Here is a 57,671-nt window from a genome sequence, read left to right as displayed (position 1 = left end):
GAGGAGATTTCGAGGAAGATGGGGATGGCGGGGGCGCAGGCGCGGGCGAGGGTGCAGATGACGGCGCCGGCCAGGGCGGCGGTGGAGATGTAGCCGGAGATGTGGGAGACGTCGGTGAGGGTGCCTTCTACGTCGTCCAGGCCTTGGAGATCGGTGGTTTTGAGGGGGTTACCGGTGGTGTAGGCGTAGGGGTTGGCGGAGCCGGCCTGGTCTGTGGTGAGGAAGGTGCCGGTGGTGGGGTTGTACTCGCGTTGGCCGAGGAGGTAGTTGCCGGTGGGGAGTTTGAGGCCGCCGATGTAGCCGGGGGTTGGATGGCCGGAAGGCTTGCTGGGGCTGGGGGGAGTTGTGGGACCGGCTCGGGTTTGGCCGTAGGGCTCGTAGTCGTGCTGGGTCAGCTTGGTGGTTGCGGTGGCGAGGAGCGAGCCGTTCGGTGCGGTGGTGAGCGGCGTCCGAGTGGCCCCGGTTTGTTCGGCGAGGAGGCTGCTGCCGTAGAGGTAGCGGGTCGGCTTGGCGTCGGTTGTGGTGTTGAGGATCTCGGGTGAGAGCGGGTCCCAGAGGTAGCGGGTTGACTGGCGGCCCGTGGTCGAGGTGGCTCGGCGGCCGTCGCCGGAGTGGGTGTACGTCGTCGTGGTTCCGGCTGTCGTCGAGGAGATGGGTTTGCCGGCGGCGGACCAGGTGTACGTCGTGGTGCCGTCGGAGGTCAGGTTGCCGTCTTTGTCATAGGTGTAGGAACGGGCTGACAGCGGGGCCAGCGGATAGTTGGCCGGTGCGGTGATCGAGGCCTGGAGTTCGTTGGTGGCGCTGTACAGGGACCACGTGCTCCCGGAGGAGCGTTGTTCCCAGGTGCGGTTGCCGCTTCCGTCGTACGCGTAGCGGATGGGGTCGGCGCACTGGTCGCCGCCGTAGCAGGCTGCCGTCAGACGGTTCAGCGGGTCGTATTCGTACGATGCCTTGCCCGCGACGGAGTCGTTTGAGCGGGTGACATTGTCGGCCGCGTCGTAAACAGAAGTGATGGTGCGGACAGGACGGGAGTTCTGCGTCACGGACAGGGAGGTCGTTCGGCCGCGGAGGTCCACCCGCTCGGTCTTGACCAGTCCGCCCGGCTGCGTCGTGGTGATCGCGCCGTGGGCGAGGTCGTAGCGGTACGACGCCAGCGGCTTGCCGTCGGCGGTGGCTGAGGTCAGGCGGTCGACGGCGTCCCAGGTGTACGACTCGGTGTGGCCCGCCGCAGTGCGCGCGGAGAGGTTGCCGACAGCGTCCCAGCGATAGCCGACAGTTCCGCCAGGCCCGGCCGACGACGTCAGGTGGTCGAAGTTGTCGTACCCGAAGCGGGTGACGCCGGTCCCGTCGGTCATCGATGTACGACGGCCCGCAGCATCCCAGGTGAAGCTGACCGCAGGAGTCTTGTCGGAGTACGCGATCCGGAGCGGTGCGCCACGCGCATCCAGTGTGAAGGACGCGGTCTTGCCGGATGGCAGCGTCGTACGGATCAGGCGTCCGGCCTTGTCGTAGGTGAACCGCCAGGTCCGGTCGCCGTACGTCGCCTCCGTAGTGCGGCCGGCGCCGTCGTAGGTGAAGCTCTGCGCGCGGCCGCCGGCGTCGACCAGCTTGGTGACCCGACCTGAGGCGTCGTACGTCGTAGTCGCCTCGGGCAACGATGGTCGCGTGACTCCGACTATCGCCCCGGCGCCGTCGTACCGCAGCTTCGTCGTGCCGCCGCGGGCGTCGATCAACGTCGACACCCGACCCTGCGCGTCGTAGGTCTGACTCGTCGAGACGCCGAGCGCGCCGTGCTGTTCGAGCGGTTGATCGTCGTCGTTGTAGGAGACCGTGCTGACCGCACCACGGGGAGAGGTCACCTTGACCGGGCGGCCCCAGCCGTCGTATTCGACCCGCGTCACCTGGCGGACAGGATCCACGACACGCACCAGGTCGCCGTCGACGGAGTACGAGTACTGCGTGGTGCGGCCGAGCGGATCACGGGACGCGGTCACCAACCCGCGCGCGTCGTAGATGGCCGACGTCGTGCGGCCGCCGTACGACGTACCGGTCGGGTTGCCGCGGGTGTCATACCTGTACGTCGTCCGCCGCCCGAGCGGGTCCATCGTCGCGACGACGTCGTTGCGCGAGTTGTACGTCCGCCGAGCCACGGCCCCGGCCGCGTCCGTCGACGCCACCACACGACCGAGCGCGTCGTACTCGTGCCGCGCACCGTGCCCGAGGTTGTCGAAGACGCGGATCAAGTTGCCGTCCGCGTCGTAGTGGAACGTCGCAGTGGCGCCGGTCGGATCGGTCTGCCGGATCAGCCAGTTCCGCTCGTACTCGTTGAGCCACTTGCCACCGGTCGGGTCGGTCATTGTCGACGTACCGCGGAGGCCGTCGGTCTCCCAGGCCCAGGTGGATCGGCCGCCGTTCCCATCCGTCTGCGCGACGACGCGGCCGTCTGCGTCGTACTCAGTGGTGAACGCCGTCGCGTCCCCCACCCGCTCCGACTTGAGGCGGCCGTCCACGTATTCGTACTGCGTCCGGATGCCGCCAGGTGAGGTGACACCCACAAGCCGGCCGTCCGCGTACTCGTACCGAACGGTCCGCGGTGCGACGCCCGGACCAGACAGGCGAACCGCGGTGATCTGCCCCTGGTCGTTGTAGCCGTACGTCAGCGACCGCCGTCCGTTCTCAACCGTGTGGACGCGTCCCGAAGCGCGCGAGATCGTCACGCCCTGACCGTTGCGGTCGCGGATCGACTGCAGCTCGCCGGCCGCGGAGAACTGCATCCGCACCTGGTCGACGCTCGTCAGCAGGTACGTCGAGCCCGACCGCGCCAGCGCGAACCGGGCAGGCCCGGGCTCCACCGCGAACGCGGGCCCCTTCCGCGTGAAGCCGATCTCGCGGCCGTCGGATGTCTCGTACCGTGCGCCGGTCGCCGACAGCACCAGGCGGTCCGAGTACGACGAGCGCCATCCGATGCCGAGGGAGCCGGCGGACGTGTCGTTCGAGTTGTACGCCCGGCTCACCGTCAAGGGCACACCGACTGCCGTCACGGAAGCGTCCGTCGAGACAGCGGTCAAGGCGCCGGTCAGCGAGTTGACCGGATCCGACTGCATCGCGAACGGCCCGAAGAACGCCCGCGCCTGTTTGTCCGGGAGAACGAAGCCCGGCGCGCCGGCGTAGATCATCACGTTGGCCGCCGCTGAGCCCTTGCCGTTGGTCAAGGACACCGACAGCAGGTTCGGCGAGCCGATGAACTTGCAGTCGAGTGGAACGTTGACGGACCAGCTCAGCGACTGGCTGCGGGCCGGCTGGGGTTTGGGGGCGTTCGTGCAGGGCCAGTGGTCGACCTGCCAGACGCGCGAGTCGGTGAGGCGGAGGTTGCACAGGTCGATGGGGGTGTTGACGGTGTGCGCCTGGAAGTCGAGGGTGAGGCCGGTGCCGGCGTGGGCCATGCCGCCGTCGAGGGCGAGTTGGTCGCCAGAGCTGAGTAGTTGGCCGCCTGCTGAGACGGCGAGGTCGGGGTGCAGGCAGTAGTAGGCGTCGGGCCGGGCGGCTTGGGCGGGTGCGGTGAGGGGCACGAGCAGGAGGACGGACAGGGCCAGCGCGAGGAATCGGCGCACGGTTTGCCTCCGCTCAGTTGTCGGTTTGTGACAGAGAGTTTACGGCGGAGGCCACTCCGGCGGCGGGGATGCTTACAGGTTGTGGATAACGGGAAGTGACCCTGGCGTGCAGGTCCCCTGGGAGTCGCTACGATCTGCGGGAACAGAGTGAGGAACGTTCGAATGATGGTCCGCCCGCTGGCGGGTCTGCCACCAAGAGTGTGAGGGTGTGGCTCATGAACATCGGTACCCGGAAGATCGTCGTCGACGAGGCGATCGCGCAGTTACGGCTGTACGCCGAGACGAACGGCGCCGTGCTGCAGTACTACGACGGGCTGCCGGGGATGACCACCGTCGGCGGCTCGGACCCGAACCGGATCACGCTCGAGGACCTGGCCCGGACGATGGTGATCGGGTCGGACCTGCGGGCGATGGACATCCCGTGGCTGCTCGAGGTCGAGACCGAGAAGGAGCTGGCGGCGATCCCGGTGGACGCGCGGCTCGAGGACGCGGCCCCGGGCAGTGAGCTGTTCGAGGCGGCGATGGCGCTGGACGACAAGTTCACCGGGCACCGCGGGTTCGGGCACGCGAAGAAGTCCAAGCTGCTGCACCTGAAGCGGCCGTACCTGTATCCGGTGACCGACAGCTTCATCCGGATGACCTACGGTACGTCGGCAGCCGGCTCCGCGTTTCTGTCCGCGGTCCGCGACGACCTGGTGAACCCGGCCAACATCCGCGACTTCAAGCTGCTCCAGGTGCGCCTGATCGCGGAACCGTCCACCAGCGCCGCACGCCTGCTGGGCGAGGTGCCGACGCTCCGCCTCCTCGACATCCTCGCCTCCCTGCTGGGTGAGGCCAAGTAGCTACAGCACTCCGAGCCGCGCCAGCGGCTCCACCAGCTCACGCTCCTCGTAGGACAGGTGCGAGAGCAACGTGTCGTCGAGCAGATCCATGGCGGCGCGCAGCCCGTCGATGCTGCCTGAGCCGTCCACGAGCGCGACCAACGCCTTGTCGACACCTTCCAGTACGTCGTGGATGATCTTGTGCTCCTCCTGCAACCGGTCCACGACCGGCGCCAGCGCAGGGTCGGCGCGGCGGAGGTGCGGGAAGAGCGATGCGTCCTCCAACGAGTGATGCGTCGTGACAAGCCGGCAGTACGACTCGCAGTACGTCCCCAAGGTCCAGTTGTTCTGCCGCATGGTCATCGTGTTGATGTGGGACCGCGCAGCACCGACCCCGAGCGTCCCGGCCGCGACCTGCTCCACCAGGTCACGTACCTGCTCCAGCTCAGCACGCAGATGGTCGTGTACGTCGATCAGGTGCTGCCCCGACTGCAACTGGTACGGCGTGTACGTCCGGGACGGGTCATGCGCCGGCCCGGTCGGCCGCTCCGACTCGTCCAGCAGCTGTACTGCGCTACGCCGCACAGCAGGAGGTGGTGTCGGTACGACGGCAAACCCACCCGCAGGCGCCGCCGCCACAGTCGCACCGGACCGAGCCGCCGCAACCGCCTCGCGTACGCCGACGGAAACCTCAGCGAAGCGCCTGATGTCGTCAGGGTTGTCAGACGCAAGGATGTACGTGCTGATGCCCTCCCCCAGCGTCAGCTCGGTCAGCTGGTCGATCCAGAGCTCTTCAGGCCCCTGCAGGAACCCACCACGCCCGCTGAACTGGCCGGCGATGTTGTAGAGCCGCCTGACCGCCGCAGGGTCACGGCCGGCATCGACAGCCGCTTCGTCGATCACCTTGTTCATGGCTGCCAGCTCGTCCGGCCCGGCGTACCCACTGCTCGGCAACCACCCGTCGGCGAGTCGTCCGGTCAGCGCCAGCATCCGCGGCTTGTACGCACCCAGCCAGATCGACACGTCGTGCGCGGGCGCCGGGCCGCGCTTGGCACCGGCCACGGTGTAGTGCTTGCCCTCAAGCCGGATCCCACCGCCTCCCGGCGTCCAGACCTGGCGCATGATCGCGATGGCCTCCTCCAGAGCGGAGATGCTCTGCCCTGTGGTCAGCCGCGGTCCCGCGTTCGCCGCAACGGCCTCCAGGAATCCACCGGCGCCCAGCCCGAGCTCCACGCGGCCACCTGTGATGAGGTCCAACGTCGCGACGCTGCGCGCCAGGACCACGGGATGCCGCAACGGGAGGTTGGCCACGTTGGTGGTCACCTTGATGCGCTCGGTCTGCGCGGCGACGACGGACAGCAGCGTCCACGCGTCCATCAGCCGCGGCTGGTACGGGTGGTCCTGGAAGCTGACCAGGTCCAGCCCGACCTGTTCGGTCAGCTGGGCCAGCGCGATCACCCGGTCCGGGGCGTCGACCGCTGGGGTCAGGAACGTGCCGAAGACCAGTTCATGCCCATAATCCATGCGGTAAAACTACTTCGCTAGATTAATAATCTCAACTACAGAACATCTACTGCCGGACGAGCAGCGTGAATGCCTCGACCGGAGTCAGCCCGGAACCACGCGCGTACGCCGCCTGGTAGCCCGGAGCCGAGGCCGCCGCGGTCACCGCGCGGTCGAGGTCCTCCGTCTCGGTCGCGGCCATTAGGTAGTTCTCGGACGCCCGGGTGGCCGCCGTACATCCCAGCAGGACCGCTGCGAGCGTCTTGTCCGGGTGACACCCGGCGATCCCCTCCAACGCCCAGCACATGCCACGGAGCGAGTCGAACTCCTCCGAGACCCGAAAAGCCTCCATGTGCAGCTCAAGAGCGTCCGCCAGGCGCCCTTGCAGCTCTCTGACGAACCCGAGCTCGTCCAGCACGAGTGACAGGTACAGCACGGCCTCATGCTGCCGGCGGGCGACGTCGATGAGTGCCTGCAATCGCTCCGACGCCTCGTCGAGCTCCCCGGTACGACGAGCCGCGAAGGCCAGCACGATCTCCGCCAAGGCCTGAGTCGCGCGTTGCCCCTGCTCCGTGGCAAGCCGTACCGCGCGCTCGCCGTACGAGCGTGCCACGTCGTAACGCCCCTGCCGGATCGACGTCCAGCCGAGCATGCCCAGCTCGCTCGCCAGCTCGGGCCACAGCCCGATCTCCTCAGCGGCCGCCAGTCCTTCTAGGTGTAGCCGCTCAGCCTCGTCGAAGTCACCGACGAGCTCTGCGTGGGCCCCGAACCAGCTGGTCGCCTGCAGCACACCCCAACGGTCCCCCAGCTCCCGAAAGATCGCGATGCTGCGACAGGCGTCGTCGTACAGCGCCGGGAGGTCGGCACGCACATGCGCATGCTTCGCCCGTGCCGCCAGTACTGCGCCAACGCCCCACTGGTCGCCGTCTGCCTCAAAACGCTTCAGTGCGCTGTCCAGCAACGCCTGACACGCAGCCAGGTCACCTGCATCGCTGGCGGCATACGCGATCCACCACTGCCCCATCGCATCGGCAGCGTCGATCCAACGGTCCCGCTCCGCCACGGCCTCGGGACGTCCGAGCAGGTACAAGTAGCCGGCCCGCCAGATCCCAGCACGCGCAGACCCAGGTACCGCTTCCAGCGAACGCAGGGCCTCCAAATGACGCCCACGCAGGAACCAGTACCAAGCCAACGCGTCCACAAGCCGCTCAGCCAAGTCCAGCTGCCCCGTGGTCACCGCACGATCCAGCGCAGTCCTGAAGTTGGCGGAGTCGTCGTCCAGCAACTGCAACCAACGGCTCTGCTCAGCACCGAACAACCGCGCCGCCTCAGCAAGCGACACGTAATACGTCAAGTGCCGCTGCCGCATATCCTCCAGCTCGCCGGAGCCCTGCAGCTTGTCGATGCAGTACGCCGTCACCGACTCCAGCAATCGGAAGCGCGTCCCGTCGACGGGTACGACCAGAGACCGGTCGACGAGCCGTACCAGCACATCCAGTACGTCGTCCTCACCGCAAACGGCCGCCGCCGCTTCCGCGGTACAGCCATCTGCATGTACTGCGAGGCGCTGCAGCACGGACTGCTCTGCCGGGTCGAGGAGTTCCCAGCTCCAGTCGATCATCGCGTGCAAGGTCTGCTGCCGTGGCGCTGCACCCCGATGCCCGGTCGCCAGCAACCGGAAGCGGTCGTCCAGCCGCGCTACCAGACCATGTACGCCGAGAGCCCGTACTCGCGTCGCCGCAAGCTCCAGCGCCAACGGAATTCCGTCCAGCCGCCGGCACAGCACAGCCACATCAGCCACGGTCTCCTCGGTCAAAGCGAACCCCCGTGACGCGGCAGCGGCCCGAGCGACGAACAACTGCACCGCACTGCACTCCCCGACCGCGTCCGGTCCGGAATCAATGCTCGGGATCGCCAGCGGCGGAACGCTCCACACCACCTCACCAGCCAGGCCCAACGGCTCACGGCTCGTTGCCAGCACCTGCAGCCCCGGAGCAGCTGCCAGCAGACGGTCAACCAGTACTGCGACCTCCTCGACCACCTGCTCGCAGTTGTCGAGCACAAGCAATCGGGAGCCCATCACCGCAGCCAAACGATCGACGATGGCCTCTCCGGTGTCCCGCAGATCCAGCGCAGCCTGCACGGCATCGGTGAGCGCGTTGCTGACCGACAGAGCGTCCGGTGTCACAGCAGCCAATTCCACCAGCACCACACCGTCGGCGAACCGGTCAGCGACCGCACCAGCGGCCCCGAGGGCCAAACGGGTCTTACCAACCCCACCGGGCCCGGTCAGCGTCAGCAGCCGGGCCGTGTCCAGAGCAACAGCAACATCGGCTAGAGCGTCGTCCCGCCCGATCAGCTCGGTCACCTGTGCCGGCAGGTTGTTTCGCGCGTGCGGCAACTCTTGCGTGAGGATCGACTGCTGGAGCGCCACCAACGACGGGCTGGGGTCCAGGCCGAGCTCTTCCAGCAGCAGCGACCGTACCTGGTCAAAACTCTCCAGGGCCTCGCTCTGGCGTCCCGCACGGTACAAGGCCCTCATGTGCGCGGCCCGCAAGCCCTCACGCAGCGGGTGCTCACGGACGAGGTCCGACAGCTCAGCCACCGACAAGTCCGCCCGCTCACACGCACTAAGTCGCTCGTCGGTCAGCCTGGCCACAGCCGTCTCGGCGAAGGCCTCGTCGCCGAAGTCCGCGTACGCCGGCCCACGCCAGAGCTCCAGCGCCTCCTCGAAAGCACCCGCAGCAGCCAGCTCACGAAAGCGGAGAGCATCACAAGCCGCGCTGTCCAGCGCCAAGGAATACCCAGCCGGCCCTGACCGCACCAGCGAGCGACTCCCAGGCTCTGCGTCCTCGAACGCACGCCGGAGCTGCGACACCTTCGCCGACAGGGTCGCCGACGGGTTGCCTGGCAGCTCACTGCCCCACAGGTGGTCGATCAGCCGGTCAGCAGGAACCGGACGGCCCTCGTGCACCAGCAGGTCGGCCAGCAGCGCACGCACCTTCAGCCCCTGGATGACCACGGGCGTTCCCGCGTCAGTCCACGCCGTCACCGGTCCCAGCACCCCGAAGCGCACGACGAAACCCTAACCGGAAAGAAACCGTAAACGCGTTCCTGCAGAGTCTGACCAGACGGAAGGAGGACGGCAGATGCGACTGGCAGTGATCATCGGCAGTACCCGACGTGGCCGCTTCGGCCCGACAGTGGCGCACTGGCTCACTCAGCAGGCTGCCAAGCAGTTCGAGATCGACCTTGTCGACCTGGTGACGGCACACCTGCCGGACACGCTGCCCGACACCGACGACGCGACACCGCAAGAGGTCCGCCAACTCGGCGCCAGGCTCGCCGCAGCCGACGCGTTCGCCGTCGTCACCCCAGAAATCAACAGAAGCTTCCCAGCCCCGCTGAAGACAGCTCTGGACTGGTACTACGAGGAGTGGCACGCCAAGCCGGTAGCCATCGTCAGCTATGGCCGCGAAGACGGCGGCTGCTACGCGACCGCGCAGCTGCGGCAGGTCTTCACCGAACTCCACGCGGTCACCATCCGCAACACCGTCGCACTGCCCTGCTATTGGGAGCAGTTCACCGCGGACGGCGGCTGGCCGAAGCCGTCGGCCGGATACGAGGCAACAGCCAAGCTCATGCTCGACCAGCTCGTCTGGTGGGCGGAAGTACTACGGGACGCCCGCAACCGGCACCCATACCAACCCTGAAAGGAAAGACCCATGAGGAAGCTGATCGAATCCACCTTCGTCACGCTGAACGGCGTCATCGACAACCCGCAGGACTGGAGCGCGCCGTACTGGGACGACGAGTACCTGGCCTACAACCAGAGCCTGATGGAGGGCGTCGAGGCGCAGGTGCTCGGACGCGTCACGTACGAGGGTTTCGCGGACGCCTGGCTGTCCCGGGCCGGCGATCCGTTCGCCGACGTCTTCAACGCGATGCCGAAGTACGTCGCGACCCGGACGCTGACCGAGTGGAAGTGGAACGCCCAGCCGCTCGAAGGCGACGCCGCCGACGCCGTACGGCGGTTGAAGGAGTCGGACGGCGGCGACCTGATCAAGTACGGCACCGGGTCGTTCTCGAAGACGTTGCTGGAGAACAGGCTCGTCGACGAGTACCACTTCTGGGTGATGCCAGTGGTTGCCGACGGCACCAACATGCTGTTCGGCAGCGGGATCGGCCCGACACACCTGGAGCTGCTCGGGACCACGACGTTCAAGTCCGGCATCGTGGTCCACAAGCTCGGCCCCAAGAAGTAGCCCGTCAGGGGGTGCGGCCGGACCGCACCCCTTACGGAACGATGTTCTGGTTCAAATGGAACACGTTGTCCGGGTCGTACCGGCGCTTCACCTCCGCCAGCCGGTCGTAGTTCTGCCGGTAGTTCTCCCGGATCCGGCCCTGGTCGTCGCCGGCCATGAAGTTGACGTACCCGCCGGCCTCGGAGTGCGGTGCGATGTCGTCGTAGTACGACCGCACCCAGTCGATCGACGCCTCGTTCTGCGCCGGGTCCGGCCACATGCCGGCGATCACGGTGGCGAAGTTCGCGTCCCGGTACGCGAACGCGGTCGCGTCCGCGGTGACCCGGTGGCAGGCGCCGTTGATCGGATAGATGTGCACGGTCGAGTTCACCGCCGGCAGGCCGGGTGCGTGCCGCAGGTGCGCCTGGATCGCCTCGTCGGTGAGCTCGGTGACGAAGTTCGCCTTCCAGTAGTGCTGCAACCCGGGCGGCACCAGCGCGTCGAACGCACTGTTCAGCGCCGGGTACGGCATCGGCCCGACGTGTTCGGCCACGATCGGGGCAAACGAGCGGAACTTCGAGATCTGCGTCTCGCCCTCGTCCAGGTCACCCGCCCAGCAGCCGACGATCGCCGCGAACGGCTCGCCCTGCCGGTTCTCCGGGATGAACGGCAGCGGCGGCGCGATCTGGAACGCCGGGAACCCGCCGAGCTGCTCGGGCGCGTCCCGGATCAGGTCCCGGAACCCGGCCAGTACGGCGGCCGCGTCGGACAACTCGAAGAACATCGGGCCGCCGTAGATTGTCGACAACGGCGCGAGCCGGAACTCCAGCGCGGTCACCACGCCGAAGTTGCCGCCGCCACCGCGCAACGCCCAGAACAGGTCCTCGTTCTCCTTCTCGCTGGCGATCAGGAACTTCCCGTCCGCGGTCACCACGTCCGCCGACACGAGGTTGTCGCAGGACAGCCCGAGCCCACGCGCGAGGTACCCGATGCCGCCGCCGAGCGTCAGCCCGCCGACGCCCGTCGTCGAGATGATCCCGCCGGTCGTCGCCAGCCCGAACGCGTGCGTCGCCGCGTTGAAGTCGCCCCAGGTCGCGCCGCCGCCGGCCCGCGCGGTCCGGTTCACCGGGTCCACCCGGACGTTGCGCATCCCGCTCAGGTCGACGACCAGTCCGTCGTCGACCGTGCCGAACCCTGGCACACTGTGCCCGCCGCCGCGGACCGCGATCTCCAGGTCGTTCGTCCGGGCGTAGTCGACGGCCGCCATCACGTCGCCGGCGTTCTCGCACCGGACGATGACCTGCGGTCGCTTGTCGATCATCCAGTTGTTGACACGGCGCGCCGCGTCGTACTCCTCGTCACCCACGATGAAGACCTGTCCCCGCGTGCGTTCCCGCAGGTTCTCGATCATGCGTTCGCTCCCCTGTGCGCGTTCTGTCGCAGATCGGCGTACGCATCGGCACGTACACCGCGCAGACCGGCATTGCCGTCGAGCACAGCACGAACCCCAGAAAGCGTCTGAACCCCCGACGGGCGGCCGGCCCTCCCCCAGACCCGCCCGTTCCCTCCGAATCTCCCAAGCCGGGAGGGTTTCGTCAATCCCCTGCCGGCAAGGTGCTGAGCAACCGGCCCTGCGCCTGCTCGAGGTGGTAGGCGAGATGTTCGGCGGCGGCCGCCGGGTCGCCGGCCTCGATCGCGGTCAGGATCGCGGCGTGTTCCTTCGCGACCGTGGTCGGCGCGGCCTTGCGGTGCGCCTGGTACTGCCCCATGGTCAACTGCACCTCGCCGATGATCAGCTCGTGCATCCGGGCCAGCCGGCGGCTGCCGACCGCGGCCACCAGCGCGGTGTGGAACGAGATGTCCGCCTCGACCTGGTTCTCGAACATCCGGTCCCGGGCGGCGTACTCGATCGCGACCTGGGCGCGGGCCGCCTCCGGCGGCACCTCGCCGGTCGCGGCCAGCGCGGACACCGCCGCCTTCTCGATCGTGATCCGGCTGAAGAACAGGTCCCGGATCTCGGCCTGGTCGAGGACCGGGACGACCGCGGTCTTGTGCGCGGTACGGCGCAACAACCCGAGCGCGGTGAGCCGCTCGAGCGCGGCCTTGGCGGTCGGGCGGGCCACGTTGTACTCGGTGGCGAGCCGGACCTCGGTGAGCTTCTCGCCCTGCGGGATCTCGCCGTTCACGATCCGCTTCCGGATGGACTCGTAGAGCGCATCGGTCAGCGAGGACGGCCCGAGCTCCAGGCGCGCTTCGGTACTCAAGGGACCTCCTCCAACGGGCGAAAACTGTCAGGCAAGTGTACTGGCCTAATAACCTGCGGCCTTGTCGACCACGTTCCGCAGCGGTTCCCCGCGCGCGAACCGGCCGAGGTTGTCCGCGACGATCTGCTCCGACCGGCGCAGCGTCCCGTCGCTGGTGGCGCCGTTGTGCGGCGTCACGACGACGTTCGGCAACGACCAGAACGGGCTGTCCGGCGGCAGCGGTTCGACGCCGTGCGCGTCCAGCCCGGCGCCCGCGATCTGCCCGCTCCGCAACGCCTGGAGCAGCGCGTCGTCGTCGGCGATCCCGCCGCGCGAGATGCAGACGAAGTACGCCGACGGCTTCATCCGCGCGAACGCGTCCCGGCCGAAGACCCCGGCCGTCGACGGCGTTCGCGGGGTGGTGACCACGACGAAGTCCGACTCCGCGAGCAACTGGTCGAGCTCGCAGAGGACGTCGACGTTCGGCGACGGCTGGTCCGGGCGGCGCCGGACGCCGAGCACCCGCATGTGGAACGCCTTCGCCTTCAGCGCGAGGTCCAGACCGGAGTTGCCGAGCCCGTAGATCCCGACCGTACGGCCGGCAAGCTCACCGTGCCGGTAATGGTCCCAACGATGCTCGGCCTGCGCCCGCAGCCACCGCGGTACGTCGCGGTTCAGCATCATCATCAGCAACATCGAGTGCTCGGCGAGCGAGATGCCGCCGTTGCCCGCGCTCGACGTCAGCACCACCGGCGACGCGAGCATCTCCGGCGTCAGGTCCGCGTCGACGCCGGCCGCCGGACTGTGCACCCAGCGCAACCGCGGCGCCTTCGCCAGCAACTCGCCGGGCAGATGACCGATCACGGCCTCGACCTGACCCAGGTCCACACCGTCCAGCGACGACACGAACCGCACGGGCAGCGCGCCCGCCGCGGCGACGTACGCCGGATTCTCCTTGCCGACGACAACGATCATTTCAGCCCCGTGGTGGCGATGCCGCGGATCAGGTACTTCTGGGCCACCGCGAAGAAGATCAGGATCGGGATCAGCGACAGCAACGACATCGCGAACAACATGCCCACTCCGCTCTGGGTCTCGGAATCGACCATCGAGTTCAGCGCCACCGGTACGGTGAACGCCTGCGTCCTGGTCAGGTAGATCAACGGTACGAAAAAGTCGTTCCACGTCCAGATGAACGTGAAGATCGTGGTGGTCACCAGGGCCGGGCGCATCAGCGGCAGCACGACGTACCAGAACGTCAGGAACGGCCCGGCCCCGTCGATCCACGCCGCCCGGTCCAGCTCGCGCGGCAGCGTCCGGATGAACTGCACCATCAGGAACACGAAGAACGCGTCGGTGGCCAGGAACTTCGGGATCAGCAGCGGCCAGTACGTGTTCACCATCCCGAGCTGCGAGAAGAAGATGTACTGCGGGATCACCAGCACATGGAACGGCAGCATCACCGAGGCGAGCGTGATCGCGAAGTACACCTTCCGCATCCGGAACTGCAGCCTGGCCAGCGCGTACGCCGTCAGCGAGCAGGAGAACAGGTTGCCCGCGATCGACGCGAGCGTGACCACCAGCGAGTTCAGGAAGAACGCGGAGAACGGCCGGTTCAGTGCGTGCCAGCCCTCCTTGAAGTTCTCGAACGTGATCGAGTGCGGGATGATGCCGGGCTCGGTGAGGATCTCCGAGGGCGGTTTGAACGCGCTCACCAGCATCCAGATCAGCGGGTAGATCATGAACGCGACGAACACCAGCAGGCCGGCGTGCTTCAGGATCTTGGGCATCAGCTGTCTCCGTAGAAGACCCAGTACTTCGAGACCAGGAAATGCAGGGCGGTGACGATCGCGATCGCGACCATCAGCACCCAGGCCAGCGCGGACGCGTAGCCCATGTCGAACGCGACGAATCCCTGCTGGTACACGTACAGCGTGTAGAACAGCGTCGAGTTCGCCGGACCGCCGGTGCCGCCGCTGATGATGTGCGCCTGGGTGAACGTCTGGAACGCGCCGATCGTCTGCAGGATCAGGTTGAAGAAGATGATCGGCGTGAGCAGCGGCACCGTCAGGTGGGTGAACTGCCGCCAGACGCCGGCACCGTCGACGCGGGCGGCCTCGTACAGGTCGTCCGGGATCTGCCGCAGCCCGGCGAGGAAGATCACCATCGGTGAGCCGAACGTCCAGACGTTCAGGATGATGAGCGTCGCGAGCGCGGTCCGCGGATTCTGCAGCCAGCTGTCGCCGTGGATCCCGACCAGCCGCAACACCTTGTTGATCAGCCCGTCGTCACCGAAGATCTCCCGCCAGAGGATCGCGATCGCCACCGACGAGCCGAGCAGCGACGGCAGGTAGAACGCGCTGCGGTAGAAGGCCAGGCCGCTCAGCCCGCGGTCCAGGATCAGCGCGAGCAGCAACGCGAACGCGAGCTGCAACGGCACCGACACCAGCACGTAGATCAGCGTCACCTTGACCGACGCCCAGAACTGGTCGTCGTGGACCATCCGCCGGAAGTTCTCCAGCCCGGTCCACTCCGGCGGATTCAGGATGTCGTACTTCGTGAACGCCAGGTACAGCGAGGCGAGCAGGGGTACCGCGGTGATCAGCACGAGCCCCAACTGCCAGGGGATCAGGAAGACGTGCGCGGCCCTCCCCTGGCGGTTGAGGTGGAACGCCGGCCGTGCCTTCATGCGGCCCGCTTGATTCCGTCGCCGATCGCGTCGTACAGCTTCTGCGCGCCGTCCGGTACGGCGGTCTTCCCGAGCGCGATCTCCTCGCAGATCCGGGACATCGTGGTCCGCCAGGTACTCGATCCGGGCGGCGCCTCGTACCGCGGTTTCCGCTCGGCCTTGCGCTCCTCGGCGACGACCGCCAGCATCTCCTTCTCGTCCGGGCTGGCGAACGCGGCGGACTGCTCGGCGACCTTCGGGTTGATCGGGGCCCCCATCGTCAGCCGGACGGTCTTCAGCATCTCGGCGCTGTTCACCGAGTAGTCCAGAACCTTGCCGGCCGCGTCCACGTTGCCGTCGTCGATCCGCTGGTAGATGGCCATCCGCGGGTAGTACAGGTACTTGTGGCCGGCCGGCGCGTCCGCGGCGACCGGCGCCGGGCGGAGCCGGAACTTGTCCTTCGGGAACATCTTCGCGTCGTCGATGATGTGGTTGGAGTTGCCGAACATCACCAGCGTCTTCTTCCCCACCTGCGCCCAGTCCGGGCCCATACCCTCCTGCTCGCTGAGCGACAGCGCCCCGCCGGCCTTGCGCAGCTTCTCCCACCAGTCGAGCCAGCTACCCAGTCCGTCTACGGTGAACCCGATCTTGCCGTCCTCGGTCCACAACTGCTCTCCGCGCTGCCGCAACCACGCCTCGAAGGTCAGGTCATGATCGGGCACGTACGGAACGCCCTTGCGTCTCCCGGGATTGTTCTTGCTGTAGGCAACCAGCAGCTCGGCCAGGCTCTCCCAGCTCCAGCCCGGTCCGGGCTCCGGGATCGTCACGCCGTCGGCCTTCGCGAAGGTCTCGTTGTACCGGATCACCGGCGTGGTGATCGCGAACGGGAGCGTGTTCAGCTGGCCGCCGAGCCTGAAGCTCTCGATCTCGTCCTTGCTGTAGTCGTCCCACTTCAGCGTGGAGATGCCCTCGAGGTTGCGGTACAGCTTGCTCTTGGCGTACGTCATCACCTGCGGGGACGCGATCCAGAAGACGTCCGGGACGTCCCGGGCCGCGATCTGCGTCGTCATCCGCTCCTGGAACGCGGTGTAGTCGGCGAACTCCGGCTCGATCGTGATCGACGGGTTCGCCGCCGTGAACTGCTTGAGTGCCTTCGTGTAGTTCTGCTGGCGGATGTTGTTGCCCCACCAGGCGTAGCGCAACGTCACCTTGCCTCCGGACGCCCCGCCGCCGCTGCCGCCGCAGCCCACCAGCCCGGTCGCGACACCTGCCGTCAAGGCGGCCCTGAGAAACTCTCGTCGATCCATCTCGCTCTCCTCACGCGCAAACGAGCACTTCGAACAGCCCGATCTCCGGTACGTGCACCCACCCATCGTCGACGGGCAGACGCTCCCCCGCGTTGAGTGCATGGACTTCCTGTACGCCGTCGGGCACCCGCAATCGCCCAGGGCCGATCGGCAGCGGCGGGGCGAACCGCTGGTCGGTGTCACCCGACCTGTTCAGCAGATGTACGACGTACCCGGCCGCCGAACGCCCCACGACGACCTCCACCTGCTCGGGCAGATCGGTCGGCGTCGCGTTGCCGACCTGGTCCACGAAGAGATCCCGGTGGACGGTCAACCCGGCCTCGCGATACGCCCGCCCGACCGTCCACGGGAAGAACACCTTGTTGCCCTGCCGCACCGTTCCGGGGTGCGGCAGCAACTCGTGCCCGTGGCACTTCTCCGGCGGGCCGTACGGCGCCCGCGAGTACGCCCGCAGCTCACCCTCGGCCTCGACCACGTGGAACGCGCCGATCACCGGTACGCCGCCCTCCAGGTGCAGTCCCCGAGTCGTCGCCTCGGTCTCGTAGCTGGCGATCGGGAGCAACTGGGTCGCGCCCGTGGCCACCACCTTCCCGTCGTACTCGCCGAGGTCGACCGGGCCGAGGTCCGGCAGCACGACGACCTGGTATCGCCGTAGATCAACGTCTGGCAGACGATCGACCGGCAGCACGTCGAAGGGGACGTGTCGCTGGAGAAGGGCCAGGTACAGCCCCTCGAACTCCGCCCGCGACTCACCCCGGACGAGCAGCGTCTCCGCGGCCGGTACGAGGTCCCGATAGACGTCGGCGTGGTCACGATGGAACCGGGTCAGTGTCGCGGCGATCTCCAGACAGGCGTACGGCGTGGTGGTGGGCGTCCCCATGATGTACGTCGACGGGTTGGCGCCCCGGGCGATTGCCTGCAGCAAGTACTGCGCGAAGTGCTGCGGATCCTCGCTGGCCAACCGGTACGGCATGTCGACGAAGCCGACCGAGTTCGTCAGCACCGGGACCTGCGGTCGATACGTCTTCGCGGCGCTCACGCTCTCGCTGGTCCGGTGATGCCACAGCCGACGGCCGACCGCGTTGTTGGCCTCGTGGAACACGATGTCCGCCCGATCGCCGAGTACCAGTGGCGCCCGTCCTGCGAGGTGCGTGCGGATCCGCCCGGTCAGGTCGTCCAGCACGCCGTTGGTGAACGCCCGCCAGTCCGCGTCCGGCTCGGCCGGCAGAGGCCCGTCGTACCGCTGCCGGCAGCCGACGCAATGGCAGACGCCGTGGTAGACCCGGCTGTAGTCGACTTCGTTGAACGACATCCAGTTGCAGAAGAACCCGTCGAGCGGGTAGCGGTCGAGCACCTCGTCGAGTACGTCGAACAGCCGCGCCTGGTAGTACTCGCCGCTCGGGCAGACGCTCGTCAGGCCGTTGTAGACCTGCCGCTCGCCGGTCGGCCCGGCGAAGCACCAGTCCGGATGTGCCTCGGCGCGGCGGTGGTCGATCTTGGAGAAGTCCATCCGGCCCAGCACCCGGATCCCGCGTCGCGCGGCGGCCTCGACCGCGTCGCCGACCAGGTCGCCGGACGGCCGCTCGGACAGGTACGGGTTGCGGGTCTGGAAGTCCAGGTCGGTCGGGTAGTTCGAGAGGATCCCGCCGACGCTGAGCAGCCAGGCGTTCGCGCCGAACTCCTCCAGGTAGTCGAGCACGGCCTCGACGTCCAGTCCGGCGTCGATCTCGCGCAGGTTGGTCTGGAACATCCGGAACGGGTCCTGCCACCACTGCCTCATGGATGATCCCGGCGCAGCGTCCGGTACAGCGCGGAGTGGTCCAGCTCGCCGTCCCCGTCGGCGAGCGCGGCATTCATCAGCTGCTGGGTGGCCGCGGTGTTCGGCAGCGCCAGGTCCAGCTCGGCTGCCGCCTGCACAGCGAGGTTCAGGTCCTTGCGGTGCAGCCGCAGCCGGAACCCGGGCTCGAACGCCTCCCGCACCATCCGGTCGCCGTGTACGTCGAGGATCCGCGAACTCGCGAACCCGCCCATCAGCGCCTGCCGTACGACGCCCGGATCCGCGCCGGCCCGCTCCGCGAACAGCAGTCCTTCGGCGACCGCTTCGATGGTGAGCCCAACGATGATCTGGTTCGCGACCTTCGCCGTCTGCCCGGCGCCCGCGCCGCCGATCAGCGTGACGTTCGTGCCGAGCACGTCGAACAGCGGCCGGGCGCGCTCGAAAACCTCCGGCCGACCGCCGACCATGATCGTGAGCGTGCCGTCCTTGGCGCCGAGCTCCCCGCCGGACACCGGGGCGTCGAGGTAGTCGCAGCCGAGCTTCTCGATCAGCTGCGCGAACCCGATCGTCGCGGTCGGCGAGATCGAGCTCATGTCGATCACCAGCGACCCCGGCCGCAGGCCCTCCGCGACCCCGTCCGGAGCGAACAGCACGGACTCGACGTCCGGAGTGTCCGGAACCATCAGGATCACCACGTCGGACCGCTGCGCGACCTCCTTCGCCGAACCGCACACCCGCGCGTCGACGTCGGTCCGGCCGCGATACACCGACAACTCGTGCCCGCCGACAATCAGATTGTCGACCATCGGACGACCCATCACGCCGAGGCCGATGAACCCGATCCTCATGCCCGGCTCCAATCCACGTGCACGACCTCGAGCAGCCCGGCCGTCGGGACCGGCACCTCGACCCGGCCGTCGACCACCTTCGCCTCGACGTCGACGTCCGCCACCAGCAGCCGCGCCCGCACCCGGTCCGTGGGTACGGCGACGGACACGGTCTGCGGCGGCAACGGCAACGCCTCGCGGATCGGTCCCCGCATCGTCATCGGGTTCGTCAGGTTGACCAGCGCGACGGCCACACCGTGCTCACCACGGCGTACGGCGACATCGACCAGCCCGGCGCCCTCGACGGTCACCTCCGGGGCCTTCCCGAGTGCCCAGGCGACCGCGTTCGCGATCAACCGGCCGTGGTCGGTCTGCAGCGCCTCCCAGAAGATCGCGCCGAGGTTGAACGGGAAGTACACCGTCCGCCCGCCGTTCGCGTTCTCGGTGCAGACCACGGCCGGTTTGTCCGGCGCCTCCCGCTGGTACACCTCCTCCATCGGCAGGTCCGGGAAGTCCGGGATGAACCGCCACGGCGCGGCCGCGTCCGACGCGACCCCGATGATGTGGGTGCCGCCAATGATCCGGGTCGTCCCGTCGAACCCGGCGTTCAGCGGGTGCTCGTCGGTGCGGGCGATGTAGTTGTTCTGCACCCGCCGGCTCGGCTCGATCAGCTTGACCTTCAGCACATCGCCCAGACCGAAATCGTCCCGCGGCCGGCCGTTCCCGTCGTACAAGGAGGTCTGGTACGCCGCCACCAGGGACCCGCCGCCCTCGACGTACCCGGTGAGCACGGCGCACTGCTCGTCGCTCAACTGCTCGGCGTTCGCCAGGACGACGACCTTGAACTCACGGAGTCGCTCGAGCGTCATCAGCTGGTCGGAGACGAACTCGAACGGCACCCGCGCCTCGACGAGCGCGTGGTAGAAGCCGTCCTCGTGGTCGTTGTCCCCGGCCCGCAACTGCCCGCTCCGGGTCGGATCGAGCAACGCGACCTCGGCGGTGATCCGCAGGTCCTTCAGCACCGGCTCGACCGTCGCGTGCAGGTTGAACGCCTCGACGACCGGCTGCACCCACCGGCGGTCCGGCACGCTCGCGTTGAACTTCGTGAACCACGGCTGCGCGCCGTGCGCGAAACCGTCGACGATCCAGGTCTTGGTCTCCTCGGCCGGCGCGACCGAATCCTTCCAGCGGTACGGGTGCTCCGGGCCGACCGACGTGATCAGCTGCACCGGGCGGTCCGGGAAGACCGCGCGGTTGCGCTTCCCGTTCCGCCCGGCCGACCACGGCGCCTCGATCCCGTGCCGGCCCTGCTTGTCGATGATGAACAGCGGGGCGACCGGTTCGGCCAGGTCCTGTGCGAGGTCGCGGGCGGCGAGGGCGCCCATGTTCGGGATGAAGCACGCGTGCGGCCGCAGGTCGCGGACGGCCCGGTCCCAGATCTCGACGAGTTCGCCCAGATGCCGGCGACGCCAGCCGACGTACTCCGGCCAGCCGTCGCCGTACTCCTCGAGCGGCAACTCCAGCCCGGTCTCGTCCCGGAACGACTTCCGCGCGCCGTCGCTGTAGGAGATGCCGTAGTACCCCTCCCAGCGGTTCGCGAAGACCGCGTCCACGTCGTACTCGCGGACGATCTCGCGGATCACCTCGGTGACGAACTCCCGGTGGTACGGCGTGAACGCGCAGGTCAGCCAGATGCCCGGGTAGGCCCAGTGCTCGATCGGGTTGCCGTCGCGGTCGCGGGCCAGCCACTCGGGATGCGCGGCGGCCGCGTCGGCGTGCACCGCGTGCGGGTCGACGCGGGCCATCACACTCATCCCGAGGCCGCGGGCGCCGTCGACGAGGGTGCCGAACGGGTCGGTGCCGTCGAGGTACTTGCTGCGGTAGTGGTACTCGAGTTGCGTCGGGTAGTAGGCGACGTAGCCGCCCGCGCTGATACAGGTCGCGTTGGATTTGCTGTCGCGCATCAGGGCCAGCCAGAAGTCCGCGTCGAAATGCGCGGGATCGTCCTCGGCGAGGGTGATCTGGGCCCAGCGGGTCGCGGTCGACGGCCAGTTGTGCATCGCGCCTCCGGAGTCGTTGTGTCCGAAGATTGTTAGACAAGAATGCACGACTGGCAAGAGCTGGTGTTAGTCTTCCGGTCATGGAGTATCGCGGCCACGAGCTGAGCGCGAACGTGTCGATGTTGTTCACCGAGCTGCCGTATCCCTCCCGGTTCGCCGCCGCGGCCGAGGCCGGCTTCCAGGTCGTGGAGTCGTGGTGGCCGTTCGCCGTACCCAATCCGTCGGCCGCGGAGGTCGACGACTTCGTGCGGACGGTCTCGGCCGCGGGTGTGTCCTTGGGGGCGTTGAACTTCTACGGCGGAGACATCCCCGGCGGGGAGCGCGGGGTCGCGTCACATCCGGACCGGCAGGCGCAACTCGCCGCGAACGTCCAGGTGATGGTGGGGATCGCCGAGCGGACCGGGTGCCGGTTGTTCAACCTGCTCTACGGGCAACTGGACGACCGCTGGACGCCCGAGGCTCAGGCGGCCGTCGCGGTCGACGCGATCGGCTCGGCCGCCGCCGCGGTGCAGGCGGTCGGCGGGACGGTGCTGATCGAGCCGCTGACGGAAGGGCTGAACGGCCGCTATCCGCTGCACACCGCCGACGACGTCGTGCGATTGTTGACAGGCCCATTGAAGGATGTCGACAACCTGTCGCTGCTGTTCGACACGTTCCACCTCGGCAGCAACGGCGTCGACCTGCTCGCCACGGCGGCGTCCGTACCGACCGCTCATGTGCAACTCGCCGACAGCCCGGGCCGCGGCGAGCCGGGATCGGGATCGCTGCCGATCGACGCGACCCTGGACGCGCTGAAAGCCGCCGGCTACCGGGGCGTCGCGGCCTGCGAGTACAAGCCGACGAGGGACACCATCAGCAGTTTGGGCTGGATCGGCTGACGCGTGTCAATCCCGGGCAACCGGCTCCGACCAGGTGGCACAAGCAGCCATCACCGGAGGACACCATGCGGAAGATCATGTACTACGTGCACCAGTCGCTCGACGGCTTCATCGCGGGACCGAACGGCGAGTTCGACTGGGCCGAGCTCGGCCCGGAGCTCGGCGCGTACTCGATGGCGCTGACCGAGCGCGCCGACCTGTTCCTGTACGGGCGGAACGTCTGGGAACTGATGTCGGCGTACTGGCCGAATGCCGAGGCGATGAACCCGGACCAGCACGCGACCGAGTTCGCACCGGTCTGGCTCCGGACGCCCAAGGTCGTATTGTCGACAACCCTGCAATCCGCGGACTGGAACACCCGGATCATCCGCGCGGCCGACGAACTCGAGGCGATCAAGGCCGAACCCGGTAAGGACATCCTGCTGACCGGGAGCGCGAGTGTCGCGGCCGCACTGACCGAGCTCGGACTGCTCGACGAGTACCACGTCATCGTGCACCCGGTGATCCTCGGCGGCGGCAAGCCCGTCTACCAGCCCACCGGACGCCACACCCTCCGCCTGGCCGAGACCCGCTCTTTCGACGATCGGACCGTACTGCTCCGTCACGACCTGGCGTGAAGGGCGGCAGCCGCCAGCGCGTCCGCGACGGCGGCTACCGCAGGAGTTCGGCTGCGGCGCGTCAGGAGGAAGACCGCCCGGCCGACGTCGCCCTCGGCCGGCAGACGGACGGCGACTCCAGGCACGCCAGGCCCGACAGCCAGGTCCGTGAGGAGGGCTCCGGCGCCCGTCGCACGTACCAGCTCCAGCAGGATGCGGAAGTCGTCCGAGCTGTAACGGATGTCGGGCTCGAAACCGCCCAGGTCGCGGCAGACGCGGACGTGCATCTCGCGGTGCCCGGTACCTGGCTGGCAGGCCGCCCACGGCAGTTCGCTCAGCTGTTCGAGCGGGACTCGGCGCCTCGCGGCCAATGGATGGTCCTCCGGCAGAACGACGCTGATCTGTTCGCGGAGCAGGTGCTCGCGGTGCAGGTCGGTGTGCACGGCGCGCGGCTGGCCGTCGTACTCGTCGCCCACCATCACGTCGAGCTGCTGCATCCGCAACGCCGGCGCGGCCTCCTCCACCTCGAGCTCGGTGGCCTGGACGCGGATGTCGGGATGAGTCGCCGCGAGGTTCCGGATCGCCGGCGCGACGACCCGGATGAACGCGGACTGGAACGACCCGATCCGCACGACCCCGGCGACCCGGCCTGCCGCCACCGCCGCCAGCTCCGCCTCGGCCGCCTCGACTCCTTCGAGCAGCGCTGCCGCGTGCCGTACGAGTACCTCGCCCGCGGCGGTCAGCCGGACGTTGCGCCCGACCCGCTCGAGCAACGGCGTACCGGCTTCGCGCTCCAGAACCGCCAACTGCTGCGAGATCGCGCTGGGCGAATACCCGAGCGCGCGGGCCGCGCCGTGGACCGTGCCGCGGCCGTGGACCTCACGCAGCAGCCGGAGGCGGTGCAGATCCATCATTCGTTCAGCTTAGCTTCACGATACTATCCGTGAAGCCGCGATGGACGTGAACGGTTCACTGGTCCGACCATCGATGGCGTGGGACGCCTCTTCTGCCTTCTCTCCGCCGCCGCCTTCGGTGTGATGGCCGTGTTCGGCAAGCTCGCGTACGACGCGGGCGTGTCCGTGGACGCACTGCTGCTGGTCCGGTTCGGCCTGGCTGCCGTACTGCTGCTCGGCATCGCCTTCGCCCGCGGCGCGCTCCGCAACCTGCCGCGCCGGGTCGTCGTCACGGGCCTCGCGATGGGCGCCTTCGGGTACGCCGCGCAGTCGACCTTTTACTTCTCCGCGCTGGCCCGGATCGACGCGTCGCTGGTCGCGCTGATCCTGTACCTGTACCCGGTCCTCGTCATGGGTACGGCGATCGCGCTCCGCCGTGAACCCGCGCTCCGCCGCCGGGTTGCCGCGCTGGCGATCGCCCTGCTCGGGATCGGCCTGGTGCTAAGCGGCGCGCTGTCCGGCCACTTCGACTGGTCCGGCGCACTGCTCGCACTGGGCGCGCCGATCGTCTACACCGGGTACATCCTGATCGGCGAAACGGTCGACGTACCGCCGCTCGCGCTCGCCGCGCTGGTGTGCACCGGAGCCTTCGGAACCTTTGTATTACTGGGGTTTCTGCGCGGCGGCACCGACTTCGGGTTCGCGCCGATCGGCTGGCTGTGGCTGACCGCGGTGGCCGTGATCAGCACGGTCGCGGCGATCCTGCTGTTCTTCGCCGGGATGGCGCGGGTCGGCGCCTCGGTGGCGTCGATCCTGTCGATCTTCGAGCCTGTCGTGACGGTGGTCGCGGCGGCTGCGGTCTTCGGCGAGAAGCTCAGCGCCGCGCAGTGGTTCGGCGGCGCTTTGGTGTTGTCGGCGGTGTTGGTCGTGCAGTGGCCGCGGCGTTCACGACTTGCCGGCGCCGACCCTCTGGAGGGCGCCGCGCTCAGCCGCGCCGCTTAGCGTCCTGGCGAACACCGCGCCCCCTCGTCGCCGGTAGTCACGCCGGCCCGGGCTCCGTCACCGGGCCGGCTGCCACTCCTCGTTCGACATCCGGACGATCGCCCACCCCACCGCGGCGAACCCGGCTGCCTGCAGCCCCCACCCGATCAGATCCAGCGGATGACTGCTGATGATGACCGCCGTCAGATGCAACGGCTGCGAGATCCCAACAGCCACCGCAGCCCACCGACCGCCCACCCCGGATCGCCACATCGCGATCCCGAGCAGCACGGTCCCGAGCACATGCCCGACCACGAACACCAACCCGGCCAGGGTCATCGACCCGTGCGAGACCTCCGCGATCTTGGTGATCGACCCCCGATCGATCCCCGCAGTCCCCGCGGCCCACGTGAAGACGTCACTGCTCGCCGTCCACGGCAACGACAGGTACCCCGGAACCATCAGGAACAAGGCGACCCCCGTCAACCACGGTGTACCGCGCCGCGTCAGCCGCCCCACGAAATACACACCCGGCACGAGTGTCAGGAACGCGACGTACGCGAGCCAGATCACCAGCGAGCTGCGATCCAGGTTGTCGACAATCTTGTTGACGATTGTCGACGTATCGTCCGCCGTGTTGTACGGCAGCAGGAACCGCAGCAACGCCACCGCAGCCGGCCCGATCGGCAGGATCACCGCCGCCACCCACCGCCAGACCGGCCGGACGTCCGCGCGTGCCGTCGTACGACTGATCGTCTCGGTCATCGCGCACCCGCCAGCTCGCGCTTCGGCAGCAGCACCGCGATCACGCCGACGACCGTCGCCGCGACGCCGATCCCCGCGGCGGCGACCGCGACCGCCGGCACGCCGTCAGCGAAGAACGCCGGTACGGCGAGCAGCGCTGACGCGAGGCGCAACGTGATCAGCGGCGCGAGTGCCCAACGCTGTCCGCGCCAGGCGACACCGACCAGCGCCAGACTGATCAGACCGACGACCGCGGCTCCGATCGCGATACCCATCGGCGGGTGTTCGCCGTCCGTCGTGAGCGGCGACGCGAGGTCCACGAGTGCGAGCAACCCGAGCAACACCAGACCGAATCTGTACATCTCCCTACCCCCTTGTGTCGTGGTTCGGCACCACAGTGCGGCCGCACGACCGCGCGCAGCCCGGGGACGGGGTCCCGGAGCCGCAGGCAGTTCCCCGCCGAATCCGGGACCGCGATCCCGAGACGCCGGGAACGTTCCGGGAGCACACTGCCGGTATGACAACCTCAGGGAACCGCCGCGGCCTCGCCGGCGCGCTCGCCGCGCTGGTGGTCGTCGAGGTGGTTTTCGCCGTCGCGTACGGCGTCTCCGCCGGTTGGGGCTGGCAGGAGCTTGTCGACAACTTCGTCGTGACGAACGGGCTGATGGGCCTGACGTTCGGCCTCTGCGGCGCGGTCATCGCCTGGTACCGCCCGGCGAACCCGATCGGCTGGTTGTTCCTCGCCGACGGCATCGGGCACGCCACGACGCCGGTCGCGGACGCTCTCGCTCACGTGGTGAACGGCCACGTCACGCAGCAGCTCCTCGTCTCGATCTCGCTGGCCGCCTGGCCGTGGTCCATCGGGCTGTTCCTGCCGCTCGCGCTGCTGCTGTTCCCGGACGGCCGGCTGTTGTCACCGCGCTGGCGCTGGGCCGCGATCGGCATCGTCCTGACCTCGCCGCTCTTCGTCCTCGAGATGGCCGGCAGCGGTGAGCCGGTCTCCCCCGAGCTGCCCCGCGGATTGTTGACAATCCCACGATTCGACGCGCTGCAGCCGCTGTGGACCGCGACCGAGCTGCGCAACCTGGCCGCGATCGGTCTCGCCCTGGTCTGCCTCGCGATCCGCTACCGCCGCGCCGACGAGACCGGCCGCCGCCAGCTGCTGTGGTTGCTCCTGGCATCGGTCATCGCGCTGTTGTTCGTCATCCCGTGGGCATTCGTCGCCGGTACGCCGACCCTTGTCCTGCTGGCGATCCCGTTGATCCCGATCGCCGTCGCGGTGGCGATCGTCCGGTACCAACTCCTCGACATCCGCCTGGTGGTCTCCCGCGCCCTGGCCTGGGCACTCCTGTCATTGGTTGCCATCGGCATCTACGCCGCGCTGGTCGCGGTACTCGACTCGCTGATCGCGTCCCAGGTGGGCCGGTCGGCCGCGGTCACGGTCTTCGTCGCCCTGATCATCGCACCGGTACTGCCGCGCCTGCAGCAGCTCGTCGACCGCGCCCTGTACGGCGACCGCCACAACCCGGCGCGGGTCGCGTCCCGGGTCGGCTCCCAACTGTCCGCCGGGCTGCCGGGCGTGCTCGCCGCGGTCCGCTCGGCACTCCGCCTGCCGTACGCCGCGATCCGCGTGAACGGAACGATCATCGCCTCGGACGGCCTCCCACCATCGCCCGCCAGCGGCCCGACCGCACCGGCATCGCCAGGTCTTGCGGCATACGGTCTACGGGCGGAGGCGGCGGTCGCCGGGGTGTCCGTCGTACCGCTCTCCTATGGAGAGGAAGTACTGGGACTGCTCGAGGTCGGGACGCGCTCCGGCGAGGCCGGGTTGTCGTCGGCGGACCTCGGCGTGCTCGCGCTGGTCGCCGTACCGCTGGCAGTGGCCGTCCACGCGACACGCTTGTCGGCGGAGCTCCAGACGTCCCGGGAAAAGCTGGTGTCGGCGCGCGAGGAAGAGCGACGGCGACTACGTCGCGACCTGCACGACGGACTGGGGCCGACGCTCACTGGCGTCGCGTTCGCAGCGGACGCCGCGGCGAACCTCATCACCACCGACACCCCGCGAGCCGTCGAACTGCTCACCCGCTTGCGTGCCGACACCCGGGCCGCGATCACCGACGTACGCCGCCTGGTCGACGACCTGCGCCCGCCCGCCCTGGACGAGCTCGGGCTGGTCGCCGCACTCCAGCAACGCGCCGACCAGATGTCGATCCGCGCCGACGGCACCCCGATCCGCGTCACCGTCTCGGCCGACGGTCTGCCTGCGCTGCCCGCCGCGCTGGAGGTCGCGGCGTACCGCATCGCGACCGAGGCACTGACCAATGTCGTCCGTCACGCTTCGGCGACCACCGCCGTACTGTCCCTCCGATGCGGGACCGAACTGGAGATCGAGATCACCGACGACGGCGCACCCAACGGCGCCTGGCACCCCGGCGTAGGCCTCCAGGCGATGCACGACCGCACCGCCGAACTCGGCGGCTCCCTGACCGCCCTCCAAACTCCCACCGGCGGCAAAGTCCAAGCCCGCTTCCCACTCCCCACCCAGCCCACCACCACCGGTGGGGCGGAGCCCGACCGCGAGAGCGACGCGACCTCCGTGGAGGTGCGGTGATCCGAGTGCCTGGAGGTCCGGTGATCCGAGTAGTCCTGGCCGACGACCACCCGGTGGTACGCGCCGGTCTGGCGGCCCTGCTGACCTCGCTCCCCGGCATCGAGGTGGTCGGCGTCGCCGCCACCGGCCGGGAGGCCATCCGGGAGGTCGTCACCACCCGCCCCGACGTCGCCGTACTCGACCTGCAGATGCCGGACCTCGACGGTTTCGCGGCCACCCGCGAACTGGCCCGCTCAGCGCCCGAGGTCGCCGTACTGGTGCTGACCATGTTCGAGGACGACGACTCGGTCTTCGCCGCGATGCGCGCCGGCGCCCGCGGCTATCTGGTGAAGGGCGCCGAACAGGAAGAGATCGACCGCGCGATCCGCGCCGTCGCCGCCGGCGAGGCGATCTTCGGCCCGGGCGTCGCCCGGCGCGTCCTGACGTTCTTCGCCGCGCCGCCGCCCGCCGACCCGTTCCCCGAACTCACCACCCGCGAACGCGAGATCCTCGACCTCCTCGCCGCCGGCCTCTCCAACCCCGCGATCGCCGGCCGCCTCGACCTGGCCCCGAAAACCGTGGCGAACAACGTCTCCGCGATCTTCACCAAACTAGGCACCGCCGACCGCGCCGCCGCCATCATCCAGGCCCGCGACGCCGGCCTCGGCGTACCGAAGGACGGGTAGCACTCACAGTTTCCGTCAGTACGCCGATCGCCTTCAGATACCGCTCGCCGACAGTCTCCAGATGCGCGACCAACCCGGGCGGTCCGTCAACGCGGAAGTCCAGCCCCAGCATCCCGACGTACACCGCGATCAGCTCGTACGAGTCCGCACCGGTCACAAGCACACTCGTCTCCTCGTCCACCGACTCGACGATCCCGACCGCCGCGTGGATCCGCGACAACACCTCCTGCGCCGGCGCGTACACGGTGATCCGCGCATGTACCTTCCACCCGGCCGACGCCACGTCCCGCAGTACGAAGTCCGCGTACTCGTCGTCCCGCATCGGCCGCGGCCGGTACTTCCGACCCGTTGCCATCCGCAACGACATCCAGTCGACCCGGTACGTGTGCCACTCCCCCGCCTCGTCCCGCGCCACCAGATGCCAGTACCCGTGCCAGCTCACCAGCCGGTACGGCTCCACCAGGATCGGCAGGTCCTGCGTCGTACTCGACCCGGCCTTGTAGAGCGAATCCCTTTCCGGTACGGCGTACTCGAACCGGAGGTAGTGCTCGTCCCGGATGCACGCGGCGATTGTCGACAATACGACGGTGTCGATCTCTGGCGGATCGATGTTCGACCGGGTGTTGTCCGGGCCCTTCGACATCGCGTCGTTGATCGCGTTCACCTGGCGCTGCAACCGATGCGGCAGGACCTGCTGGAGCTTGGTCAGCGCCCGCAGGCTGCTCTCCGCCATACCGACGACGCCGGCCCCGGTACGCAGACCCACCGCGACCGCGACCGCCTCCTCGTCGTCGAGCAGCAACGGCGGGAGCTTCGCGCCGATCCCGAGCCGGTAGTGCCCCGCCGGGCCGCGCGCCGCATCGACCGGGTACCCGAGCTCGCGCAGCCGGTCGATGTCGTTGCGCACCGTCCGGGTCGTCACCTCGAGCCGCTCCGCCAGCTCGGCACCGGTCCACGCCGGCCGCGTCTGCAACAACGCCAACAGGCTCAACAGCCGCTGCGAAGTCTCCAGCACATCGGGCTCCTAATTAGGAATCTAATGTTCCTATACGGATCCTACGGTAGAGCCATGAACACGAACGAGAGCATCCGGCCCTTCACCGTCACGATCGACCAGGCCGACCTGGACGACCTGCAGCAGCGGCTCGCGCGGACCCGTCTCCCCGAGGCGGCGCCCGGCGACAACTGGGACTACGGCACCCCGAACCACTACCTCCGCGAGATGGTCGACCACTGGCAGAACGGGTTCGACTGGCGCGCGCAGGAGGCCCGGATGAACGAGTTCCCGCACTACCTGACCGAGATCGACGGCCAGACCGTGCACTTCATCCACGTACCGTCGGAGGTCGAGGGCGCGACCCCGCTGCTGCTCACCCACACGTACCCGGGCTCGTTCGTCGACTTCCTCGACATGATCGGCCCGCTCACCGACCCCGCGGCGTACGGCGGCTCCCCCGACGACGCGTTCTCGGTCGTCGTACCGTCGATCCCCGGCTTCGGCTTCAGTACGCCGCTCGTCGACCGCGGCTGGACGATGGCGCGAGTGGCCCGCACGTTCGACACGCTGATGCGCCGCCTCGGCTACGACGCGTACGGCGCCCACGGCTCCGACGCCGGCGCGATGGTCGCCCGCGAACTCGGCGTACTCAACCCGCCCGGCTTCCTCGGCCTGCACGTCCTGCAGCTGTTCTCGTTCCCGTCGGGCGACCCGTCCGAGTTCTCGCAGTTCACTCCTGAGGACTACGCGGCACTGGAGCACCTCAAGTGGTTCCAGTCCGTCGGCGGCTACAACGCCATCAACTCCACCCGCCCCCAAACCGTCGCCGTCGGCCTCGCCGACTCCCCCGTCGGCCAACTCGCCTGGAACGAACTCTTCAACAACTTCGGCAACGGCACCAGCCTCGTCACCCCCGACCAGATCCTCACCGAAGTCACCCTCTACTGGCTCACCAACACCGCCTCCACCGCCGGCCGCTACCACTACGAAGAAGCCAACGCCGACACCGAACCATCCCTCAACCACGCCCCCACCGGCGTAGCCGTCTTCGCCGACGACTTCAAAACCATCCGCCCCCTAGCCACCCGCGACAACCCCAACATCACCCACTGGTCCAACTTCGACAAGGGCGGCCACTTCGCCTCCCTCGAGTGCCCCAACGACGTCACCGAAGACCTCCGCACCTTCTTCCGCAGCCTGTAAGTCCAGAGCCGGCCCCGGACGACGGGGCCGGCCCAGTCAGCTTCCCTCGTCATCGTCAATCACCACCGCTCAACGATGGCGAGCGCCGGGCACTGTACTGGATGATGTAACGCCCCGTAACGGTGTGCCGATGTAGCAATCGGGGGTTCTACATGTGGTGTGAACAGCAGCGACGAGGCTGCGAAACCGATCGCCGGCTTGCTGGGCGGACGCGGAGAGTGTCACCGTTCGCTCTGCCGCTCGAAGCGTACGAACGGGTCACCAGCGCCTTGAGTTGGTCCGGCCCGAGCGACCTATGGCCGCAGAGAGGCTGGGCGGTGCCAACCGGGCTTGAATTTTGCGTCCGCACCCCGAGCACCATGCGCTGCAAGGAGAATCCCAACCTGAAGTTCCGCACCGCTCGTCTTGGTACAGCGGTGCAGACGTGCGAAGGGAACGTCGCATGCCGCTAGTTGATTGGGCGTCGTATGACCGGTGGAACCACGCCGTGGCCGACACCCTGTACCCTCGCGTCGACGACGCCACGCCGGTATATCTAGATCTTGAGGAGGACCTTCTCGCGTCCGTCGCAGTGCGTGCGGGCTGGTCTGGCGATCCTCGAGAAGGTCTGTGCTTCGCCGTCCGTGATGCGGTGATTGACAGCTGTAAGTTCACCCTCGCCGCGTTGAACAAGCGCCTGCGGGAGTGGCAGCGTACTGACAGAACTGACCCTCCACCCATTTTAGCGTTTCTAGCTCTAACGGTGCAGGCGGCCGAAGACATGGGCCAGGATGACAGCCTTAGCACGACGGCCTATTACCCGCGGCTCGCCAACCTGCTGGGTGTGCCGGGCGACGATGTGCGCACTGTCTATACGCACTACGCCGAGTACTTCTGGCGCTGGCTGAACCAGTGGCTCGACGATCTCGACGGCACCCGTGGATTGCCGACCGCCTATGCACTACAGCATCGTTTCGTCGGGCTGCCCATATCCCAGGCCCTCGTCCGCCATGCCGATCGCCGTCACTTCCCGGAGTTCTTCGCGCAGTACGGTCTCGCCGGCGGGATGGTCATTGCGCCCGAAGCGCTCGTGCCCTACCTGCAGGCGTGGTTCGAAACGGAACACTGCCCGGTTTCGAAGAATCTGCGTCGGCTGTGGCGCAAGGCGGCGGCTCAGGAGCGGATCGCCGCGGTCGCGGCCGTGGAGCTGGCCGAGTGGGACGGGATGCTCCCGGAGGCTCAGGCCGGTCAGCCTAGGATGCAGAGACTGGGCCTGATGGCGCAGATGCGTAACGGCTTCATGGACACCGCTCTCGACATCTCCGTGACGCTGCGCCGCCCTGCCGACGCGGGCCGGGAGTCCATGGAGATCGAATCCACCACGGGCGCGTGGATCCCATTGAGCTTCCGCCCCGCTGTCGCGAGCATGTGGCGCACGGGTGCCTCAGATGGGCTGGACATCCGGTCGGTTCTCGAAGGTGTGCTCAGCGTCCGAGCGACCGACGCACCGGGCACGATCCTCAAACACCCACCCCGCACAATCGTCCCGCTGGTATGGGACGACATGGTAAACGGATACATCGAGCAGGAGCGCCTGCAGCTCAATGTGCAGTGCATGCTGCTGGTGAAGCGCGAGGCCAACGGCAAATGCATCGCAGACGAGGTCGTGGCGACGATCGGCACCTGCGCCCGGCCCGGTTTCACCGTCCACAACAAACTTGACGGCTTGCCAGACGGCTGGGTTGCCATTGAGTCGATCCAGCTCTTCGGCGCACTGAGCGGCACCCGCTTCAACGAACTGGTGCCGCTTGCACGCGACCAACTGACAATCGCCGGTGGCATGCGCATTCCGTCCCGCGTCCGCAAGTGGTCCTCGACTGCTCCACCAGAGCTGCGTGCCGCTGTCCAAAGCGAGGAGATCGTACGGATCCGGCTCATCGACAGCCACGAGGACACGATCCTGCGCGAGTGGAAGGGAACAGGCGGTGCCCTGATCGTCCCGCTGCGCGAGGAAGGACTTGGCGACGGGGACTACAGGGTCAGCTTGCTGCTCGGCGATTCATCGTCGCCAGCTCAGGAACTCAGCCTGCGCCTCCGATCCGCGGACACGCCCGACCCGGGCTGGCAGAGCGTCCCACGACTGACCTATGACCTAACTGAACCGCTGGGCGCCATCTCCGCGGGTGAGCATGAGGACGAAGAGGACGTCATTCTCGTGGATGGCGCGGCTGTGGAAGGTGTCCGCGCGATTCAGGTCGCAGCGGTAGCCCGGGACCGTGCGGTATGGCGGCCCACCAGGGATGCGGCGCCAGTCTCTGCGCCGATCCAGGTCGGCGCCCCGGATCCCAAGTCGTGCGTCGTCACCGGCGCACACTACCTGGAGTTTCCGGCCTACCTCGGCGGTAAGCAGCCACGTTTCATCGAAGGCACCTGCAAGTACTGTGGCTTGGTCAAGCGGTCACCAGGGTGGGTCAAGCCCAATTGGAGATCCGGAGGGTCGGCGACGCATACCGTCGCCACCCCAACCCAGGTGTCGGTTGACGAGCTACCTCCGATCGGTGACCAGGAGCAGGGGCTCTGGGACAGCGCGCTGGACGCACTCATGCACCTCGGTGGCGGCATGGGATCGAGCATTACAGCGATCGCCGGCCAAATCGACGGCACGGCATTGTTTACAAGCGCGTTCCCGCAGGTCCTCGAAGCTCTGGGACATCTAGCGGTCGAACGAAACCCAAGAGGCGAGTGCAAGCGCTGGGAGATGTCCGCGACGTGCCTGGCGGTCCTGCCGAGCGGAGCGGTCGAGCTAGTTGGACATTGGCCGCCGGAACAGGTGGTGGCCATAGCGGGTCGCGCGGCCGCCTTGGGAGGCGTCCTCCAGATCGAACCGCGTACCGAGGGGCCGTCGCGGAAAACTGTCACGGGCCTGAACGATGCCGCGCTCGACGCGCTGCCCACCGAAAACGTCACGCTCGTGCCTGATGCTGGGGCACGTATCCTCAGGGCCCTTCCGCCGCTCTCCGAAGTGGCGCAAGCGCTGCCTCGTGAGCCCAGGCCGGGATTCACACAGGCGGAGAGGTTTGATACGACGCGGATCTCGTGGGTTCAGACGTCCGACTTGACGTTGCCTGGCGCGTATCGGCTGCGTCGCGGGTTCGAGACCATGTACAGCTACGCATCAGCCGCAGATGCGGCGGATCGGCGGGTTGCTCCAGCCTCCGTACATCTGGCGAAGCATCTGGCCAGCAACTCGGCGGGGACGGCGCTTGCGATGTATGAGCCGTCCCGGCGTGAAATGCTCGTGCCCCTCGGTTGCGACCTGCCAGGGCTCTACGCCCGAGCGCTAGTCCTTTGCAGCGGCCAGCAGCCTCGGCGGGCGAAGGTGTCCGTGGCCGGGACAAAGATCTCCTGCTTGCTGTATCCCGAGATCGGCCAGGAGACTGCGGATCTCCTGCTGACTTTGCTATTGACCTGAGAGGACCGACGTGGCGCCCACGAACCCGACGAAGCTCGCTCGCGACCTGCGGGACGTCTTCCTCAAGTACTTCGATACCGCCTTCTGGCTCGACGACAACGCTGTGATGGAAGAACGCAGGACGCTGCTCGAGGCGCGCGGTGCGCTGGTCGGTGATCTCATGATCGAGCCGGTGATGCCGTACGCCAACACGCATCTGCTCACGGAGGTGGCCCACCGGGCTGGAATCAACGCCGACGTTGCCGAGCTCGTGGGTGAGGCCCTCTTCCCCGGTGCAGCTAAGTCGGAGCTGCGATTGCGGGAGCACCAGGCTGACTCGATCGAGCACAGCTTCCGGCCTGAGCTGAGCGAGGGACGCAACGTCATCGTCACGTCGGGCACCGGCTCCGGCAAGACGGAGGCCTTCTTGCTCCCAGTTCTCCTGAGGGTCATGCAGGAGGCACGCGAGTGGTCTGCCCAGCCTGGGGCGGACTGGTGGTGGTCCTCCGCGTCATCCCAATGGCAGCCGATGCGCCACGGCGAGACGCGCGACTCCGCCATTCGCACCCTGATCCTCTATCCCACCAACGCACTGGTCGAGGACCAGATGACCCGACTCCGCCGTGCTGTGCGGGCCTTGCGGGAGTCGGCGCCGCGCACGCCCATCTGGTTCGGCCGTTACACGGGCAGCACAACGGGCTCCGGCCGACGCCCCCGGGGGAAGCGGGCGGCGAGCGAAGTAGCGGCGGAACTGAGGTCGCTGGAACAAGACGTTGCCGGTTTGCGGAAGGCGAACGCCAATGCGCGCGGCCAGCGTGAACAGGGCTCCCCCTGGCACCAAGAGCTCGACCTCGACCAGTTCCAGGACCCGCGCTCCGGTGAGATGCTGACGCGCTGGGACATGATTGCGGATCCACCGGACATCATGGTCACGAACTACTCGATGCTGAACTCGATCATGATGCGGCAGTTCGAGGATCCAATATTCGAGAAGACGGCGGCGTGGCTGGCGAAGCGTGCGAGCGTCTTCACACTCGTGGTCGACGAGCTTCACCTCTATCGCGGTACTCAGGGCAGCGAGGTCGCAATGATCATCCGCTCGCTCTTGCGCCGCCTGGGCATCGCACCTGACTCGCCGAAGCTCAGGATCATCGGCACGTCTGCATCGCTGAACGAGTCATCCCGCAGCATGGACTACCTGGAGCAGTTTTTCGGCATCGACCGGAGAAGCTTCACGATCTGCCCGGGACGCCCACTGCAACTGGAGGCCCCGCCCCCGGTGACGCGAGACGATGTGGAGGCTGCCCGCAGGTCTGCCGCCGATCTGTCGCGTGCGGTAGCGCTCGCCTGCCAGGACCCTGAGGAGGAGCGGCTGCGGGCGACATCGGTCACCAGCCTCGCCGACCGGCTGTTCCCGCACGAGTCTGACCAGCTGGAGCTCCTTGACAGCGTCTTCTCCCAGCTGGCGCTCGCGGAGCCGGACGAGGACCCGCTGATTCCTTTGCGCGCGCATGCCTTCGTACGGATGCCCCGCGGTGTTTGGGCCTGCAGTAACCCGAGGTGCCGTTCCGGCGGTGATTCGCCAAGCGGTATCGGCCGGCTGTTCACCGCCCCTGCGCATAACTGCTCCACTTGCGGCAGCAGGGTGCTCGAGCTCCTCTACTGCTACGAGTGCGGTGACATCAGCCTCGGTGGCTTCGTCCTCCAGCAGGAAGGATCGCAGGTCGCCCTTGCCCCCGGGCCGGTCGAGGAGAGCCAGAGCGGCAAGCAGGTCTTCCTGCGCTCGTCGACGGAGTTCGTGTGGTACCGCCCAGGTCTCGTTGACCTGGGCAAGGAATGGTCCCACGGCGGTGTCAAGCTGGCATTTTCGGCGGCGTCCTGGAATCCGGCGCTCGGCATGCTGTCGATGCCGCCGCACAGCGCGCCTACGGGAGTGGCGCTGAGCTTCTCGGGACAGAAGACTGGCGACCGAGTGCCGGCGCTGCCGACGCGGTGCCCGAGCTGTGGCTACGCTGCCGTCCAGCCAAAGGCGGGCTCGTTCACTAGCGGGCAGGTCAACTCGCCGGTGCGTGCGCACACCACAGGTCCGGCTGCGGCAACGCAGCTCTACCTGTCGCAGCTTGTGCGCTCGCTGGCCGAAGGGCGAGCTGGGCGGGCATCGATCGCCGATGCGAAGACGATCGTCTTCACCGACGGCCGAGATGACGCCGCGCGCACCGCCGCCGGAGTCGCGCGAAACCACTATCGGGACCTGGTTCGGCAGGTGTTGCGCCAAGAGGTCCAGGCTGAGCCGGATCCCACGCCTCGGCTCAGGGATCTGGACACAGCAGAGGCGACCGCCAGAGGGCTTGGCCTGGCCAAGGTGGCGCTGATGAGCCAAGACCTTGGGATGTCGCTTACCCCCGAACAACAGCAGGCACTAAGCGAAGCGCTCACCATGCTCGGCAGCGAGAATTCGGTCGCCCTGCCTCAGCTCTACGGCCGCATCCGCGACGCTTTGGTCCGGCTCGGTGCGAACCCTGGAGGCCCCAACCCCTGGAATCGGTACCTCGAGGATCAGCTCGATGGCAGGACTCCCTGGTATCGAGCCTTTGCCTCACCCGTCAGCGGCGCATGGCCCGAGCCGCCGCTGACCCAGGGTCAGCAAAAGCTCATGGAGGATCTGCGTGAGGCCGTGATGGAGGCGGTGTTCGACCGTGCCCGTCGTGACTTGGAGTCCGTCCAGATCGCACGGATGGCCATCGATGGGCTGCCGCCGGTGGCAGGCCCCCTGGACCAGGCCGAGCAGACCCAGCTCGTGGGTTCGGTGGTACGCATCCTCGGGACGCTCAGCCGGTACGAAGGTAGCCGCAGGGGAGGTGTCCAGACGACGGCCGTTATGCCTGCACCTATTGCGAGGTACGTCACCAAAGTCGCAGAACAACGTGGGCTTTCGGCCGACGCCATAACCACGCAGTTGCAGGCCCTTCTCGCCACCGACGCCGGCAGCAGAGCGGTCAGTGGCTGGCTGCTGCGCTCTTCCGCCATTGACTCGACGCTCGTGCTGCTCCCGCGAGGCGACGAGTACTGGCGGTGCGGCAACTGCAACTACGTCCACCTCCAAGCCAGTCTCGGCGTCTGTAGCAATCGGCAGTGCTTCTCGACCGGGCTCCACCCGGAGCCCGTCCGCGAGGAGGACTCCGGTGACTACTACGCATGGCTGGCGCATCGCGAACCTCGCCGTCTGTCGATTGCCGAGCTCACCGGGCAAACCAAGCCGCTGTCCGCCCAGCGTGATCGCCAGCGCTGGTTCAAGGGCGCTTTCTCCCTGAACGAGAGCGCGCTTGCCGACGAGCTTGATGCCCTGTCAGTCACGACGACGATGGAGGTTGGCGTCGACATCGGTTCCTTGCGGGCGACAATGATGGCGAACATGCCGCCTCAGCGGTTCAACTATCAGCAGCGCGTCGGACGGGCCGGCCGTTCCGGCAGCAGCTTCAGCTACGCAGTAACAGTGTGCCGGTCTCGTTCGCATGACGAGTACTACTTTCAGCGCGCCGACCGCATGACAGGCGACATCCCACCGCAACCGTTCCTGGATCTTGAGCGGCCGCGGATCATCCAACGGGTAGTCGCCGCCGAGTGTCTCCGCCGTGCATTCGCCGCACTCGCAGACCCTCCCATCTGGACTTCGGACAGCAACCACGGCACGTTCGGCCAGACGACCGAGTGGCAGAAGCGTCGAAACGAGGTCGCCGCCCAGCTGCGTGACGAGAAGCGGGTGTGGGATGTCGTGGGCCGACTGACCGCCTTCACACAGCTCTCGGAGGAAGCGCGGTCGGCCATTGTCCGTTACGTCACCAACGATTTAGTCACCAGCATCGATTCGGTGGTGCGAGCGGAGGCGGGCTCCACCGACTTCGAGCTCAGCGCGGCTCTCGCCCGACACGGCATCCTGCCGATGTTCGGGTTTCCCACCCGCGTCCGGAACCTGTGGAATTCGAGGATCACTAGCCGGGAGTGGTTGCAGACGAGGGTCGTGTCCGACCGGTCGCTCGATCAAGCTATATCCATCTTCTCGCCGGGGGCGGAGGTGGTGAAGGACGGGCTCGTGCACACCGTGGAAGGTTTCGCCGCGTACCGCGTGGAGGGCACTATCGCCAAGGCCGTCGACCCACTCGGCACAGGTCATCGCTTCGGGCGGTGCCCGAAGTGCGGCCGCGGCGAACTTGAGCCAGTTGGCACCACATGCCCAGCATGCTTCGAGACCCTCGAAATGCTCACCTTGCACGAGCCACGCGGATTCCGCACTGACTACAAAGCGAGGCCCTACACGGGCGACGGAGATACCGCGCTCCGCGGTTCCAGTCCGATCCTCACGGTGAAGTCCCAGCCCACGCGGGAGAAGCAGTTGCCCAAGGTGGACCTCCACCTCTACGAACAAAGCCGGCTTGTCACCGTGAACGATAACTTCGGCCGCGGCTTCCGGTTCACGCCCGCACAGGATGGGACGGTGATTGCCGAGCCTGGCAGCCCGGGAATGCCTGAGCTGACCGTCATCGGCGAGATCCGGGTGACCGACGCCCTCCTGATCACGCCACGGAGACTCGACATCCCAACTGCGGCCGTCGGACTGTACGACCAGCCTTCCGGCAAAGCCGCGTACACGTCATTCGTCGAGATCGTCCGGCGCGGCGCCCAAGTCCGCCTCGACATCGACGCGATCGAGCTTGCGTCAGGCATCAACCCGATTCGCGTTCCGTTGCTGGCAGCCGACGAGCCGAACGCCAAGGCGCAGGTAGCCGCAGCCGTATACCTCGCCGATACAGCCGAGAACGGTGCGGGATATGCCACGGAACTCGGTGATCCGTCGACGTTCGAGGAGATGCTTCACCGGATCTACGCCGATGTGAGAGAGCGGTGGGAAAGTCCACAGCACCGGCTGGTCTGCGATCTTTCCTGCCCGGATTGCCTCCGAGCGTATGACAACTCGCGGCGCCACTCACACTTGGACTGGCGGCTGGCACTCGACATGCTGGAGCTCGTCACCGGCAGGCCGCTGACTGTCACGAGGTCGCTATCGTCCAATCCAACCGAGTTCGAGACGGCGGCGAGTGCCCTGCACGGCGCCGCCACTGGAGCCCTGTCCGAAGTCCCGCTTGTTAGCCGCGGAGACAGGTGCGTCCTCCTCGCACACCCGCTGTGGCGTCTCGACACTGACTGGCTCACCGACCAGCAGGCACTCGCGCACGTAGCGGCACAGGAGTCCTTCCGCACCGTGGAGTGGGCGGACGTCCGTTCCTTCCGCATCAATCCGCTGTCGGTATGGCGCTACCTGAACTGACGTGGCGTCCGCCACAGCCGCCAGTGGTGGACCACGTCACTCCCAGCCTTCTGGCGACCTGGAAACAATGTCAGCTGCGTGCGGGCTTTCAGCTGGATCCAGTGACCAGCGGCCTACACAAGATGGGTCTTCGTGCTGCCGTGGGAATCGTTGCACACGCAGTTCTCGAGCGACGGTTCGTCTCACAGAACGAGTTCGAAGATGCGTGGGCCGAGGAGAGCTCACGAACGTACAAGCATTTAGAGCGGGAATGGGCACCCGCCTCGCCGCCAACTCCGCGGAACTGGCCCAGGTGGGCGCTCACAAAGCACCAGGTGGCCAGACGTGTCGTCCACGACAGAGCGGGTAACGCGATCGTTACCGCGCCGGCACGCAGAGCCGCACCCGGACAACTGGTGCGATCCCCTGCCACTGAGCAAGCCGACCGGACCCCCGGGCTTCCCTGGCGTGAGCGTTGGCTTGAGGACCACGTTATCGGCCTCGGGGGTAGGCCGGACCTTGTCGAACGCTCCGGTGGTGCACTCACCGTGGTGGATTTCAAGACAGGGCAGGGCGACATGACTGACGATCGGAGGGACCAACTGCTGATCTACGCGGCCTTAGTCCACTCGTCGCTCGGCGAGCTGCCCGCGCGTGCCGAAATCCGATGCGCCGACGGGGGTGCGCACGGTTTTGGCATCCGGAGCGAGGAGATCGACGATGTTCTGCGGCGGACGGCATCCGCGCGTGCGCTGCTGAATGAAGCGGCCGCCGGTCGCCGAGCGCTCGAGGCCACGCCGGGACCGGAGACGTGCCCCAGTTGTCCGTTCCGCCTCGCCTGTGGTCCTTTCCTCCAGTCCTACCAGCCCGACTGGGTTTGCGGTCATGTTGTAGCGGGGCGAGTGCGGGGCACCGGGCTGCTGGGCGTCCAGCGCTATCTCGATCTCGATGTCGTAGCACCGCATTGGCGGCCTCGGCAGCTTCGTCTCATCGGCCTCGCAGAGTCGGCACCGGAGCACGGCCGACTCTGGAGCGTGAGCGATTTCGAAGGCATATCAGCGACCGGCTTCGCTCGATGGAACACGCTGACGTGGAGCTGGCCTGAATGAGCAGAACCGGAGCATGCCGAGGTTAGACGGTCCGCCGCTGGGATCGACCCCCGCAAGTAACGCGATCGTCACGTATCCATTCCGCGACCTGGCCGAGGCGTTCAGCTACGACCTCGGCAAGACACGAGCCACCGCTGCACATCAGGCTGCTCCTAGCAGCCGAGCTAGCGCGTCACTATCCAGGCTGAATTCGAAGTTTGCACCACTGATCGTGCCCTCAGCATTACAACATTCCGCATCGGCACTAGCCGATCACCCCGACGCGGCTTAGCCGCACGGCAACACACCGCGAAAGGCTCTAACCAGACTGCAGGATCTCCTCCAGCTTAACCCTTGGCATCAACGGATGCTTCTTATCTCGCGCGGTATTGAAGATGATTTTCGGAATAACGGAGAAATCCAGGCTCAATGAACAGAGTTTGTAAGTGTCAATACCTGACAGCTTTTTCGTATCAATATCCAGCCCCAATTCGCGAAGTTCACGCACACGCCGCTCCGTATGTACAGAGTCGCGAGTCGGGACCCGAAGCAACTCAGCAGGAACCTCGGTATTGAATCGCTGGAGCAAGATATGAAACAACTTTTCGTGAACCTTCGAGCCATAGGGAACCGCCAGATACGCAGCCGGCACCGAATCGCCGTAGCGAGACACCATGGCCTCACTAAGCTCTTCACGCAATCTATGGAATTCTGGACTCATCCCAGGGAACTCCATGTCGAAGCGAGCCCCCATGACCTCCGCCACCACACGCTTGCTATAGACATACAAGTCCAGAAGCTCTTGCGCCGGAAGATCTCCGGCCTCCAATGAGTCCGCAAGCCCTCTGATAGCGAGCAGAGCATCTGGACGGAGATGTTCCCACTCACGCTCGGGATCCTTCCCTGCCACGAATATCTATCCTCCATCGAGAACTCAAAATTCGGCACTGAAACCCCGCGCTACATCAGCGCGGATCATTACGGCGCAGGCGGTTCGTTCGAATCAAATCCTGTCATGCGGCCATGTTGATGCGCAAGACTTAGAAATATCTTTCGATCTGCATTTGAGCAGAGTTCGAGGACCGACAAGAACCAAGGGGCAATAAACATTGTAAGATACGGAAACTCTCCCATCCTGAGCACACTTCCGGCCGGAATCCAGTCTTGCGACAGGCCGACCGCGCCCGGTCTAAGGAAGGCCTGGAGATCGAATCGCGGCTCATCGTCGCTGCATTCCCGGAGACCCAGATCTTTGGTTACCCCGATTAGCCACCACTGGAAGTACCGATCAGTGCCGCGCCGCACGGCTGCGATGGCCGCTTTACCTGCCTGTGGCACGGACAAATACGCGGAGGCAAGCAGGGCATCCGGCGGATCCAGGTCAGCTAGCACCCCGGTCGGCAGGAAGATGCCCTCGTCTGCCGACACTACTGCCCGATTGGCTTCCTCAATAGAGCTCGCAGCAATATCGGTACCAAGATAATGTTTGATATCGGCATAGAACTGCGAGGTCTCAACTATCAATATATCTCCACCAGTGCGCAGCCGAAATTCATCAAGGAGATACGGCCATGGCCGCTTTTTCTGGCCAAGACCGGCAGGCTGGTACCAATCTTCCTTCGTGTCCCCGGACACAAATATAACCCTCGACCCCCGCGGCAGCGCCTGACCGTGTTCGACGATCTCTTCCCATATCAGGAAATCTCCAGCCGCGAGAAGTTCGCTCCCTTTGCCGAGATCTGAAAATCCGGGTGGAATCTCGTTCGGATAACGGAAATTGATGGCACGCTCAACACGCCGGCGCAGGGTTGCCTCATCGACCGGGTCGCCGATTCTGTCAGAAATGAGGTCGGCTATCGTTCTCAGTAACTCGTCGGCGTCTCCCGCGAGCGTGTTCGGGTCGATGTCGTGCTCATCTCTAACCTTCTTTGCCTGCTCTATCAGCACAGTCTTCCACGGGGCGCTCGCATCCTCGAACTGCTGACGAGTGACCAGGCTCTCGGTTTCATTGAAGCCATTCGGATCGGAATATCTGACAATCAACGACTGCACCCGATTCACAGCCGCATCTATTTGCTTCCAAGCGGCATCGAAGGACCGGCTGATCTCGCCAGGCGCTTTTGAAAGTTCTTCGTTTCGCCGCTTGATCACCCCTGCTCGGCCCCGCACGAACTCCAAACCGACCTGGTGCGGCAGCCACAGTCTCGCCGAGATGGACCCGAGCGCAGCAAGGAGGTCGCCGCGCGTAGCCGGAGTATATTGATAGAGGCTTAGAAGGACGTTGGCATCAGGAACGATTATCGCGTCGGCATAATAGGACCGCCTGACCTCCTCGTTCGAAGTCGCGCCACGATCGATCCATGCAGCAAACTGGCGCAAGAGCGGCGCCGCTCCATCAGTCTCATTCGCATCGTGCATTCTCACACCCATACCGGTAGTCGTGGGAGCAGAATATCGAATGGCGGCGGATTATGCAGTCGCGGTCATCGCTCTGTGACCACCGTCAACGCAAGTCCCGGTCACACCTTGGCCGTTCGTCCGCCGACGATCGCGCACAGCCCAGGCCCAGGGAGCTCGATGTCGAGCTTCCCGGCGCAATGGTGAGCTGGGCGTGCAGCAAGCTATCGTCGACTCCTGTGAACGACGTGTTGTTCCCTAGCGTGCCCTCGACACCATCTGAGACCGACACTGGACGTGACCTCGTGTGTGAGGCTTTCCGGGACTCGGACCCGGACGGCAGACGAGCCGCGGCAGTGATTCGCGCAACCTACGACCAGCTGTATGACGGCCAGCACACAGGACGTTTCCGATGGGATCAGCTCTTCAAAACAGAGAAGACACACTTCGGCACTCTGCTCGAGATCAACCTCCGCCGCGAGTTCGATGACGTGATCGACGACCCCGCCGATGGCCATGCTCTCGACTACTCGGTCCGCGGATTCGACGTCGACTGCAAGTTCTCTCAGAGCTTCGGTGGCTGGATGATCCCGCCTGAGTGCTTCGGGCACCTTCTTCTGGTCGCATGGGCAGACGACGCGCGCGGAACGTGGAGTCTGGGTGTCGTTCGGGCGACGGAGGCCAATAGACGTGAGAGCGTCAATCGCGATGGCAAGACCCAACTGAGTCAGAATGGTAGGCGACAGATCGCGTGGCTGCAGTTCGAGGCTGACTTGCCACCCAACGTCCTTCTTGGCTTGGACAAAGACACCCTCGCAAGGATCCTGGCACCAAAGTCTGGGCAGGGCCGAGTTACCGAGATGCTGCGCCAGGTGACGGAGCGACGAATCGGGCGGAACACTATCGCCACGCTGGCGCAGCAGGATGACTACATGGCTAGGCTTCGTGACAACGGCAACGGAGCCCGGACCATTCTTCGCCGGGAGGGCTATCTGATTCCCGGAGGTGACTACGAGGCTCACCGCAGGGTCGCGCGGCAGTTAGGTGTCGCAGTGCCAGAACCCGGCGAGGTACTCAGCGTACGTGTCACACCCGCACAGGAAAACGAGGCTTGGGCAGTGGAACTCGATGGGCGTTGGTGGCGACGGATCAAGAATGGCGAGAATCCGTCGGAGCCGGCCCCACGACTGCCCGATGTGAGGAAACCAAAGAAGGGCATTGGCACGCCGATATTGACTGGAAGCGACGATGACAGCTAAGAGTAGCGAGTCATCAGTGAAGCGGGCCGACCCACGCGATCCCCCTCTCTACGGCGATACCCCGACGGCTCCCGGCCGCTCCCGAAACATGCGGGCGATCAGGCGAACGGACACCAAGCCGGAGGTGGCGCTCAGGTCCGAGTTGCATCGCAGCGGCTACCGCTTCCGTAAGGATCTCAGCATCTATACGTCAAGCCGTCGTGTGCGACCTGACATCGTGTTCACCGCTCGCAAGGTCGTTGTATTCGTCGATGGATGCTTCTGGCATTGCTGCCCTGCGCACGGCCGCAAGCCGACGGTGAATTCCGGTTACTGGTCACCGAAGCTACAACGGAACGTTGAGAGAGACCGGCTCGCGGACGCGGCGTTGCGGAGGGACGGGTGGGAGGTCATTCGCATCTGGGAGCACGAACCACTCGAAGATGCGGTCGAGATGGTCAGAGGGGTTCTCGACGCTGCTCTTAGCTGACCTTTGAGCGCATTTGAGCTAGGTACTCATGACGGATGTGATCATCCTGACCTATAAACGCTCGGAAGTCGCCAAGCTTGAACGTCCTCTCGCCCGACACTGAAGTTTCTGGCTGCATGTTGAAGTCGCGCATGAGGTGCTTGAGCCGAAGTTCAATCTCCTCAGGTGCCAGCGAACCATCGATCTGCTCGTGAATCTCTGCAATCGTGAGTGGGGTCGTCGAACGACGTAACACGCGATAAACCTCATCATGCGCGACGGCTGCGGCCCGCGCTCGCGGCTCGCCTTCGTGGTTCAGCGCAGCGATGATTTGACGACCAATCGCCCTTGCGACCGGGGGCGGGAACGCGTTACCGACCTGGCGGTACCTGGACGTTTTACGCCCTGCGAACTGCCACGTTGTCTCGTCCCATCCCTGCAGTCGCGCGACCATCTCGACGGTGAGCTTCGGGTTGTGCCCCTTTGGCGTGCCAGCTGGTGGTGCTGCGTCGGCGACACCGAGGCCGTCGACACCCAGCTCGGCCCAGGCGCGCTTCGCGCGGGTCGGACCAAGATCGGCTCCGCCGTGCTTCTTAGATCCGCCGACGATCGTCGGGGCGATCTTGTTTGCACGGCTCGCCCAGTGCTTCGCGTGCTTCCACCCGTTGGCTGCCATCAAGTCGATGAGTTCTTCACCCACAGTTCGCTGGACCGGCGCAGCCTCTGGCCAGGTGAAATATGGGGCGTCGCTTTCACTCAGAGCAACCAGCACGAACCGGGGGCGCAACTGCACGACTCCGTAGTCGGACGCTTGCAGCAACCGCCAGTCAGCGACGTACCCCAGCTCCTTCAAGCGATCCAGTACATGTTGCCGATAGGCCGAGAACCGCGGCGCCGACAGACCCCGAACGTTTTCCAGCATGACAGCACGCGGACGAATGATGCCAGCCAGCTCGACCGCCCAAGCGAAGAGGTCACGCTCGTCGTTGGCACCAAGCTGCTTGCCAGCAATGGAGAACGGAGGACACGGAACGCCGCCAGCGAGAAGGTCCACACCGCGGAACTCGGCAGGGTTCCAGGTCGACGCGTCGGCGACGTCGCCGACGCGCACATCCCAGTCCGGCCGGTTCAGCCTGAGTGTCGCAGCCGCCATTGGGTCGAGCTCTACAGCCAGTGCATGCTCGAACCCGGCAAGTTCGAGCCCGAGAGCTTGGCCTCCGGCTCCGGCACAGATCTCCACTACTCGCAATGAACTCACGAGATAACCTCCCCCGTAGTTCGAACATTTGTTCGAGTGTAGAGATGGGCTGCGTGCCTGGTCAAATCCGATGACCCACCCGGACACGGACGCCGAGAAGCACCAGTACAGTCCAGATGCGGAGTCGCGAACTGGGCCGACTCGGCGTATCTCATACCGGCTTGTTCCGCTCTGCCAGGGGATCGAACAGACCAGAGCTTAGCGTTGACGCGCGCGCTGACGTGGGACGCCCGCCGGCAGGGCCAGCCACTACCTGTCCCGCCGACAATCGGTAAGCGTGCTATGCCTCAGAGGATCGGCTACCGGGCGGGATCAGCACTGAACTCATAGTCGTCGCCTGGTGGTTGGTGCCGAGAGGGAAGGTTGGCGATCGCGATGCCATGAACGGAGTTCATCCGGGAAGGCGTGGGCCAGGTCGACAACCTCTTGCCCAAGTGGCGATCTCGACGGGGATGATGCGGTCCTCGACGCTCGCGGGGCGTTCTCAGCGCTTGAGGAGGCCTAACGACTGAGGCGGCTCGGCGCAGCTTGACTCAGAAGCTCGGGTGATGGCTTTGTCCTGATTCTTCTATTTGAAGTGCTGCCGTCGGGGCGGGAGGGTGGGGGTATGGAATTTACTCAGCTTGGGCGGACGGGGCTTTCGGTTAGTCGGATCGTTCTGGGGACTATGAACTTCGGGCCTCTCACCGAGGTGGGGGATGCGCACGCGATCATGGAGCGGGCGCATGAGGTGGGGATCAACTTCTTCGACACGGCAAACGGGTACGGGCGGCAGATCTACCCGGGGCGGACCGAGGAGATCATCGGGGAGTGGTTCGCGAAGGATGCGAAGAACCGCGAGAAGACGGTGCTCGCGACCAAGGTGTACGGCGACATGGGGCAGGACTGGCCGAACACGAGCCGGCTGTCCGCGCTGAACATCCGGCGGGCGCTCGACGCGTCGTTGAAGCGGTTGCAGACGGACTACGTGGACCTGTACCAGTTCCACCACGTCGACCGGAACACTCCGTGGGAGGAGATCTGGCAGGCGATGGAGGTCGCCGTACAGCAAGGGAAGGTGCTGTACGCCGGGTCCAGCAACTTCGCGGGATGGCACATCGCGCAGGCGCAGGAGGCGGCTGCGAAGCGGAACTTCAACGGGCTGGTCAGCGAGCAGTCGCTGTACAACCTGATCCAGCGTGACGTGGAGCGTGAACTGCTGCCGGCGGCGCAGGCGTACGGGCTGGGCGTGATCCCGTGGTCGCCGCTGCACGGTGGTCTGCTGGGTGGCGTGATCCGCAAGGAGAACGAAGGGGTACGGCGGCTCGAGGGGCGCTCGAAGGAGACCCTGGAGAAGCTGCGACCGCAGATCGAGCAGTACGAGGCGTTCGCGGACGAGCTCGGGCACGAGCCGGGTGAGCTGGCGCTGGCGTGGCTGCTGCACCAGCCGGCTGTGACCGGTCCGATCGTCGGTCCGCGGACGATGGAGCAGCTGGAGTCCGCCGTACGCGCGGTCGACATCAAGCTCGACGAGAAGTCCTTGACCCGGCTCGACGAGATCTTCCCGGGCTACAAGACCGCCCCGGAGGACTACGCCTGGTAGTGCGGCCGGCCGTCGTACACAGTGAATTTGTGTACGACGGCCGCTGGTCAGCTCAGGTCATTCGTCTGCGTCGCAGAACCGGTCTACGTCGAGCGTCGGGCACACAGCGAGCGCCTCGTCGACGGAGATCGGCCGAGAGAAGACGTCCGGACCGACTCCGGTCCGGACCGCCACGCTGAGAAGCCTGTAGGCGGCCGTGCCCACGAACGGAACACGTCCCAGTCCCCGGCCGCAGCACGGGTGGCCCAGCGCGCTGAGCGTCGACTCCGTACCTGCGCCGACCACCCACCTCCAGGTCGGGACCGCCTCCACAACAAGCGCGAAACCACGCGCCGAGTGCGAGACCGAGACGCGATTCACCACGCCGCACCGGCGATCGAGCCAGGCCGCGGCGCGACCGCTCGCGATGGTAGCCATCGTTGCACCTCCCCAGTCCCCCGCCGCGCGCCCAGCCGATTGCTGGACGAGGTCACGCGCCGGGGCGGACTAGCTCGGTGAGCTGTGTTGTCACGGCTCCAAGTATCGCCCGACTGGGGCGTGCGGTCGATGCGGTCGCTTCAGCTGTGAACAGCCGTGGTGGGGAGCATGCCGATCAGGGCGTCGGCGGCCAGGGAGGCGGCGGGGCCGGTGGGGACGGCTACTGAGACCTGCCAGTCGGAGGCGGTGCCGGGGGCCAGTCGTACGGTGACGTGGTCGCCGTGTTTGGCGGCGATGCGTTCGGGGACCAGGGCGACGCCTAGGTCGTGGGCGACGAGGGCTAGCAGGGTGTGTACGTCGTTCACCTCGATCGTCACCGGGTGGGCGACGCCAGCGGTCGCGAACGCGCGGTCGGAGATCGAACGCGCGCCCCAGGTCGGGTCGAAGTCGACGAACGACTCCCCCGCCAGGTCGTCGAGTGTCACGCCGGACGCCTTCGCGAGGCGGTGGTCGGGGGCGCAGACCAGGACCATGGACTCGCGGGACAGCGGCCGCAGATCGAGCCCGTCGACCGGGTCGCCGGCGGTCGCGACGAACGCGACGTCGAGGCGCCCGGAGGCGAGTTCGTCGAGCATCGGGGTGGAGCCCGCCTGACGCACCTCGATCTCGACCCCCGGGTACGCCGACCGGAACTTGGCGAGCAACGCCGGTACGTCGACCACGCCGAGGCATTGCTCCAGTCCGACCGTGAGGTGACCGCGCATCAGCCCCTGCACCGCGGCGACCGCATCCTTCGCCGCCTCGGCCGCGGCGAGTGCGCGACGCCCCTCGCAGAGCAGCGCGCGTCCGGCCTCTGTGAGCTCGACGCTGCGGGTGTTCCGCACGAACAGGGAGGCCCGCAACTCCCGCTCCAGCGCCCGGATCGAGGCGGACAGCCCCGACTGCGAGATCGACATCGCCTCAGCAGCCCGCGTGAAGTGCTTCTGCTCGGCCACCGCCACGAAGTGCTCCAAGTGCCTCAGCTCCATGACTAAGAACTGTAGTCGATCGAACCAGACCGATTCTGCGGCCCCGCATGTTGGCACGGGATATCCACAGGCTCAAAGTGGCCGGTTCGCGGCTGGGTCGATCCGAATACTTTCCCTCGCATGGAAGCCGAACTGGCGGATGAGCTCCGCAAATCAGAACCCGACAGCGATCCCGATCGATCCGGAGAACCGGCGAACGACGGCCGGCAGCGCCCGCGGAACAACCAGGCCGGCCGCGCGGAAACGATCTGGCGCGCGCCGACACATGGCGCACGGGGAGATCAGCCGATCGCGGTGGGTGAAGCTGATGGCAAGCGGCCGGCGCCGGGTCAGGTCGGTGATGGGGCTCGAGCTCGACCAAGTGGACAGGGTAGGTGAGGTCGGCGATGTCGAGGCTGCCGACAGCTACTTCGACCTGCTCGACGCCTTACGCCTGCCCGATATCGCCGACGGCCGGGCGCGGGTTTGGAGTCGAGCCGAGTTCGCCGCGGCCCGCGAGACCTGGCCCACCCGCATCGCTCCGGGCAGCGTCGACGCGTACTACCGAGAGGCCGAGGACGTACTCCGTGAGTACGACGAGACCGTGATCATCGAGCCGGTGACCTTTCGGAACCTCCTGGACCGAGTCATCGAGAGCCAGGCCACGTCGGGTCGTCGTTCTGCGGCAGACGAGTCGAATCCGAACGAGGTCGCTGAGATCCAATGGCCGCCGGGACGCAACCAACCGTGCTGGTGTGGTTCCGAGCGGAAGTACAAGAAGTGCTGTGGCACGGGCGAGCCCGCCGGGCAGCCGCAGGCGTGGGGGCCTGCGGGTCTGCGCGCCGGGGCGGAGGTTGCGGTCGGTAGGGTGTGAATCATGGCGGACGAGGAGTTTCGGGTTGAGGTTGTGTTGGGGGACGAGGGGCACAGGCTCACGTTCTGGGATCGGTTGCGGGCGCTGGATCTGGATGATGACGCTCAGAAGCGGCTTGGGAGTCAGGTGACGGTTACCCGGGACGGGGACCGGATGCTGATGTACACGCATTCGCTCGAGGACGCGCAGGAGGCGGAGCGGACCGCTCAGGAGCTGGTGGCGGCCGAGCGGCTGGAAGCCACGTCCACCATCACGCACTGGAACGCCGCTGAGCAGGAGTGGACGGACCCGAGTGTGCCGGTCGGGGCGCATGATGCGGCCGGGGATGCGGCGAAGAATGCGGGGATGGAGGTTCCGGATCCGCGGTACGTCGTGTTGCAGGCGTACAAGCCGGAGTTCCTGCGGGACCTCGGGCTCTAGAGAACTCGCTCTTCCGGGTCGTCCCGCGGGCTCAGGATCCTGCGGGCTCGTGGACCTGCGCTCGTAGACCTGCGGGGTCGGGGACCTGCGGGTTACAGGCCCAGGGCGTTGAAGCGGGTGGTGAGGTCGTTGATCCAGGATGGTGGGGTGCGGTGGTCTGCTAGCGGGGTGCCGGCTTCGGTGCGCCAGAGGATGTCGCTGAGGGCTGTTCGTAGGTGCCAGGCCATCATCCGGGCGGTGTCCAGGGGGTTGCCGGTGAGTTCGCGGTAGTGGTGCATCGTCGCGGTGACCAGCTCGACGCCGGGGCCCGTTCCGGGGAACGCGCGGAGGTCGTACTCGGGCTCGGCGGTGCCCGCCGTCTCGAAGTCGACGATCGCGCGGAGCTCGCCGCCGTGCCAGACCTGGTTACCGCCGTGCAGATCGGCGTGGACCAGGACGTGCGGGCGCGGCGTGGCCAGTACCTCGTCCGCCCAGTCGCACCATCGGAGTACTGTCGGCAGCTGCTCGGGGAGGATCCACTTCCCGATCCGGGCGCGCAACGTGTCGGTGGTGGCCGGCTGGAGCGCTGCCGGTTGGACCTCACCCAGCCGGTCCCCTGCCCGGTGCAGCTCAACCAGGAAGTGCGCGAGTTGACGGCCGGCCTCGTCCCGGTCGATCGCGTCGACGATCTCGAACAACGACGTACCGGGAACGAGTTCGGTCACCAGCAGGAGTGGATCGGTGCTGCTCGCAACGACCTTCGGGAGGTACGGGACTGCCGGTTGGCGGGACAGGGCGTCGAGTACGGCGACCTCGTGCGCCAGGCGGAGCGCCGCGGGGCGGGACCAGGCGAACTTGGCGACGTAGCGCCCGCCGAGGACGGCGCTGGAGGACCACCACATGGGCTCGTCCTTGTTCACGAGTTCGCGAGTGACGATCGGGAGGTCGCTCAGCTGCGGAACCACCTGCCGTACGAGGTCAGCGATTGCTGTGGGCGAGTACTCGTCGAGCCACTTCACGGGCCTAGTCTGGCAGGCATGGATGTCACGTTGAGGCCTGTCGTGGAGGACGATCTGCCCCTGTTCCAGCGGTTCGCGGTCGAGCCGGGGCTGATCGGGCTGGACTGGAACGGGTACCGGGACCCGCAGGCACCGGTACGCCGGTTCGCGGAGGACGGGTTCCTGGGCAAGGACGACGGGCGGCTGGTCGTCCTCGCGGGATCCAAGACAGCGGCCTCCAAGACAGCGGGCTCCGCGACAGCGGGCTCCGCGACAGCGGGCCTCGAGACAGCGGGGTTCGTCAGCTGGCATTCGGGGTCGTTCGACGGGCGTACGTCGTACTGGGAGATCGGGATCGCGCTGCTGCCGGAGTACCGCGGGCGTGGGATCGGGTGGCGGGCGCAGGCAATCCTCACGTCGTACCTCTTCGAGCACACGTCGGTGCAACGGATCCAGGCCGCGACGCATCCGGAGAACATCGCCGAGCAGAAATCCTTGGAGAAGGCGGGTTTCCGGCTCGAAGGCGTGATCCGCGGGTGCGAGTTCCGGGCCGGGAAGCTCCGCGACGGATACCTGTACAGCCGGTTGCGGGACGATCCGGAGCCCGTGCTCGGCAACGGTTCGGTGACAGGAACCGCTTAGCCCACGGTGATGGCACCGTTCGCGGATTAGTCTCGGCGGGTCGCTGCACGCTGACCGGGCGTGGTTCTGCGACGCTGAAAAGTGCTGAGGAGAGGGGAATCCGTGTCTCGTCGCCGTGGTCTGGTCGCCGCTGCCGTCGTCCTGTCGTTCGCCCTGGCCGGCTGCTCGGACGTCGCCGCGAGCGAGACGACGCCCTCGCCGACCCAGACGTCCAAAAGCACCAGCAGTACGCCGACGGTCACGCCGACTGCGAAGCCGACCGTCAAGCCCACGGTGAAGCCCAAGCCCAAGGTGAAGCAGAAGCCGGAGTACTACGCGCTCCGGGTCGAACGGCAGCTCGACAAGCTCGGGTACCCGGTCGGGGACATCGACGGCGACATCACCGCCCGCGCCAAGCAGGCGTTGTGCGCGTGGCGCGAGACCCACGGGATGCCGGTCAGCCGCCGCGGCCTGACGCTCGACGACGCGTACTCCGTCCTGAACGCGACCAGCCGCCCGACCCCGACCCGCGAGCCCGGGATCTACGTCAACAAGACCTGCCAGATCCTGTACCAAATCGTGGGGAAGACCTACAAGCGGATCGTGTGGATCTCGACCGGCGGCCCCGGGTACGAGACGCCGAACCGCATCGGCCATGTCTGGCGCAAGTGGGCCGGGGCGCATGAGAGCAGCCTGTACGAGGACGCGTACATGTACGACTCGCTGTACTTCCTGAAGGATCGCCCAGGGATCGCACTGCATGGTTCGCGGGTCAACTCCCTCGTCAAGCCGTACCCGGACAGCCACCGTTGCGTCCGTGTCCTCCGCCCGGAGATCCACCAGATCTTCGAGGACACGCCGATAGGCACCAAGGTCCAGATCTACGGCGAGTACTAGGTGAAGCTCCAGGTCGCCCTCCTCGCAGTACTCACCCTCACCGCGTGCACCGCCCAGGTGACGCCGCCGCCCACGGCGACACCAACGCCGACGACGGCCCCGCTCACGGTCGCACAGGCGAAGAAGGCAGCACTGTTGGTCGCCGACCTGCCGAAGGGGTGGGACGGCGGCGTAGCCGTTGATCCGACTCCGACTCCCGGGTATCGAGGCCAGTACGACCCACCCGAGTGCCTGGTGTTCCGTCATCCGACAGACATCCTGGGTGGCCCGGCCACTGCGGTCCGCGGGCAGTACTTCACGAGGGACCCGCTGCAGTCCGTCACCGAGTTTGTGTGGTCGTGGCCGACACAGGTACGCACGCTCGTTCCTGAGCTGACTGATCGGCTGGCGAAATGCTCGACGTACACGCTGGTGGGCCCGGACCAGGTGAAGTACGAATTGGCCGTCTCGCGGCTGCCTCTCCACGGTTCGGCAGAAGCAATCGCCCTCCGCGTCAATACCGCGGCGCCGGCTGCCGCTGACCCAATCGCACCTCAATACTTCGGCTATGCCGCACGAGGCGGGACCGTCATCAACATCGAAGGCTGGGGCGAGACGCTCACCGATGCTGTTTTCGCGCAGCTCGTCAGCAAGGCCGCAGCGCGGCTCGACGCCGTGGTTGGTTGATGGTGAACGCGGGTTTTGAGGGGTGGCCGCGGGCGGCGTTCGATGTGTTGTTGCGGTTGGAGGGTGTGCCGTCGCTGGAGGTTCGGCGGGAATGTCGGCTGGAGCGGGAGGAGCTGGTTCGGCAGCCGATGATCGGGCTGCTGAATGCGATGGCCGACGCGGATTCGGCGTACGAGGACTTCGCGGTGTGGCGGTACGGCGGGGTGTCGCTGCGGGCGTGGCAGTGTCAGAGTGCCAACGTGCGGCTGTCGCGGAACGTCGAGTTGACGGTGCGGTTCGATCTGGACGGGCTGGAGGTAGGGCTCGCGTGGTGGTACGGGCCGTCGGAGCAGATCGAGCGGTATCGGGCGGCGGTGGCGGAGTCCGCGTCCGGGCGGCGGCTGACCGGCGTACTGCGGAAGCTCGAGCGGGACGGGTACGCGATTTCGGGCGATCGGCTGAAGCGGCCGCTGCGCGGGTATCCGGCGGACCATCCACGAGCGGAGCTTCTGCGGCACAAGTCGCTGATCGCGACCCGCCCGCTCGGCGCTGAGGACTGGATCCACACGGCGGCCGCGGCAGACCGGATCCTCGAAGCCTTCACGCAACTGCGACCGCTGTCCCGCTGGCTGATCGACAACGTCCGCTGAAGTGGGGCTAACCCACCGCCGGATACGGGGGCTAGCACCATCGTTCGGACCGGGTGCGGTCTTTAGCGTTGTCGCCATGATGAGTGAAGAGCCGGGCGCGCCCAGGTTCACTGTCGTGATTCCCGCGTTCAACGAGGAGCGGTTCATCGGAGACTGTTTGCGGTCGCTCGAAGGCCAGGACTTCGCCGGCGGGGTCGAAGTCGTTGTCGTCGACAACAACTGCACCGACCGGACCGCCGAGATCGCGCGCGGGTACGGTGCGGTTGTGGTGAGCGAGGACACGCCTGGTGTCTGCGCCGCGCGGCATCGGGGCAGTGCGGCGGCACGCGGTGAGATCGTGGTCTCGAGCGACGCCGACACGGTGTTCGACCCGGGCTGGTTGTCGCGGATCGATCGGACCTTCCGGGAGGATCCGGGACGGGTAGCGGTCGCCGGCCCTTGTCAGTACGTCGGTGGACCCTGGTGGGGACGGGTGTACGCCGGGATTCTGTTCGACCTGGTGCATTTCGTGCACCGGGCTACCGGGCGGGTCATGTACGTGACGGCGACCAACATCGCGTTCCGTAAGGAGGCATGGTCCGGGTACGACCTGACCGGGACCCAGGGCGCCGACGAACTCGGGTTGTTGCGGCAGCTGCGGACTCGTGGGCGGGTGGCCTTCGACCGGCGCAACCCGACCTTCACCTCCGCGCGCCGGCTGACGCGCGGGTTGGCCTACAACGTGGCGGTTTCGTTCCTGTTCTACTACGCGCTCGCGGTCATGCTGAATCGCGCCGCCGGACGGCCGGTGATCGGTACGGCACCGGCATTCCGGAGCACAGCCGTCAAGTCCCGACGGCGGCAGCGCATCAGAGCGCGGGCGATCGGCTTGGCCTGGCTGGCCGTCATCGTGGCGGGCGCGATCATGGCAGCGGGTCTGGTCGAGAACACCTGGCTGGCGAAGCGATGAAGGCGCGATGGACGGGCGCGGGTGCGGCGGCGGTCGGGGCGGTGTACTGGTTCATGATGTCGCCGTACTCACAGGCGCTCGGGCGGTTCCCCTACCGCGGGCCGGGTGACGAACGAGTCGTCGCGCTGACGTTCGACGACGGGCCGAACGAGCCGTACACCTCCGAGCTCGCCGACTACCTCGACCAAGAGGATATCCGGGCGACGTTCTTCCAAGTGGGCAAGGCCGTTCAGCGTCACCCGGGGGTCACGAAGCGGCTGGTGGCGGCGGGTCATGTCGTCGGGCTGCACGGTCACACTCACGAGTTCACGCAGTACCTGAGGCGCCGTACGCTCGCCGAGGAGCTGCAAAATGGCCTCGCCGCTTTCGGCGAGCTGGGGATCCGGCCAACGCTGTACCGACCGCCGTGGTTGCTCCGCATTCCCGCGCTACAAGGCCTTCTCCGCGAGCACGATCTCCACGTGGTGTCCGGCGAGTTCTGCCACCTCCTGGAGGTGGCCCAGCCCAGCCCGCACCGGATCGCCGATCAGGCGCTCCGCGGTACCCGCCCCGGCTCGATCATCATCTTCCACGACTGCTGGGACGGGAAGTCGGCGGACAGAGCCGCCACTGTCGAGGCCGTGAAGCTACTCGTTCCGAGGCTGCGCGCGCAGGGCTACAGCTTCACCACGGTCGACCGCCTCCTCGACCTACCTGCCTACAGCGAGACCTAGCTACCGGTCGGGGAGGTTGAGGCGCTTGAGGCGCTCGTAGGCGCCGAGGATGTGTTTGTCGATGGCGTCCTGGGCGGCCTGCGGATCGGCGAGAGCCAGGGCATCGCGGAGTTCCTTGTGTTCGCTGTAGCCGACGTCGAGGAAGTCGGGGAAGCTGGCGTTGCGGGCGCGGAGGAAGACCGTGACCTGGCCGCGGATGGACTCCCAGACGCGCTGCACCCGGGTGTGATCGCAGTACGCGTAGATGATGTCGTGGAACTGAAGGTCGAGCCGGACGGCGTCCTCCGGGTCGATTCTGGTGTCGACGCTCTTCATCTGCTCGAGGACCGCGTCCATCTCGTCGAAGCCGGCGCCCTCCATCCGGGTGCAGGCGCGGCTCGCGGCCAGCCGCTCGATAGCGCCGCGGAGGGTGTGCACCTCCTCGACGTCGGACTTGGTCAGCGTGCTGACGAACGCGCCGCGATGCCGGCGCAGCTCGACGTGTCCCTCCTCCTCGAGCCGGACGAGCGCCTGCCGGATCGGGCCGCGGCTGACCTTGAGCGCCTCGGCCAGCTCGGCCTCCTTCAGGTGCTGACCGGGCGCGAACCTGCCGCCGGTGACCATTTCCCGGAGCACGTCGGTCACCAGATCACCGAGCGCGCGCTGCGACGGCAGCGGGTACACGACGTCGTCGGGGATCACACCGACCACCTCCTCGAGCAAGTTGTGCGATGCACTCTAACCCCCGTCAGGGCGCTCTGTAGATTGTAAACAATTACCCATTGACAGTATACGAGGGCCAGAGCAGACTCGGAGCCTCCACCCAGCAGGACGGCAGAGAGGTCATGGCGACGATGACCACCGAGACAGCAGTTCACACCGGACGCACAGCACTCGGCCCGTTCCCGGCGGCCGCGCCCCGAGTCCCCGACGCCCCGCACGTCACCGCGGCGACGATCGACGTGGACGCCGCGCACGTCCAAGGTCCGCTCACGCGCGTCTGGGAGAGCTTCGGGTACGACGAGTTCAACTGGACCTACATGCCCACCGGCAAGCGGCTGCTGAAGACCTTCGCCGAGTTCTCCGGCGGCGGGTACTTCGTGCGCCCGCACTACATGTACTGCTCCGGCAGCGGTTTCGGCATCCCGCACTGGAGCTCCGGCGACGTCTACCACGAAGACGCCGACGGCAACCCGTACTACGACTTCACGCTGCTGGACCAGGCGTACGACGCGATCGTCCGCAACGGGCACCACCTCCTCGTGGAGCTCGGCTTCACCCCGCGTGACCTGCTCCCGCCCGAGGCGGCCGAGCTGACAGTCGTACCCAGCCCCACGGCGTACACCAACTACGAGGCCGGCGCGTGGGGCTATCCCCCGAGCGACTACGCCAAGTGGGCCGGCCTGATCAGTGCGACAGTCCAGCACTGCGTCGAGCGGTACGGCGCCGACGAGGTGAAGACCTGGCTCTGGGAGCTGTGGAACGAGCCGGACATCGACTACTGGCGCGGCACGCTCGACCAGTACAACGAGCTCTACACCGCGACCGTGGAAGCGATCCGCGCCGTACTCCCCGAGGCCAAGGTCGGCGGCCCGGCCGTCACCAGCGGCGGCCTGAACTTCCTCAAGGGCTTCCTCGACTACACGTCCCGCCGGAACGAGCCGCTCGACTTCATCTCGTACCACACCAAGGGCTGCCACTTCCCCACGCGCGACTACAAGCCGTTCGCGGAGCCCGCGGACGAAGAGCTCAGCCCGTCCTCGACGAAGATGCTGTACGACCTGCGCGAGTTCAACCGGCTGATCGGTTCGTACGACGCGTACGCCGGGCTGCCGGTGATCGTCGACGAGTGCGACGCCGCCGTACCGGCGCACTTCGGGCGGTACGACAACCGGAACTACAGCTTCCAGAACACCGAGTATTACCCGGTGTTCCAGGCGAAGCTGATGAAGAAGATCCTCGACCTGAACGCCACCGAGACCGCACAGGTCGCCTACGCGACGAGCTGGAGCTTCTACTTCGAGGCCGAGCGGTACTTCGAAGGCACCCGCTCCTTCCTGACCGCGGGTGGCGTCGAGAAGCCGCTGCTCAACGCCTACCGCATGCTGTCGCTGCTCGGCCCGAACCGC

The 57,671-nt window shown here is 66.9% G+C and carries 47 protein-coding genes (2 of these 47 only partly in view); 24 read left to right on the top strand and 23 right to left on the bottom strand.

Annotated features, from left to right (window positions below; genetic code table 11):
- On the bottom strand, window positions 1-3,611 hold the 5' portion of the coding sequence (locus AB0M51_RS10765; protein ID WP_363748907.1) for a DUF6531 domain-containing protein. It extends 499 nt beyond the left edge of the window; the window shows 3,611 of its 4,110 coding nt (coding positions 1-3,611); it begins with the start codon at window positions 3,609-3,611; its stop codon lies off the left edge, out of view.
- 215 nt (window positions 3,612-3,826) lie between these two features.
- Here AB0M51_RS10765 and AB0M51_RS10760 point away from each other — a divergent pair, with 215 nt between their 5' ends.
- On the top strand, window positions 3,827-4,453 hold the full coding sequence (locus AB0M51_RS10760) for a DUF6308 family protein (protein ID WP_344187979.1): 627 nt from the start codon (window positions 3,827-3,829) through the stop codon (window positions 4,451-4,453).
- Here AB0M51_RS10760 and AB0M51_RS10755 read toward each other — a convergent pair whose 3' ends face one another.
- Together AB0M51_RS10755 and AB0M51_RS10750 are read right to left on the bottom strand one after the other, a co-directional pair.
- Window positions 4,454-5,956, bottom strand: a complete 1,503-nt coding sequence (locus tag AB0M51_RS10755) for an LLM class flavin-dependent oxidoreductase (RefSeq protein WP_344187980.1) — start codon at window positions 5,954-5,956, stop codon at window positions 4,454-4,456.
- Window positions 5,957-6,002: 46 nt separating this feature from the next.
- The gene (locus AB0M51_RS10750; protein ID WP_363748904.1) at window positions 6,003-9,011 is read right to left on the bottom strand and encodes a BTAD domain-containing putative transcriptional regulator; all 3,009 of its coding nucleotides are present in this window, start codon (window positions 9,009-9,011) and stop codon (window positions 6,003-6,005) included.
- Between the two features lie 73 nt (window positions 9,012-9,084).
- Here AB0M51_RS10750 and AB0M51_RS10745 point away from each other — a divergent pair, with 73 nt between their 5' ends.
- Together AB0M51_RS10745 and AB0M51_RS10740 are read left to right on the top strand one after the other, a co-directional pair.
- The gene (locus AB0M51_RS10745) at window positions 9,085-9,648 is read left to right on the top strand and encodes an NAD(P)H-dependent oxidoreductase (RefSeq protein WP_344187983.1); all 564 of its coding nucleotides are present in this window, start codon (window positions 9,085-9,087) and stop codon (window positions 9,646-9,648) included.
- A 12-nt stretch (window positions 9,649-9,660) separates the two neighbouring features.
- The gene (locus tag AB0M51_RS10740; protein WP_344187984.1) at window positions 9,661-10,200 is read left to right on the top strand and encodes a dihydrofolate reductase family protein; all 540 of its coding nucleotides are present in this window, start codon (window positions 9,661-9,663) and stop codon (window positions 10,198-10,200) included.
- Between the two features lie 31 nt (window positions 10,201-10,231).
- Here the strand turns inward: AB0M51_RS10740 and AB0M51_RS10735 are convergent, their stop codons facing one another.
- The 9 genes from AB0M51_RS10735 to AB0M51_RS10695 form a co-directional block, all read right to left on the bottom strand.
- Window positions 10,232-11,590: an FAD-binding oxidoreductase gene (locus AB0M51_RS10735; RefSeq protein WP_363748901.1), complete on the bottom strand. Its 1,359-nt coding sequence runs from the start codon at window positions 11,588-11,590 to the stop codon at window positions 10,232-10,234.
- A gap of 184 nt (window positions 11,591-11,774) precedes the next feature.
- The gene (locus tag AB0M51_RS10730; RefSeq protein ID WP_344187986.1) at window positions 11,775-12,443 is read right to left on the bottom strand and encodes a GntR family transcriptional regulator; all 669 of its coding nucleotides are present in this window, start codon (window positions 12,441-12,443) and stop codon (window positions 11,775-11,777) included.
- A 45-nt stretch (window positions 12,444-12,488) separates the two neighbouring features.
- Entirely contained in the window at window positions 12,489-13,397 is a 909-nt protein-coding gene (locus tag AB0M51_RS10725; RefSeq protein WP_344187987.1) for a D-2-hydroxyacid dehydrogenase, read from the bottom strand.
- On the bottom strand, window positions 13,394-14,212 hold the full coding sequence (locus AB0M51_RS10720; RefSeq protein WP_344187988.1) for a carbohydrate ABC transporter permease: 819 nt from the start codon (window positions 14,210-14,212) through the stop codon (window positions 13,394-13,396). The genes AB0M51_RS10725 and AB0M51_RS10720 overlap by 4 nt, the downstream gene beginning before the upstream one ends.
- Window positions 14,212-15,111, bottom strand: coding sequence for a sugar ABC transporter permease (locus tag AB0M51_RS10715; RefSeq protein WP_344187989.1), 900 nt, complete (start codon window positions 15,109-15,111; stop codon window positions 14,212-14,214). Before AB0M51_RS10715 ends, AB0M51_RS10720 begins: the two co-directional genes overlap by 1 nt.
- Window positions 15,108-16,397 (bottom strand): ABC transporter substrate-binding protein, encoded by a 1,290-nt coding sequence (locus AB0M51_RS10710; RefSeq protein ID WP_344187990.1) that lies wholly within the window; start codon window positions 16,395-16,397, stop codon window positions 15,108-15,110. The genes AB0M51_RS10715 and AB0M51_RS10710 overlap by 4 nt, the downstream gene beginning before the upstream one ends.
- 10 nt (window positions 16,398-16,407) lie before the next feature.
- Window positions 16,408-18,177: an alpha-amylase family protein gene (locus AB0M51_RS10705; RefSeq protein ID WP_344187991.1), complete on the bottom strand. Its 1,770-nt coding sequence runs from the start codon at window positions 18,175-18,177 to the stop codon at window positions 16,408-16,410.
- Window positions 18,174-19,022: a 2-hydroxy-3-oxopropionate reductase gene (locus AB0M51_RS10700; protein ID WP_344187992.1), complete on the bottom strand. Its 849-nt coding sequence runs from the start codon at window positions 19,020-19,022 to the stop codon at window positions 18,174-18,176. The genes AB0M51_RS10705 and AB0M51_RS10700 overlap by 4 nt, the downstream gene beginning before the upstream one ends.
- The gene (locus AB0M51_RS10695) at window positions 19,019-21,061 is read right to left on the bottom strand and encodes an alpha-amylase family protein (RefSeq protein WP_344187994.1); all 2,043 of its coding nucleotides are present in this window, start codon (window positions 21,059-21,061) and stop codon (window positions 19,019-19,021) included. The genes AB0M51_RS10700 and AB0M51_RS10695 overlap by 4 nt, the downstream gene beginning before the upstream one ends.
- A gap of 80 nt (window positions 21,062-21,141) precedes the next feature.
- Between AB0M51_RS10695 and AB0M51_RS10690 the strand changes: the two genes are divergently transcribed.
- Together AB0M51_RS10690 and AB0M51_RS10685 are read left to right on the top strand one after the other, a co-directional pair.
- A complete protein-coding gene (locus AB0M51_RS10690) occupies window positions 21,142-21,939 on the top strand; it encodes a TIM barrel protein (protein ID WP_344187995.1) in 798 nt (265 codons plus the stop codon).
- 65 nt (window positions 21,940-22,004) lie between these two features.
- The gene (locus AB0M51_RS10685) at window positions 22,005-22,556 is read left to right on the top strand and encodes a dihydrofolate reductase family protein (protein ID WP_344187996.1); all 552 of its coding nucleotides are present in this window, start codon (window positions 22,005-22,007) and stop codon (window positions 22,554-22,556) included.
- On the opposite strand, the gene AB0M51_RS10680 is transcribed toward AB0M51_RS10685, so the two are convergent.
- Window positions 22,541-23,449, bottom strand: coding sequence for a LysR family transcriptional regulator (locus AB0M51_RS10680; protein WP_344187997.1), 909 nt, complete (start codon window positions 23,447-23,449; stop codon window positions 22,541-22,543). The genes AB0M51_RS10685 and AB0M51_RS10680 overlap by 16 nt on opposite strands.
- A gap of 78 nt (window positions 23,450-23,527) precedes the next feature.
- On the opposite strand from AB0M51_RS10680, the gene AB0M51_RS10675 reads away from it, so the two are divergent.
- On the top strand, window positions 23,528-24,430 hold the full coding sequence (locus AB0M51_RS10675) for a DMT family transporter (protein ID WP_344187998.1): 903 nt from the start codon (window positions 23,528-23,530) through the stop codon (window positions 24,428-24,430).
- 57 nt (window positions 24,431-24,487) lie between these two features.
- On the opposite strand, the gene AB0M51_RS10670 is transcribed toward AB0M51_RS10675, so the two are convergent.
- Together AB0M51_RS10670 and AB0M51_RS10665 are read right to left on the bottom strand one after the other, a co-directional pair.
- Window positions 24,488-25,174, bottom strand: coding sequence for a hypothetical protein (locus AB0M51_RS10670; protein ID WP_344187999.1), 687 nt, complete (start codon window positions 25,172-25,174; stop codon window positions 24,488-24,490).
- Window positions 25,171-25,515, bottom strand: a complete 345-nt coding sequence (locus AB0M51_RS10665; protein WP_344188000.1) for a hypothetical protein — start codon at window positions 25,513-25,515, stop codon at window positions 25,171-25,173. The genes AB0M51_RS10670 and AB0M51_RS10665 overlap by 4 nt, the downstream gene beginning before the upstream one ends.
- Before the next feature lie 155 nt (window positions 25,516-25,670).
- On the opposite strand from AB0M51_RS10665, the gene AB0M51_RS10660 reads away from it, so the two are divergent.
- Together AB0M51_RS10660 and AB0M51_RS10655 are read left to right on the top strand one after the other, a co-directional pair.
- Window positions 25,671-27,764, top strand: a complete 2,094-nt coding sequence (locus AB0M51_RS10660; RefSeq protein ID WP_363748895.1) for a histidine kinase — start codon at window positions 25,671-25,673, stop codon at window positions 27,762-27,764.
- Between the two features lie 20 nt (window positions 27,765-27,784).
- Window positions 27,785-28,429, top strand: a complete 645-nt coding sequence (locus AB0M51_RS10655; RefSeq protein WP_344188002.1) for a response regulator transcription factor — start codon at window positions 27,785-27,787, stop codon at window positions 28,427-28,429.
- Here AB0M51_RS10655 and AB0M51_RS10650 read toward each other — a convergent pair.
- Window positions 28,383-29,444: a WYL domain-containing protein gene (locus AB0M51_RS10650; RefSeq protein ID WP_363748892.1), complete on the bottom strand. Its 1,062-nt coding sequence runs from the start codon at window positions 29,442-29,444 to the stop codon at window positions 28,383-28,385. The genes AB0M51_RS10655 and AB0M51_RS10650 overlap by 47 nt on opposite strands.
- Before the next feature lie 54 nt (window positions 29,445-29,498).
- Here AB0M51_RS10650 and AB0M51_RS10645 point away from each other — a divergent pair, with 54 nt between their 5' ends.
- From AB0M51_RS10645 to AB0M51_RS10630, 4 genes are all read left to right on the top strand, one after another.
- Window positions 29,499-30,629, top strand: coding sequence for an epoxide hydrolase family protein (locus AB0M51_RS10645; protein WP_363748890.1), 1,131 nt, complete (start codon window positions 29,499-29,501; stop codon window positions 30,627-30,629).
- Between the two features lie 487 nt (window positions 30,630-31,116).
- Entirely contained in the window at window positions 31,117-34,080 is a 2,964-nt protein-coding gene (locus tag AB0M51_RS10640) for a hypothetical protein (RefSeq protein ID WP_363748888.1), read from the top strand.
- A gap of 10 nt (window positions 34,081-34,090) precedes the next feature.
- A complete protein-coding gene (locus AB0M51_RS10635) occupies window positions 34,091-39,382 on the top strand; it encodes a DEAD/DEAH box helicase (RefSeq protein ID WP_363748886.1) in 5,292 nt (1,763 codons plus the stop codon).
- On the top strand, window positions 39,364-40,470 hold the full coding sequence (locus AB0M51_RS10630; protein WP_363748883.1) for a PD-(D/E)XK nuclease family protein: 1,107 nt from the start codon (window positions 39,364-39,366) through the stop codon (window positions 40,468-40,470). Before AB0M51_RS10635 ends, AB0M51_RS10630 begins: the two co-directional genes overlap by 19 nt.
- 298 nt (window positions 40,471-40,768) lie before the next feature.
- Here AB0M51_RS10630 and AB0M51_RS10625 read toward each other — a convergent pair whose 3' ends face one another.
- Together AB0M51_RS10625 and AB0M51_RS10620 are read right to left on the bottom strand one after the other, a co-directional pair.
- Window positions 40,769-41,359: a hypothetical protein gene (locus tag AB0M51_RS10625; RefSeq protein WP_363748881.1), complete on the bottom strand. Its 591-nt coding sequence runs from the start codon at window positions 41,357-41,359 to the stop codon at window positions 40,769-40,771.
- Window positions 41,360-41,427: 68 nt separating this feature from the next.
- A complete protein-coding gene (locus AB0M51_RS10620; RefSeq protein WP_363748879.1) occupies window positions 41,428-42,867 on the bottom strand; it encodes a PIN-like domain-containing protein in 1,440 nt (479 codons plus the stop codon).
- Between the two features lie 218 nt (window positions 42,868-43,085).
- Between AB0M51_RS10620 and AB0M51_RS10615 the strand changes: the two genes are divergently transcribed.
- The gene (locus tag AB0M51_RS10615) at window positions 43,086-44,105 is read left to right on the top strand and encodes a NaeI family type II restriction endonuclease (RefSeq protein WP_363748877.1); all 1,020 of its coding nucleotides are present in this window, start codon (window positions 43,086-43,088) and stop codon (window positions 44,103-44,105) included.
- Window positions 44,095-44,574, top strand: a complete 480-nt coding sequence (locus AB0M51_RS10610) for a very short patch repair endonuclease (protein WP_363748875.1) — start codon at window positions 44,095-44,097, stop codon at window positions 44,572-44,574. The genes AB0M51_RS10615 and AB0M51_RS10610 overlap by 11 nt, the downstream gene beginning before the upstream one ends.
- Here AB0M51_RS10610 and dcm read toward each other — a convergent pair.
- Complete coding sequence (gene dcm / locus AB0M51_RS10605) at window positions 44,567-45,811, bottom strand: DNA (cytosine-5-)-methyltransferase (protein ID WP_363748873.1); 1,245 nt, start codon at window positions 45,809-45,811, stop codon at window positions 44,567-44,569. The genes AB0M51_RS10610 and dcm overlap by 8 nt on opposite strands.
- A gap of 607 nt (window positions 45,812-46,418) precedes the next feature.
- Here dcm and AB0M51_RS10600 point away from each other — a divergent pair.
- Window positions 46,419-47,393 carry an aldo/keto reductase gene (locus AB0M51_RS10600; RefSeq protein ID WP_344188012.1) on the top strand — a complete coding sequence of 325 codons (975 nt, stop codon included), beginning with the start codon at window positions 46,419-46,421 and terminating at the stop codon, window positions 47,391-47,393.
- A 57-nt stretch (window positions 47,394-47,450) separates the two neighbouring features.
- On the opposite strand, the gene AB0M51_RS10595 is transcribed toward AB0M51_RS10600, so the two are convergent.
- Both AB0M51_RS10595 and AB0M51_RS10590 read right to left on the bottom strand, forming a co-directional pair.
- Window positions 47,451-47,810: a hypothetical protein gene (locus AB0M51_RS10595; protein WP_344188013.1), complete on the bottom strand. Its 360-nt coding sequence runs from the start codon at window positions 47,808-47,810 to the stop codon at window positions 47,451-47,453.
- Window positions 47,811-47,950: 140 nt separating this feature from the next.
- Window positions 47,951-48,838 (bottom strand): LysR family transcriptional regulator, encoded by an 888-nt coding sequence (locus AB0M51_RS10590; protein WP_344188014.1) that lies wholly within the window; start codon window positions 48,836-48,838, stop codon window positions 47,951-47,953.
- Between the two features lie 307 nt (window positions 48,839-49,145).
- Here AB0M51_RS10590 and AB0M51_RS10585 point away from each other — a divergent pair, with 307 nt between their 5' ends.
- Window positions 49,146-49,691, top strand: coding sequence for an SEC-C domain-containing protein (locus tag AB0M51_RS10585; RefSeq protein ID WP_363748870.1), 546 nt, complete (start codon window positions 49,146-49,148; stop codon window positions 49,689-49,691).
- 126 nt (window positions 49,692-49,817) lie between these two features.
- Window positions 49,818-50,111: a hypothetical protein gene (locus tag AB0M51_RS10580; protein ID WP_363748866.1), complete on the top strand. Its 294-nt coding sequence runs from the start codon at window positions 49,818-49,820 to the stop codon at window positions 50,109-50,111.
- Window positions 50,112-50,203: 92 nt separating this feature from the next.
- Here the strand turns inward: AB0M51_RS10580 and AB0M51_RS10575 are convergent, their stop codons facing one another.
- Entirely contained in the window at window positions 50,204-51,109 is a 906-nt protein-coding gene (locus AB0M51_RS10575) for an aminoglycoside phosphotransferase family protein (RefSeq protein ID WP_363748864.1), read from the bottom strand.
- Window positions 51,110-51,127: 18 nt separating this feature from the next.
- Between AB0M51_RS10575 and AB0M51_RS10570 the strand changes: the two genes are divergently transcribed.
- From AB0M51_RS10570 to AB0M51_RS10545, 6 genes are all read left to right on the top strand, one after another.
- Window positions 51,128-51,730 (top strand): GNAT family protein, encoded by a 603-nt coding sequence (locus AB0M51_RS10570; protein WP_344188018.1) that lies wholly within the window; start codon window positions 51,128-51,130, stop codon window positions 51,728-51,730.
- Between the two features lie 102 nt (window positions 51,731-51,832).
- Window positions 51,833-52,606 carry a L,D-transpeptidase gene (locus AB0M51_RS10565; protein WP_344188019.1) on the top strand — a complete coding sequence of 258 codons (774 nt, stop codon included), beginning with the start codon at window positions 51,833-51,835 and terminating at the stop codon, window positions 52,604-52,606.
- Window positions 52,607-53,272 (top strand): hypothetical protein, encoded by a 666-nt coding sequence (locus AB0M51_RS10560; RefSeq protein WP_344188020.1) that lies wholly within the window; start codon window positions 52,607-52,609, stop codon window positions 53,270-53,272.
- A complete protein-coding gene (locus AB0M51_RS10555) occupies window positions 53,272-53,901 on the top strand; it encodes a DUF2461 family protein (RefSeq protein ID WP_344188021.1) in 630 nt (209 codons plus the stop codon). Before AB0M51_RS10560 ends, AB0M51_RS10555 begins: the two co-directional genes overlap by 1 nt.
- Window positions 53,902-53,977: 76 nt before the next feature.
- Entirely contained in the window at window positions 53,978-54,850 is an 873-nt protein-coding gene (locus tag AB0M51_RS10550; RefSeq protein WP_344188022.1) for a glycosyltransferase family A protein, read from the top strand.
- On the top strand, window positions 54,847-55,563 hold the full coding sequence (locus AB0M51_RS10545) for a polysaccharide deacetylase family protein (RefSeq protein WP_363748860.1): 717 nt from the start codon (window positions 54,847-54,849) through the stop codon (window positions 55,561-55,563). The genes AB0M51_RS10550 and AB0M51_RS10545 overlap by 4 nt, the downstream gene beginning before the upstream one ends.
- On the opposite strand, the gene AB0M51_RS10540 is transcribed toward AB0M51_RS10545, so the two are convergent.
- Window positions 55,564-56,244 (bottom strand): GntR family transcriptional regulator, encoded by a 681-nt coding sequence (locus AB0M51_RS10540; protein WP_344188024.1) that lies wholly within the window; start codon window positions 56,242-56,244, stop codon window positions 55,564-55,566. It abuts the gene before it with no gap.
- A 143-nt stretch (window positions 56,245-56,387) separates the two neighbouring features.
- On the opposite strand from AB0M51_RS10540, the gene AB0M51_RS10535 reads away from it, so the two are divergent.
- On the top strand, window positions 56,388-57,671 hold the 5' portion of the coding sequence (locus AB0M51_RS10535) for a glycoside hydrolase (RefSeq protein ID WP_363748858.1). Its footprint extends 444 nt past the window's final position; the window shows 1,284 of its 1,728 coding nt (coding positions 1-1,284); its start codon is at window positions 56,388-56,390; its stop codon lies beyond the right edge, outside the window.

This window comes from Kribbella sp. NPDC051137, from assembly GCF_040682535.1.
GTDB lineage: Bacteria > Actinomycetota > Actinomycetes > Propionibacteriales > Kribbellaceae > Kribbella > Kribbella karoonensis.
Note: the sequence above shows the minus strand (reverse complement) of the source record. Positions and strands in the feature narration are given on the sequence as shown.

Coding starts and splice junctions, on each gene's coding strand:
- AB0M51_RS10700 (WP_344187992.1), bottom strand. CDS start 19,022: ATGAGGATCGGGTTCATCGGCCTCGGCGTGATGGGTCGTCCGATGGTC.
- AB0M51_RS10705 (WP_344187991.1), bottom strand. CDS start 18,177: ATGAGGCAGTGGTGGCAGGACCCGTTCCGGATGTTCCAGACCAACCTG.
- AB0M51_RS10545 (WP_363748860.1), top strand. CDS start 54,847: ATGAAGGCGCGATGGACGGGCGCGGGTGCGGCGGCGGTCGGGGCGGTG.
- AB0M51_RS10695 (WP_344187994.1), bottom strand. CDS start 21,061: ATGCACAACTGGCCGTCGACCGCGACCCGCTGGGCCCAGATCACCCTC.
- AB0M51_RS10610 (WP_363748875.1), top strand. CDS start 44,095: ATGACAGCTAAGAGTAGCGAGTCATCAGTGAAGCGGGCCGACCCACGC.
- AB0M51_RS10590 (WP_344188014.1), bottom strand. CDS start 48,838: ATGGAGCTGAGGCACTTGGAGCACTTCGTGGCGGTGGCCGAGCAGAAG.
- AB0M51_RS10645 (WP_363748890.1), top strand. CDS start 29,499: ATGAACACGAACGAGAGCATCCGGCCCTTCACCGTCACGATCGACCAG.
- AB0M51_RS10735 (WP_363748901.1), bottom strand. CDS start 11,590: ATGATCGAGAACCTGCGGGAACGCACGCGGGGACAGGTCTTCATCGTG.
- AB0M51_RS10670 (WP_344187999.1), bottom strand. CDS start 25,174: ATGACCGAGACGATCAGTCGTACGACGGCACGCGCGGACGTCCGGCCG.
- AB0M51_RS10595 (WP_344188013.1), bottom strand. CDS start 47,810: ATGGCTACCATCGCGAGCGGTCGCGCCGCGGCCTGGCTCGATCGCCGG.
- AB0M51_RS10755 (WP_344187980.1), bottom strand. CDS start 5,956: ATGGATTATGGGCATGAACTGGTCTTCGGCACGTTCCTGACCCCAGCG.
- AB0M51_RS10600 (WP_344188012.1), top strand. CDS start 46,419: ATGGAATTTACTCAGCTTGGGCGGACGGGGCTTTCGGTTAGTCGGATC.
- AB0M51_RS10665 (WP_344188000.1), bottom strand. CDS start 25,515: ATGTACAGATTCGGTCTGGTGTTGCTCGGGTTGCTCGCACTCGTGGAC.
- AB0M51_RS10620 (WP_363748879.1), bottom strand. CDS start 42,867: ATGCACGATGCGAATGAGACTGATGGAGCGGCGCCGCTCTTGCGCCAG.
- AB0M51_RS10630 (WP_363748883.1), top strand. CDS start 39,364: ATGGCGCTACCTGAACTGACGTGGCGTCCGCCACAGCCGCCAGTGGTG.
- AB0M51_RS10720 (WP_344187988.1), bottom strand. CDS start 14,212: ATGCCCAAGATCCTGAAGCACGCCGGCCTGCTGGTGTTCGTCGCGTTC.
- AB0M51_RS10660 (WP_363748895.1), top strand. CDS start 25,671: ATGACAACCTCAGGGAACCGCCGCGGCCTCGCCGGCGCGCTCGCCGCG.
- AB0M51_RS10715 (WP_344187989.1), bottom strand. CDS start 15,111: ATGAAGGCACGGCCGGCGTTCCACCTCAACCGCCAGGGGAGGGCCGCG.
- AB0M51_RS10710 (WP_344187990.1), bottom strand. CDS start 16,397: ATGGATCGACGAGAGTTTCTCAGGGCCGCCTTGACGGCAGGTGTCGCG.
- AB0M51_RS10550 (WP_344188022.1), top strand. CDS start 53,978: ATGATGAGTGAAGAGCCGGGCGCGCCCAGGTTCACTGTCGTGATTCCC.
- AB0M51_RS10570 (WP_344188018.1), top strand. CDS start 51,128: ATGGATGTCACGTTGAGGCCTGTCGTGGAGGACGATCTGCCCCTGTTC.
- AB0M51_RS10690 (WP_344187995.1), top strand. CDS start 21,142: ATGGAGTATCGCGGCCACGAGCTGAGCGCGAACGTGTCGATGTTGTTC.
- AB0M51_RS10680 (WP_344187997.1), bottom strand. CDS start 23,449: ATGATGGATCTGCACCGCCTCCGGCTGCTGCGTGAGGTCCACGGCCGC.
- AB0M51_RS10555 (WP_344188021.1), top strand. CDS start 53,272: ATGGTGAACGCGGGTTTTGAGGGGTGGCCGCGGGCGGCGTTCGATGTG.
- AB0M51_RS10740 (WP_344187984.1), top strand. CDS start 9,661: ATGAGGAAGCTGATCGAATCCACCTTCGTCACGCTGAACGGCGTCATC.
- AB0M51_RS10745 (WP_344187983.1), top strand. CDS start 9,085: ATGCGACTGGCAGTGATCATCGGCAGTACCCGACGTGGCCGCTTCGGC.
- AB0M51_RS10725 (WP_344187987.1), bottom strand. CDS start 13,397: ATGATCGTTGTCGTCGGCAAGGAGAATCCGGCGTACGTCGCCGCGGCG.
- AB0M51_RS10685 (WP_344187996.1), top strand. CDS start 22,005: ATGCGGAAGATCATGTACTACGTGCACCAGTCGCTCGACGGCTTCATC.
- AB0M51_RS10585 (WP_363748870.1), top strand. CDS start 49,146: ATGGCAAGCGGCCGGCGCCGGGTCAGGTCGGTGATGGGGCTCGAGCTC.
- AB0M51_RS10760 (WP_344187979.1), top strand. CDS start 3,827: ATGAACATCGGTACCCGGAAGATCGTCGTCGACGAGGCGATCGCGCAG.